This is a genomic window from Bradyrhizobium sp. Ses1, assembly GCF_059512365.1.
In genome coordinates this window covers 1-57,671 of sequence record NZ_JCAMOQ010000029.1, presented here as the reverse complement: position 1 = coordinate 57,671, position 57,671 = coordinate 1, and the positions used below count along the sequence as shown (strand labels likewise).

The window sequence follows — 57,671 nt, the reverse complement described above, 5'->3', positions numbered from 1 at the left end:
GAAGCAAAGGCCCGTCAGCGAGCACCCAGTTTGGCTTTATTCCTGTCTCGGACAGAGAACTTGCGGGCGGCCTGCGCGACGCTTTGCGCCACCGCGTCTTGCATGAGGCGATCGATCATCGCGATCGGATCGAAGTGCTCTGAACGGCGCGGGGGAGGGGCTGCGGTCCAGTTTTCCGGTATGACCTGATCGCTTTGGTGCGACTGGCCGCTGCGCAAATTCAGATGTGAGATCCGGCTTTTGACCGCCTTATGGGCGACGAAGTCGACCCGGAAGTCAGGCATTCTCGGAAAGCGCATCTACCCACGGCGGATCGGACACGTGGGCTTTTGAACAGATCGGGCCTGCTCAGGTCCTGACGAGCGGAGCAGAGAAGCGAATCCCGACCGCATGAATGACGAGCAACGGCAGCTCGATGCTGCAATCCTGCGCCTTTTGCCGTAAACGGCGCAGGACGGCGTCGAGGCTTCGGCTTTCCACGTCCATCTCGCCGTAGCCGAGGTGCTTGGCAAGCCCGGCCCGGGCGACCGTCGCGCCCTCGGCCTGTGCGAGATATTCCAGCAGCAGCAACTCGCGTCCCGAGAGCTGCAATGACACGCCTCCGGGGGCGACGAGAAGACGGCGCTGCGTTTCGATCTGCCAAACCGCCGGCTGCCGCGCATCGATGTGCTCGGCTTTTGTAACTGCGGCAGTGTGGACGCGGCGAGCAAGATTTCTGACGGCGAGCAGAAGCTCTTCACCATCGACCGGCTTGGTCAGATAAAGGTCAGCACCCTCTGCGTAGCCTCGGATCCGGTCGTCGCGGCCGGTCCGGGCCGTCAGCATGATGATGCCTGGGCGCCTTTCAGCCGAGAGATCGCGCGCAAGCTCGAAGCCGCTCGCATCGGGGAGGTTGACGTCGAGAATGGCGATGTCGAACACGTCCGTCCGCAACGCCTTGTAAAATGAGATGGCCGAGGACAGGTCGGTCACAGTGATCCCGCTGAGCCGCAGGTATTCTGCCAAGCCCTGCCGCAGATCATGATCATCCTCCACGAGAACGACGTGGATCGGCTGACCATCGGACTTGGGCTGGTGAGCGGTTTGTCGGGGCAGGGAGCTTGTCGTCATAGGCTGCAACGAATCAGGTCAATCGTCTCGAATCATCGCATATACACGGCAGCGCCGAGTGGACAACGCCTGAGGGGATGGTTGCCGATGATCGATCGCCCGAAGGGATGCGCCAGCCTTGGCGACCTCCTTGCTATCCTGGTTTGTCTCTTCGCCCTCTGCGTCTTCGCGCGCGAGGGCGACGCGCGGGAACTGCAGCCGACGGCCATCGTCGGGCCGAGCGGCGAGTTGCCGCTGGACGGATACATGGAATTGTTCGTCGATCCGTCGCGGACCCTGGACCTGGGGGACGTGCTGAGGGCGAGCGCGCAGTTTCACCCCATTTCGGGCCACGGCATCAATCTCGGCTATACGACGGATGCAGCGTGGCTCAGGATTCGCGTGGGAGCGGGGGAGTGGCAACGTGTCCTCCTGTCGCTGACTCCTAATTTCGTCGATCTGGTCGACGTCTATGTCGCAGCCGACCGTCCCGGCCTCGCTGCCGACGATTTCAAGCACTACGCCACCGGCGATCATCGTCCTTTCTCGGCGGACGATACGCTCTCCGGGCTCGACAACGTGGTTCCGCTGCAATTGCAGCCGGATGCCGCGATGCTCGTTTATATCCGGCTGGCCAGCGTCAATTCGTCGCTCAATCTCTCGGCGGTGCTCTACTCTCCCACGGTCCATACGTTCCGTGTGACCGTCCAAGGTCTCGTCGCCGGCGCCTGGTTCGGCGGCATGGCCGTCCTGCTGATCATCCAGCTCGTCTTCTTTCATTTCGACCGCAAGCCGTCCTATCCGCTGCTCGCCTTCAGCATCCTCGGCGCGACGCTGGTCTATGTCGGCAATCTCGGCCTGTCCCGCATGCTGCTGTTTCCGAACGGCGGCTACGGCAACGACTACTTCACTGGAGGTGCGGCCTGGCTCGGGCTGCTGGCCAGCTCGCTCGCCACCGCCAGCATTCTCGAATTGCCCCAACGCCTTCCCTGGATGAACCGGATATTTCTCGCCGGAGCCGGCGTGGGTTTTATCGGGATCGTCTTCGTCGGCTTCAACGCCAACCTCGTCTTCGCGCCGTTTGGCGGCGTCGTCATTTTGATCTTGGTGACGCTCGCCCTGGTGCTCGCGTTGTTCTGTGCCAACGAGAATGGCATCGACACGCGGCTGCGCGCCGCAGCCTACTGGGTTCTCTGGTTCGGCGTGGCGGGAACGGTGGTCCAGCGCGCCGGCTTCGTGGAGCTGCCGGACTGGGTTGCGCATACCTATGCGCTGCCGGTCCTCCTGCAAATGGTGTTGCTGTCGGGAGCGGTGGCGGTGCGCCTGCGCTCCGCGGAAGCCATGAACGCCGCCATGAGCACCGAGATGCTGCTCGCCGCGCAGGCCGCGGAACGCCGCGCCGTCGCCATGGTCGAGGAGAAGACCCGGGAGCTCGCCGCAGCCAAGAAGATCGCCGAGGACGCCCTGCGCGCCGAACTGCAGTCGCAAGAGCAACAGGTGCGGTTCATGGAGGTGATCTCGCATCAGTATCGCACGCCGCTCGCCACGATCCGCTCCAATATCGACGGCATCGGCCTCAGCTTGCCCGTGGAGGACCAAGCCAATCACGACCGCCTCAAGCGTGTGCGCCGCGGCATCGTACGGCTGATCGAAACGCTCGAGGTGAACCTGACGCGCAGCCGCTTGCAGGGGCCGTCCTTCTCACCGCAACTGGTTCGGACGTCCTTGCAGGATGTCGTCTTGGCCAGCGCAGCTCGCGCCAACGACCTGCTTCAAGCCGACATTCTGACGGATGCTGCCCCACGAGCGGCGGATGCATCGATTATGGCCGATCCAGAGATGCTCGGCATCGCCATCATCAATCTCCTCGAGAACGCGGTGAAATTCTCTATCCACATGAAGGGGGATCCTGTGATCCTCTCATGCTCGATCGCGGGAGATAGCGGCGTGATCGCTGTCACCGACAAGGGCATTGGCATCCCGCCCGACGAGATCGTCGGAATCATGCGCCGATCGGTGCGCGGCTCCAATGCTCGACATGTCGAGGGCACGGGCATCGGCCTATCGCTCGTCTCCCGCATCGCGGGCGCCCACGGTGGAACGATTGAGATCGACAGCAAGGTCGGTGTCGGCACCACGATCCGAATCATCGTGCCGCTGCCTTCGACCTGATTCGGCGCCGCGACGCCTCAGAAGCGGTTCGATGCAGCTCTCCTGATCACGCTGAACATGTGCCCTGTCGGTCACCCGTTGCAGAAGTTTCGTGGCGTTGCGACGAGGCAACATGTTTCGTTCCAAGACGTTTCCGCATGTTCCAATGCGTTACAAATCGCTCCAACTCGCTTCTGTTGCACTCACGCCCGCAGCTTTAACCTCCTGCAAGCTCGCAGACAGCTTCTCGCCTGAGAGACGATCGAGCGCCGCGTTGGGGTTTCGTTCAACAACTCGGCTGTCCACCGCGTACGCGCCAGATGCAACGGACTCTCCAAGCAGCGGCGCGAAGGTTTCGTACACCCTATTGGTTTCGCGACCGCGGAGATGATCTTGCAGACGATCGCCTATCGGCACAATTTTTGTCATCGGCCCCTCGTTTCCGGGCATCGCTTGAGTCTCAGCGCCGGCGTCAGCTCGCTGGCGCTCATTCTGGCGCTGCAGCCTGCAGGGGCCCAGACTTATTATCCCGGACAGCGCAACAGCCTGTTCGTCATCCCCGCGCCGGTGAACGGTCGTGCCGCCTATACGGAAGGCTTCATTTGGGAGACATTGTACCAGGCGACCTCCGGTCAGGCGGGCCCGTCTCTCAACATCATCAATAATTCCTGGATTCTCAACAAAGATCCAACCCAGGTTATCTGGCGGCAGGCGATCGCACCCTCGGTGGTGATCGGCTCCGAGGGCGGCAAAGGCGGTGACGGCCTGAAGCGGGATGCGGAGGCCGCGGCCGGCGGAGCCGGTGGCAACGTTACGGTCGTCCACAATGCGAGCATGGCGCTCAGTACGGCGGAGGCGACCATGCTGACGTCCCTGGTGTCGATCTACTCCCGGGGCGGCAAGGGAGGCGCCGGCGTTGTCGGCGATCTCGACGGTCGGTCCGAGCTTTATGCCTCGGCCGGTGGGGGCGGGGCGGGTGGCGACGTCACGGCGACCGTCCAGAAGGGTATCGACACCCAGGGGGACTATGTCGGAGCGCTTCATGTGATGTCCCGCGGGGGCAATGGCGGTGATCACGGCCGGATCGACGAGGACGAGCCGCAGACGCCCCGTGCTGGCACTGGCGGATACAGCGGTCTCGTTTCGGTGACGCTCGGCAAAGACGCCAAACTCACTACGACCGGCAAGGCCGCAGCGGCGATCGTGGTGGAGTCGATCGGGGGCGACGGCTCCAATTCGGCCAATGCGCAGGACACCCGCGGCGGGGTCGCGGGCAACGCCTATGCAGGCTCTGACAGGAGATCGATTCTTTATAGCAATGCTGGCGCGGTCTCGACGGCGGGGGAATTTGCGCCCGGCGTGCTGTTGCAGAGCGTCGGCGGCGCCGGCGGGAAGGGCGGCTCCGCGGCGGTGTCCGGACGCGGAACGCCGGGCGGCGCCGGTGGACATGGCGGCAACATCATAGGGCTCCAGACCGGCAGGATCGACACCAAAGGGGCCTACAGCTACGGCATGGTGGCCCAGTCGGTCGGCGGTGCCGGTGGTGCAGGAGGTAACGGTCTGGCATCTGGCGGGGCAGGCGGGGCGGCCGGGAGCGGCGGTAGCATCGACCTCACCGTCGCCGACCAGATCCGCACTGCGGGCAAAGGCGCTACCGCGGTCGTGGCGCAATCGGTCGGTGGCGGCAAAGCCGTTCAGGCCTTCCAGTCCGATCTTCTGGCACCGCCGGTCGGTGGAGGCGGTGCGGGCGGGTCGGGTCTATTCCTCTGGCTCAGCAGCGGTGGCGTCGGCGGAACGGGCGGCGATGGCGGCGCAGTGACGGTCAACAACAACGGCGATCTGTGGACAGATGGCGTCGGCGCAGCCGGCATCCTGGCGCAGAGCATCGGCGGAGGCGGTGGAGGTGGTGGCGAGGCCACGGCCTTCGGCCTTGGCTTCGGCGTCTCACGGGGCGGCAGCGGTGGCGGCGGCGGTAATGGCGGCACCGTCACGGTCAACAGCCGTCGGGGCAGCATCGGCTATTTCCTGGGCGGCATTCATACCCGTGGTGCCGATGCTGCCGGCATCATCGCGGAATCCATCGGCGGCGGGGGCGGCTCGGGCGGCGAAGCCGTCACCGTCGTGGGCGGCACCTTGGTCACGTCCGCGACGGCTCTCGGTGGTTCGGGCGGCGATGGCGGCTCCGGCGGCACGGTTCTCATCGACAACGGCTGGGCCGTTTCCACCTCGGGGGTACGCTCCCATGGCATTCAGTCGATGAGCATTGGTGGCGGCGGAGGCGATGGCGGCGCCTCGTATGCGGCAGCCTATTCCAAGGCAGTCGAGAAGCGGCTGCCCAATATCGCGGTCGCGGTCGCGGTCGGCGGCTCAGGCGGCAAGGGTGGCCAGGGCGGCGCCGTCACCGTGACCAATTCCGGGGCCGTGTCGACCAGTGGCAATGATGCGTTCGGCATCATGGGCATGAGCATTGGTGGCGGCGGCGGCGACGGCGGCATTTCCGACGTCAGCGCCACGGCGAGCGGGTCCTCGGTTGTCGGCGTGGCCGTGGGCGTCGGCGTCGGTGGAACCGGGGGCGGCGGCGGTACTGGAGGAGCCGTAACCATCGTCAGTGGCAACAGAGTCACCACGTCCGGAGATCAGTCCATCGGCATTGTCGGCTACAGCATTGGCGGTGGCGGCGGTGCCGGCGGCAGCGCCGACGTGACCGGCACCACGTCCGGTAAGGGTTTCTCGGTCGCGGTGAACGTTGCCGTCGGTGGGAAGGGCGGCAGCGGCAATACCGGCGGCACCGTCAAGATCACCAATAATGGAACGATCGAGACCCAGGGCTATGCGGCGTCCGCGATCCATGCGCTCAGCGCCGGCGGGGGCGGAGGCTATGGCGGCGCCGGGATGGCCAGGTCCGCAGGGTCGGATTCGTCGCAGCCCAAACCCAGCGACTCAGCGCGCATCACCGCGGCGGTCAATGTGGGCGTCGGTGGCGCCGGTGGCAGCGGGTCGAATGGAGGACTCGTCGAGGTCACGAACAACACGGCGATCACGACCCGCGGGGTTGATGCCAGGGGCATCCTGGCCCAGAGCATCGGCGGCGGCGGCGGCGTAGGCGGCGCGGGCACGGCGCACAGTGCCAACAACGTGCAGGTCAACGTAGCGGTCGGTGCGACTGGCGGCGGCGCGAGCGACGGCGGCGACGTGGTCGTGAACAACGGCGGGACCGCGGCCGCTATCATCACCACCTACGGCAACGGCGCCTACGGCATCCAGGCGCAGTCGGTCGGCGGCGGTGGCGGCAGCGGCGGCTCGGCCTCTGCCGATGCGGGAGATTCCACGTTGGCTCTGCTTGGCAAGACGCTTGCCGCAAACGGCTTCAAGGCGCTCGCCCAGAAGGTACTGCCCAAATTCTCCGCCAAGCACGGTATCAAGCCGTCCTTCCCGATCTCCGTCGCCGGCAACGATACCGTGGGAGGTACGGGAGGTTCGGGCGGCAACGGCAAGTCCGTCACAGTCACCAACTGGGGTGAGATTTCCACCAATGGCCAGGTGGCCACGGCGGTGTTCGCGCAGTCGATCGGCGGTGGCGGCGGCAATGGCGGCGCCTCCACGGTTGGTGGCGGTGCGCTCCTCGCGAACATGAAGATCGCCAGCGGCGGCAGCGGCGGCGTGGCCGGCGATGGCGGCGCCGTCACGGTGACCAATGGATTCACCGGCAAGATCAGCACAGGGGGGGCCTCCTCGTACGGCATCTTTGCCCAATCCATCGGCGGTGGTGGCGGGCAGGCGACCGTCGGCGCGGATCGTTCGGGTTTCTCACTCGACCGGCCCGCGCTGTTGGCCGGCGGTAACGGGTCGCGTGGAAATGGCGGCGCGGTCAAGGTCACCAATGCAGGGAGCATCGTCACCGGCGGCGCGCAATCCCACGGCATTGTCGCCCAGTCCATCGGCGGCGGTGGCGGCCTCGTGGCGCTCAACTCCATGGATGCCTTCGAGGTTCTGAGCCTCAAGACTGCGCTGACCCAGGCCGAGAAAGATACACTGAAGCGTTATGGCCTGGACGTCGACCAAGCCATCAGGGAAGCCGAATCCGCGAAAGCTGCAGCCAAGCCGGGGACCGACACCCTCACCCTTCAACTTGGCGGCACGGGCGGTGCGAACGGCAACGCCGCCGCGGTGACAATCGAACATGCGGGATCCATCACGACGACTGGCGGCAATGCCTTCGGCATCCTCGCGCAGTCCATCGGCGGCGGCGGCGGTTTCATGTCAGACGGATCGGGGCCCGGCATCAACACGCTGGAAGTGTCCGGTCGCCTGGGCGGGTCCGCCAACAGCTTCGGGGATGGCGCCGAGGTTTCTGTCAGACTCGGCGCGGGAAGCAGCATCCAGACGACGGGTGTGGGCTCTGTCGGCATCCTCGCTCAGAGCATTGGCGGTGGCGGCGGCTATACCGGTGCACTCAATTCGGAGGATGCGACCTATGCGAATCTCCTGGCGCAGAGGGATCCGTCATCCGGGCGCGGCGGCGGTACCCTGGTTTCGATGGCGAACACTGCTGCCAGGATGTCGATCCAAACACATGGCAAGAACGCGCATGGCGTCTTCGCGCAGAGCGTCGGCGGCGGTGGCGGCGCGGTCGGCACGGCCGAGGGGATCGTGTTGCCGACGCAGATCGGCGACACGACCAACCGCAACAAGGCAACCCGCGGCGGCGGCCTGATCGAGATCGACCTCAAGGGCTCGATCAGGACGACCGGGGAAAATTCGGTCGCCATCTATGCCCAGAGCGGCGCGCAGGGCGGCGCGGGGCGGGTTGTGGCAGGCACGGGTTCGGACATCAGAGTCAACTTCCAGGGCGTGCTCGCGGGTGGCTCCGGGACCGGTGCTGCGGTCCAGATCGATGGCGGCGGTGCCAATGCGATCGAGTTCCAGGCCGGGTCCGACGTCAGCGCCGGCTCGGGCGTGGCAGTGTTGGCCAGCCACGGCCAGGACCGGCTGGACAACTGGGGGTTGTTATCCGGCGACGTGAATCTTGCCGTCGGCAACACCGGAGAGGTCAACACATTTAACAACCGCCTTGGCGGCACCTATACCAGCTCCGCCCGTGGGATCGTAAATGTTGGAGCCGCAGGGACGTTCCGGAACGAGGGGACCTTCAATATCGGCGGCATCAACGCCATCGCCACTGCAAATGTCATTGGCACTTATGTACAGACCGAGGCCGGCTCGTTGCTGATGGATGTCAGCCGCACCCCTGCGGGGGCCAAAAACGATCTCGTACAGCTGACGGGCTCGCTCGGCGGCACCATCAAGGTGAACGTCGTGGACGGCCTCATGCCGGGCCGTTTCGCCGTGGCCGAGGTGAGCGGGACCACCAACAACCTCAAAGCGGCCGGGGCGCATGGCAACTTCAGCCCCTTTAACTGGTCTGTCCAACGCGAGGGAAGCCGGATCTTCATCGACCCCGCCGCGAATATCCGGGCCCCCCAAGGGGTGGATATGACCGCCAGCGAGGATGCCGCCATGGCCTATCTCCAGCGGGCCTGGGAGTCCGGCAAGATCTCGCAGTCCAATGCATCGCTGTTTGGAAAGCTGGCCAATGTCAGCTCAGTGGACGACTATACCCGCTCGATCGACAGCATTACACCTGAGGAGTCGCTTGGCGCGCTGTCCAACCAGACCCTGGGCGCCCTTACATCCATCAAGATGTCGCTCAGTTGTCCGATCTTCACCGGCGCGGGCACGATGATGCAGGAGACCGATTGCAGCTGGGCCCGTGTCACCGGCGCCTGGACCAGGCAGACCGAAAGTGCTGATGCGAGCGGCTATCACCAGAATGCCGAGACCTACCGCGTCGGTGCGCAGCGCGAGATCGCCGACGGCTGGTTTCTTGGCGCGACCGCCGGCCTGACGCAATCCGCTCTGTCTGACAGCGACAGGCTGTCGAGGACGAACGGCGTCGCTGGCGACGTTGCGGTCTCGCTGAAACATCAGATCGGCCCATGGCTGCTCGCGATGTCCGGCCACATGGGTTACGGTACGTTCGAGACGCAACGGCTTCTCGACGTCGGACCGAGCGTCTGGCTCGCGAACGGCACCTCGCACATTTGGACGGCCGCCGCCCGCGTCCGCGCCAGCTACGAGCTGGCTTATTCCAACTGGTACATCAAGCCCTATACCGACCTCGACCTGCTCTACACTGCCATGCCGGGCTATACTGAGCACGGCATGGGGGGCATGGACCTTCATTTCTCGTCCGCACGCCAATGGAATGTGGCAGTGAGCCCATCGCTCGAAATCGGCGGCCGGCTGGACGTCGATCCGCAGGCTTGGCTGCGGCCCTATGCGTCGGTGGGTATGACTTTCTTCGCCAGGGACAGCATGGATATCGGCGTCACCTTCGGCAATGCGGCTGACGCGGGCTTCATTACCCAGGCGAAGCTTCCCGCAACGCTGGTCAATGTTACCGCGGGGCTGCAGATCTTCTCGACGAAGGGCTACGAGCTGCGCACGGAATACTCGGCCGGTTTCAGCAGGAACTATATTAGCCAGGAGGCCAGCCTTCGCCTCGCTGTACCGTTCTAGATTACGGCACGGCGGGATTTGGACTCGATGCTGCCAACGTGAAGGGCCAAGCCTGATATCGGCAGGCCGCTGTGGCGTCGATCCGCGACTGCTTAATCAGCGGGTCCCAGGTTCGAGCCCTGGTGCGCCCACCATCGCGAGAAGGCGTCTTAATAATTTGTGGGAGCGGTCGCCGAGAACAAAGCGGATCTCGCGCGACGTTTTTGTGGTCGGACGCGCCACGGCCAAATTGCCGTGCGGCTTCTCGTTTTGTTTCTGTATCTTCACCCCATTCGATACAGCGCGCAGAACCGCTGGTACACAGGCCGATCACGTGCTCGTCGTAGGACAGGATATTAGAGCGAGAAAAACGGACAATCTGTTCTGTGCGTTGCCGCAGGGTTAGATTACACTGCGCGACGCACCGATCCTGCTTGCGATAAGGCTGATGCCCATCAGCGCGAGCGCGAGACCCCACACGTTCAATCCAAGCCTCCCGTATCCACCAACTCCCTGCGCCGCAAGCAGCGCAAGGCCGGTGCCGGTCATGAGGGCGCCGAGCACGTAGCGCCACGCGGGCGCCGGTGCGCCCGCGGTCGCGCGCGGCCGCTCAAAGCGTCCAAATGCTATAACAAGAGGAATAAGCGCCATCGCATTCGCTGCGAGCCACGGGAACCGCGACCACCACCACTCGGAGCTTCCCGGCTCAAGCCGTAGACCGAAGCCGCCGGCGAGATAGGCTGCGAGGATCACAAGGGTGGTGGCCGTCAGGTGCCAAATAAACAGCGTCATGATGTTGCCATTCATCGCCACGGTTGCCGTCCACGCTATGCGGCCAGCCAGCCAGCGGCGCGCGGGTACCTGCGCGGCAAGCAGCAACCCGCCCTGCATGATTGCGAGCGCTATCAGCGTGACCTTCGGCGGTGTCGTGGTGCTGACCGGATCGCCGGGGACGCCAATCATCGAGACAGGATAAGGCCCGATGTGTACCAGCAAAAGTAGCACGGCAAAGCCCAAAGCGGCGCCGACTAGCAGTGTCCTGAGCTCGGAAAATCGCTCGTCGAGCCACGCATAACCGAGCATGGAGATTGCACCCCAGACGAACAGATAGTTCGCGAAGCCAAGCCAGCGCAAACCGACGGCAAAGTACATGACATCGACAGCAACTGCAGCGGCTGTCAAAGCCCAGAACGATCCCATACCAAATCGGGCCCATGCAGCCTCCGTGGCCGGCACGAGCAGAACAATTCCGATGTACACCGCGAGGAACCAGATTGGTATGAACGCAGCCTGCGAGCCATAGCTGATCAGCTCCGGCCGCACGCCGCGGGCGTACTCAATTGCAACGATCGCCGCCCAAACCGTGAGCAGTGGGAGGATTGGCCACACGAGACGCCGCAACCGGCCTTCAAGCCAGGCTGCATATGATTTGTCGTCCCGTCGCGCGGCACGCCAACTGACGCCGTTCGCGTATCCGCCGACCATGAAGAAGATCGGCATGACCTGCACGACCCATGTGAGCCAAGCGGTCCACGGAACGACCGTCAGGATATGGGATGTCTTCAACGTGTCGGTTGCGTCGAAATAAGGCGCGGCGGCCAGCCAGTGCCCGACAATCACCACCAGCATCGACATAGCTCGCAGGAAGTCGACGTAGCGGTTTCGGGACGCGGGCGTCCGGTCAGCAAGCTCGGCAGCACGGGACCAAGCCGACATGATCATTCTCCAACCTGCCGTCCAGCCTGTGTGACCAAGTCAACATGAGCAAGTCAACGGATTGGCGCTCGTGAGCATCCTCCGCGACCTTAGCTCGATCGAAGCGGGTTGCAAACGCGGACGGTCCGGAGCTCTCTCGACGTTTGCTGCTTGGATGCATAGTCCATCGCGGCTGCGGGACCGTAAGCCTGAAATCGCCGAATAAGCACTACGGTCAAATTGGTGGCATGGACCACTGATTGTGGGCCAATGCCGCCAATTTGAAGTTCCCTGCAGCATTTGCCGCAAGCTCGTTCAGGAACTTCAAATCAGAAAACGGCATTAGAATCATGAATTTGTTGACGCACGTTACTTCCGAGGTTCGTCTCAAAATTGTTGTCGTGTTTTACGAACTTCGGAAGTGAGGCACTGGCCGCACTTGCCGGTAGCCAATGGAAAGCCGACACTTCCAGAGGCCTGACCGGCCGAGGCGCAGTATCTACCGGCCGTCGGGAGGAGTGCCATGGAGCGCATCTGGCTCAAGCACTACCCGCCGGGGGTTTCGGCGGAGATCGATCCGTCGCGATACGCATCGCTCGCTGCGATGCTCGAAGAAAGTTTTGCCAAATATCGCGAGCGCACCGCCTTCATCTGCATGGATAGGGGGCTGACCTACGGTGAAACCGACGAGATGTCACGCGCTTTCGGGGCTTGGCTGCAGGGCAGAGGCCTGGCGAAGGGTGCACGCGTCGCCATCATGATGCCGAACGTGCTGCAGTATCCGGTGGCGATCTGCGCCGTCCTTCGTGCCGGCTTCACCGTGGTGAACATCAACCCCTTGTACACGGCGCATGAGCTCGAGACTCAGCTCAAGGATGCCGGCGCCGAAGCCATCATCGTGCTTGAGAACTTCGCGCATACCCTGCAGCAGGCAATCGACAAGACCAGCATTAAACACGTTGTCGTTGCCTCCATGGGCGACCTCCTGGGCTTGATGAAAGGCACGATCGTCAATCTGGTGGTACGGTGGGTGAAGAAGATGGTGCCGGCCTACTCGCTGCCGGGCGCAACGCCGTTCAATGCGGCCCTCGCGGCCGGCAAGAACATGACGTTGACCAAGCCGCAGCTCGGATCCGACGATCTCGCATTCCTGCAATACACCGGCGGGACCACGGGCATCGCCAAAGGCGCGATGCTGTTGCATCGCAACGTAGTCGCCAACATGCTGCAGATCGACGAATGGCTGAAGCCGGTATTGGAGAACGAGCCGAAGGTCGATCGTCTGACCGTCATGGCGGCGCTGCCGCTCTATCATATCTTCGCGTTGACGGCATGTTTCCTGCTCAGCGTCCGTACCGGCGGCCAAAACATTCTCATCCCAAACCCGCGCGATATTCCCAGCCTCATTGAGGAGCTTGCCAAGTACAAGGTCAACCATTTTCCGGCGGTGAACACGCTTTACAACGCGCTGCTCAATCATCCGGATTTCGGCAAGATCGACTGGAGCATGCTCAAGTGCGCTGTCGGCGGCGGCATGGCGGTGCAGAAATCGGTGGCGGACCGTTGGTTCAGGACCACGGGCTCGCCGCTGTGGGAAGGTTATGGCCTGTCGGAGACGTCGCCGGTCTTGACCTGCAATCCGCCGACCGCACCCGAATGGGACGGCACCATCGGGCTGCCGATGCCGTCAACGGACATCTCGATTCGCGACGACGACAACAACGAGGTGCCGCTTGGGGAGCCGGGCGAGATCTGCGCGCGCGGCCCGCAGGTGATGCCGGGCTACTGGAACCGTCCGGATGAGACGGCCAACGTCTTTACTCCCGACGGCTTCTTCCTCACTGGCGATATCGGCATCATGGACGAGACCGGCCGGACTCGGATCGTCGATCGCAAGAAGGACATGATCACGGTGTCCGGGTTCAAGGTCTATCCGAGCGAGGTCGAGGCGGTGGTGTCGAGCCACCCGGGAGTGCTCGAATGCGGAGTGATCGGCATCTCCGATCCGCGCTCCGGCGATGCGGTGAAGCTGTTCGTCGTCAAGAAGGATCCAAACCTCACCGAAGCGGCCCTGATCGCCTACTGCCGAACGCGGCTCACACCCTACAAGGTGCCGCGGCTGGTGGAGTTCAGGACCGAGCTGCCGAAGACCAATGTCGGCAAGATCTTGCGCCGGCAGTTGCGCGACGAGTCGGCAGGCTTCACTACCGTCGGCTTCCCTGGCTAACCTCCCGTTTGGCAGCGCGAGCTTCGATCCTGCGCCCGCGGGGGATTGCAGGTGCGTAGCGCGACGCGCAGCATCGGGCATTCCGCCGACAACAAATGGTTCACCCGGCTTGTGTTTGCTGCCGCCATCGTCGAGGCGGTGGAGAAACTCGACCTCACTTACCCGATGATCGATCCTGAGAAGAGAATGGAGTTGCAAACGATACGCGCGGCCCTGAGCCGCGAGAAATGGGGACAGTCCCATATCGAGCAATCTCGTCGGGCACCTTCGCTCCGCGATCCGCCCTCAGTCTCGGTTCAGATCAGCTTCCCCATCGCTACGGCGGTATCCGCCATGCGGCACGAGAATCCCCACTCGTTATCGTACCATGACATCACGCGTACCAGCGTGCCATCCATGACCTTCGTCTGATCCATGTGGAAGACGGAGCTGTGCGGATCGTGGTTGAAGTCGATGGAAACATTTGGATCGTTGGTATAGCCGAGAATCCCGTTAAGCTGCTGGTCGGCGGCGCGCTTGATCGCGGCGTTCACCTCGTCCTTCGATGTCGCCTTCTTGGCGACGAATTTGAAATCGACCACCGAGACATTCGGCACCGGGACACGAATGGCGACACCGTCGAGCTTGCCGTTCAGTTCCGGTAGCACGAGGCCGACCGCCTTTGCCGCGCCTGTTGACGTCGGGATCATCGACATCGCCGCCGCTCGCGCGCGGTACAAGTCTCTGTGCAATGTATCCAGCGTCGGCTGGTCGCCAGTATAGGCATGGATCGTTGTCATGAAGCCCCTTTCGATCCCGATCGCATCGTTGAGCACCTTGGCAACCGGCGCCAGACAGTTGGTCGTGCATGAGGCGGCGGAGACGATCTTGTGCTCCTTCGACAGCCCGTCGTGATTGACGCCGTAAACCACCGTGAGATCGGCGCCGTCGGCCGGCGCCGAGACAAGAACGGCCTTTGCACCTGCTTTGAGATGAGCGGAAGCTTTGCTTTTTGAGTTGAAGACGCCCGTGCATTCGAGCGCAATGTCAACGCCCAGGTCCTTCCATGGCAGGTCCGAGGGATCCTTGATCGCGGTGACTTTGACTTTGCCGTTGCCGACGCTGATGGCGTCGCCTTCGACCTTGACTTGCCCTGGGAAGCGGCCGTGCACGGAATCATATCGTAGAAGGTGCGCGTTGGTCTCCACGGGCCCGAGATCATTGACAGCGACCACCTCGATATCCTTGCGGCCCTCCTCGATGATGGCGCGGAGAATGTTACGGCCGATGCGGCCGAATCCGTTGATGGCGACGCGAACGGTCATTTTCGGCTCCCTTCTTGGCACTACGCTCCGACACTGTTTCCTGTCGGGATAGGGACGATACTAGTTTCGATGATTTCAGACGGTGGGCATTGTCGTGCGGACGGCCCTATGCGACTGCCTGCCTCCTTTTGATCCGGACACTTGGCCCCGGGGCATGATGGAACTCGCTTTAGGCGTGTCTGCTGGCCGTATGAGTTCTGACGCTTCAAGGTCGATTATCAGCGTGGCGCCCGTCTGCGGCTCTACTGTGGGCTATCCGAGATGGCCTGTATAATGGCATTTAATCGGGCTCGCGATTGATGGTTCCTTGCAGCGAACCAAATCAAATGCACGGAAAGCGGAATGGCAGCCTTCGTCTCGATCGCCCCACTCGCTCTGATCGTTCTTCTCATGGCCGTATTGCGGTGGTCGGCGGCCAGCGCGGGACTGGTCGGACTCGTGGCGGCCGCGGCTGGCGCAATCGGATTCTTTGGCTTCGGAACGCGCATCTACGCTGAGCAGGGCATCGCCAGAGTGCTCATCGGAACCGGTGCGGAGGCAGCTTTCTCGGCCGCTGACATCGTGTGGATCATCCTGCCGGCTCTGTCCCTCTATGAGCTGCAGCAGCGCTCAGGCGCGATCGATGCCATCCGCAGGGGATTGATGAGTTTGTCCTCGGACGAGACCCTGCTTGCCCTCGTCATCGCCTGGTTCTTTGCGTCGTTCATGGAAGGAGCGGCGGGGTTCGGCACACCTATCGCCCTGGCTGCGCCTCTTCTGGTCAGTCTCGGCTACACACCCGTCGTGGCGGTCGCTTTGCCGCTCATTGGTCATGTCACAGGCACTTCGTTTGGCGCGCTCGGCACTCCGATCTTGGCGCAGGCCGACGTGTCAGGCATCAGCGGCAGCAGCATCGCCCCGCCGACGGCCTTGCTGCATGCGAGCCTGGCGCCATTGCTGGTGCTTTCGATCGTGTTCATCGCGAGCAAAGCGCGATTCCAGGTGAAATACGCGGCATGGGCCATCGTCGCCGCCATTTGTTTCCTGCTGCCGTACCTGGTCTTGGCCATGTGGGTAGGACCAGAGCTGCCGACGATCGGCGGAGCGCTGGCCGGCGGATTGGCATTTGCTTTTGTCCTCAGACGGATGCATCCGCAGCAAGCTGAAACTCTGGATGCGAGATCGCTTGCCATTGCTGCTCTACCATATGCCGTGCTGGTCGGCTTGATCCTCGTGACGCGTCTCGTTCCGCAGATCCGCGATCCGCTCCGGCAGATTGTGCTCGAATGGGGGTTGCCCGGACCGTTCAGCGGACGCGTCGAGCTCCTCTATCATCCCGGGACCATGCTGCTCGCAGGATTTCTGTTCGGCGGCCTCTTGCAGGGATGCAAGATTGCCGATCTGGCCGGTGCCGTCACTGCTGCTATCCGTCGACTGGTTCCCGTCGCCGCTGCCTTGTTCTCGATGCTCGCGATAGCGCGGCTGATGGTCCATGCGGGCATGATAGAGGCACTGGCGGAAACGGCTACACGGACCGGTCAGGCGTGGCCGCTGCTTGCGCCTTCAGTTGGGGCAATCGGCTCCTTCATCACGGGATCGACAACCGTCTCCAACATCCTCCTGACGGATCTTCAGCAGGCAACCGCTGCCGGGCTCGGCTTGCCGATGTTGGCACTGATCGCCGCCCAGGGATTCGGAGCTGCCGTCGGCAATTGTGCGGCGCTGCACAACATCATCACGGGCGCTGCCACGGTCGGCCTGCAAGGACGTGAAGGCGATATTTTGAGGAAAACGGGACCAGTTTGTCTTGGATACCTTGCGCTGGGAGGCGTTCTTGCGCTGACGTTCGCGCGATGGTTCCCGTTTTAGAAGTGGCCGCTTTGTTCCATCGGATGGCAGCGGCTGGACTGATTCCTGCCGTCATGTAAGGTTGCATCTGGATTGGACCGCATAAGCTCATCGGAGCTATGAACCCGTGCTCAGACCCGGGAGGCCATCATGAACATTGTCGTGTTCGAAACCGAGGAATGGGAGCGACAAGCCTTCCTGCGCCTTGAGCCAAGCCATCGCGTGCGCTGCGTTGCTGAGCCGCTGGACCAACGGAACGCGGCTGACTTCTCCGAGGCCGAAGTTGCCAGCCCATTCATCAACTCGCGGTTTGACGCAGCAGCCCTCGCACAGTTCCCGAGGCTAAAGCTGATAGCGACGCGATCGACGGGATACGATCACATCGATCTCAGCTACTGCGCCGCACACGGCATCATCGTGTCGAACGTGCCTGACTATGGCGATTCCACCGTGGCCGAGCACGTCTTCGCTCTGCTGTTGGCAGTTGCGCGCAATCTCGTGGAGTCGGTGGAGCGGACGCGGCGCGGGCGGTTCACGCAGACCGGGCTACGCGGCTTTGAGCTCCGCGACGGGACAATCGGCGTCATCGGCACCGGCCGGATCGGGATTCGCGTGATCGAAATCGCACGCGGCTTCGGCATGAATGTTCTTGCTTACGACCTCCGACCGGACGAAGCGGCCGCCATCCGGCTCAAGTTTTCCTACGCGAGCCTCGACAAACTGTTGTCGGATTCGGACGTCGTGACGCTGCACGTGCCCGCAACGTCCGGCACGGCCAGCATGCTCTCGGATCGCGAGCTCGCCCGCATGAAGCCGGATGCAATCCTGATCAATACGGCACGCGGACATATCGTTGACGTTGAAGCGCTGGTGCGGGCGCTGGCTAACGGCAGGCTCCGCGGCGCCGGCCTCGACGTTCTGCCGCAGGAGCCCCTGATCCGCGAGGAGGCGGCGATCTTCCACCAGGACGCAGTTCGGGACGCCGATGATTTCAAGGCACTGGTTGCGAACCATGTGTTGCTGCGCTTTCCCAATGTGGTGGTGACGCCGCACAATGCGTACAACACCGAGTCGGCGCTGCAGCGCATCACCGCGACGACGCTTGCCAATATCGAGGCGTTTGCGCGCGGGACGCCGCAGAACGTCGTGTCCGCGCATTGAAAGTTCGCGGCGCCGCGAGTGCTCGCGTGATCAGGACGCACGGTGAAGCGGCACGCTGGTTCGCTCGCCCGGGTACAGAACGAAATGCCGTTCGTCGACCGCGATGGAGATTGCGTCCGCTCCACTTGGATCGCTCGCCAGCGTCAGCGCATCCTGGGTTATATCCACGCTGAGCGAGTGCTGGCGGTAGCGGAGCCGAAATGCAAGCCGGCGCAGTTCATCCGGTAATGCCGGGTGAAAATGCAGTTCTTCGCCGCGCAGCTCCAGCCCGGTGAAGCAGCGTTGCAACAGGTCGATCGTGCCGGACATGGCGCCGAGATGAATGCCTTCGCGCGTGGTCCCGCCTTGAACGTCGCTGATGTCACTTTGCAGAGCCTCCGTGAAAAGTGACCAGGAGCGTTGCCGGCAGGAGCGCGCCAAGACCCAGGCATGCACGAGGGCGCTCAGGGTGGAGCCGTGCGAGCTGCGCCGCAGATAGTAGTCGATGGTTCTGGGGATCGTGGCAGGATTGAAAGTGTAACCAAGGCGGTTGAAGAGCTCCGCCAGTTCTTCTGCGGAAAACAGATAGAACAACATCAGCGCATCGGCCTGCTTGGAGAGCTTGTAGCGATTGGGCGAGTCGCTCTCCGCCTCGAGGATCAGGTCGAGCCGCATGATATTCGGGTATTTGCGGCGATAGGCGTCCCAGTCGAATTCCTGTAGCAGCTCATAGCCTTCAAACTGGCTGAGAATGCCGTCGTCGTGGAATGGCAGGTACAACTTGCAACTGACATGCTCCCAATGTGCGAGTTCCTCCTGCTCGATCCGCAGGTTCTGGCACAATTCGTGACAGCGTTCCTTTGGCAGCAGCTCAAAGAGGTCGAGCGCGCGGGCAATGCACCAGACGGCCATGACATTGGTGTACGCGTTATTGTCCAGGCCTGCCTCATCCCGATCCGGATAGCCGTCATGGAATTCGTCCGGCCCCATCACGCCGCGGATATCATAGCGGTCGCGTGCTTCGTTCCACTGCGCAAGACTGGCCCAGAAGCGGGCAATCTCGAACATCAGCTCGGCGCCGAAGGAGTAAAGGAACTCGGCATCGCCAGTGGCTTGATGGTACTGCCAGACATTATAGGCGACGGCCGCGCCGATATGGCGCTGCAGATGTGTGTCGTCTTTGATCCAGTTGCCGGAACGCGGGTTGAAGTACATCACGTCGGTTTCTTCGCGCCCATCGCTACCGCTCTGCCATGGGTACATCGCGCCGCGGAAGCCGGCTTGCCGCGCGGCCCAGCGCGCCTCATCGAGGCGCCGGTAGCGGTAGAGCAGCAAGGCACGCGCGAGGATCGGAAAATGCAGGTTCAGCAGCGGGAAGATGAACAGCTCGTCCCAGAAGATGTGGCCACGGTAGCCCTCGCCATGCCAGCCGCGGGCGGGGATGCCAGCATCCAGCTCCATGCTGTGGCTGGAAGCTGTCTGAAGCAGATGGAAGAGATGCAGACGCACGGCCAAATGCGTCTCATCCGCTTCGTCGCTGGCGATATCGAGCAGATCCAGGTCGCAGCGCTCCCACAAATGTCCCCAGACACGCCGATGGGTTTGCAGAAGCGCATCAAAGCTGTCGGCGCGTGCGATGGCCGTGCGCGCTGCGGTTTCCGGATCGGCGATGGCGCGGTCCCTGGAGGTATAGAGCGCGACGATCTTCTCGATCTCGATGCCGGCGCCCGGCACGGCATCAAGGGCGATGTCATAGCCGACACGCGCCGCTTCCTCGATCGGGTGCTTGTGCACGGCGGCATCAAGCCCGCGCGCACGTACGTCCAACCGTGCGGCCTGTGCGATCCGTAGCTGCGACTGCGTCATCTCCACCTGAAGCAGCATGGAGCAAGGTGCGAAGGCGGCGGCTTCGCACACACGCAGATTCCGGCTTTCAAACGCTTTGTATCTCGGCACGCCGGTATTGGCGACGTCGCCGTCCAGCATGGCGCGCACGGTGAGCCGGCCGGACCAATTCTGCGAGGTGACGGTGACATGCTGGCCGGCGAGGTGCTTGCTGTCCATGTGCACGAAGCGGCGCTCAGTGAGGTTGATTTCCCGCCCCAGCGGGTCGCGCACCCGCAAACTTCGCAAGTACAGACCGTGGCGCAGATCGAGCGTTTGCTGATACTCGAGCACTTCGACGCGACGCAGGTCGAACCAGTCTCCGTCGTCGATCCGGAAGGTCAGTGGCAGCCAGTTGGGGAGGTTGACCAGGTCCTCGTTCTCGATCGGGCGACCATCGATCACGGTGGTGAGCCGGTTGTAGCCGCCGGCGAGATACGTGCCGGGATAATACAGATCATCAGCGCGCGCTTCGGCGGCGGCTCCGCGGGTCACGAAGTATCCGTTGCCAACGGCGAACAGGGTTTCGCGACGCCCTTCCAGGGCAGGATCGAACCCCTCATGGACAAACAGCCAAGGGTCCGGCCGAGCGCGGGCCGCGGGATGGCGGGTCTCGGTTCCTTGTTGCGCGATGAACGGGTCAAGCCGATGCACGTCGGGCTTGGCGACAAGCGAGCGCGGCGTCACTCGATCGTCCAATTCCAAATCGATCTGGTTGAGGTCGGCGACGACGATATCGGCACCGGCGTTCTTCAGGTCCGCACCATGGCCGACCCGGTCGATGCCGATGACGAGGCCGAAACCGCCGGCTCGTCCCGCTGCCACGCCGGCGATCGCGTCCTCGATGACGACCGTGCGATCGGGCAAGCTCCCGAGGCGCTGCGCCGCCGCAAGAAAAGTGTCGGGCGCTGGCTTGCCCGGGAGCCCCAAGGTCGCGGCATCGCGTCCGTCGATGCGAGCGTCGAACAGATGATCGAGCCGCGCAGTTTGCAGAATCTCCTGGCAATTGCGGCTCGCCGAAACCACCGCCGTCTTCAGGCCGAGCGCGCGCAGACGCCGAATCAGGGCCACCGTGGAAGGATAGACGTCGACCCCTTTGCCGCGCATCCTGTCCAGGAACAGTCCGTCCTTTCGCACGGCGAGGCCCTGGATGGTTTCGACCTCGGGACCATCGCGCTCATCGCCTTCCGCGAGGCCCACGCCGCGCGCGGCCAGGAAGGCACGAATGGCCTCTTCGCGCGGACGGCCGTCGATGTACTTGCGGTAGTCCTCAAGCGTGAATGGCGCGACGGCAACGCCGGTGCGACGGGTGTACCCTTCGAAAAAAACATCGAAGGTTTGCGTCCAAGCCTGGAAATGGATGCGCGCGGTATCTGTCACCACGCCATCGAGATCGAAGGCGACGGCATCAAATTGCGACGGAACAAGACCGGCTTTGCGAGACATGCCTCGGCTCACGGAGTTATTGCGACGTACGCCAGCATTGATTTCCAATTAAACGGAGTGGCTCGGCTCCACATACAAGGCAGCGCCGAGGAGGCCCGCATGAGGACGTAAGATCTGGTCGATCGGTATCCCGTCCAGATACGAGCTGAACCGTCCCTTTGCAGTGAAAGCCTGCTTGAGCGCTTCGACATCCCAGAGTGGCCGCAGTCCGCGGCACAGTCCGCCAGTAATGACGACCCCGCCGCTGGTCAAAAGGGTCAGGGCGAGATTGCCGGCGGTCGCACCGAGGATGGACGAGAAGATCCTTATCGCCTCACAGCAAGTAGGGCACTGGTTCGCTGCGGCGCGGGCCGAAACGTCTCTGGGATCCTGCAGATCGATGATCTGCCCATTCATCTTGGCCAGAGTTGTCGCAATCGCCAATAACCCCTTTCCGGACAGCAACTGTTCGGCTGACACATGCGGATAGTGCCTGTGGAGATGCGACAGGATCTCGACTTGGACACTGTCCGCCGGAGCGAATGTGGCATGCCCGGCCTCACTCGGGAGTCCGACAAGTGTTCCCGTATTATTCAGCAGAAAGGCAACACCGAGGCCGGTGCCGGGGCCAATGACGAGGGAAGGCTGGCTTGGATCACGTGTTCCCGCTTTTACGGAACAGATCTCATCGGGTTGCAGTGCGGCAACGGACAACGCCTGGGCGAGAAGATCATTGATCACGATCAACTTGCGCAAGCCGAGCCGCCGCCGCACATCCGCTATCGAGAAATGCCAAGAGCTGTTGCTGAAGGTCACCTCATCGCCCAGGACGGGGCCCGCCACAGCGAGCACCGCCTCTTCCAGCATCGGGACGCCAGACAGATAGTCCTCCACCGCCTCGACAAGGCCGGGATAGTGGGCGACCGGTAGCTTGCGCGCATCCGATGGATGCGAACCAGGCTCTGCAATCGCAAACCTTGCGTTGGTGCCGCCAATGTCTCCGACCAGCCGCATGGCGTTCATCCCCTGAGGATGATAATGTTCAACTTCTATTTCCAGGCGAGAAGGCTTGCAACATGATACAGCAGCCGGAGACAGCCTCAAAGCCTATCGTTACACTGACGCTCAGCCCGACCATTGATCTCGCGTTCCAGTCGAACGAGATCAGACCGATCCGTAAGAATCGTGCGGTACAACAGCGCACGGATGCGGGAGGCGGCGGCATAAATGTCGCGCGTGTGCTGAAGGAACTGGGCGCCGAGGCCTACGCCATTTACCTGGCTGGCGGCGCTACCGGACTCGTCCTGAATGAACTTGTCTCGAAATTGGACGTGCCAGCAAAATGCGTCAATATAGCCGGCAGCACACGCATCAGCTTCACGGTCTTCGAAGAGATTTCGGGGCTCGAATATCGTTTCGTAAGCGAGGGCTGTTCTCTTGTCGAAGCAGAGTGGCAATCGGCCCTATCGCACCTCAAGGAATGTGACGCAGACATCATCGTCGCGAGTGGTAGCTTGCCGCCGGGTGTTCCCATCGATTTTTACGCCCGCGCGGCCGACATCGTGCGGAGCAATGGAGCACGCTTGATCCTTGATACCTCAGGGCCTGCGCTCCAAGCGGCCGTGTCGGCAGGAGGCATTTGTCTCGCCAAGCCCAGTGTTGGGGAGTTCGAGACGTTGACACACAGAAAGTTCGAGTCACCCGAGGAACTTGTCGATGCCGCTACGTCTTTGGTCGCTACCGGGTCCGTCGAAAACCTTGCTGTGACCATGGGACGCGATGGCGCATTGCTCGCAACTCGGTCAGGCACGTTGCGACTACGAGGCCCTAAGGTGAAGCCTGTGAGCGCTGTAGGGGCGGGCGATAGTTTCGTAGCGGGCATGACCTTTGCGCTGGCGCGCGGAAAAAGTGCTGAAGATGCATTCACGCTCGGCATGGCCGCGGGTGCCGCTGCTGTCCTGACACAAGGCACCCAATTGTGCCGTCGGGAGGATGTCGAGCGTCTCCATGCCGAAGTGATGGCCGAGCGCCTGTCCATGCAGCCAACCTAGCGCGCTGGCGTCGTAACCTCGACCTCGCACTCGCTCCGCACCGAGCTTCCCGGATGCCGGGGATGAACACGGACCAATCAGAGACAGCCATGGGCGCAGCGGCAGAGTCGACTTTGACGAGTGGCGTCACATCGCTGGCATACGATGTCTGCCAGCGATGTGCGAAGTTGCTTGCCACCGACTGCGGGAAAGGGCTCGATCCGGCTGAAGCAGCGAGGCGGCTGCAGGCGTATGCGCCATACAACCCAGCAGTGTACGATCCGGCATAAAAATGCTAGCAGTGAGCAACCAGTGCGGCGCAAAAGGTCAGCGAATAAGCCGCGGGGCGGGTACCATGCTCTTCGAAGGAGATTAACTGCGGCACAAAAAGTCACTAGATGAAGCCGCATGCGAGTCCTGCCTGATCGAGCCGGAACGAAAGGGATCACATGGTCATGCGTCGTCGACGGGCGAAAATAGTTGCTACCGTTGGCCCGGCCAGCGCTTCGCCAGAGATGCTTAAAGCGCTGTTTGTCGCAGGTGTGGACACATTCCGTCTCAACTTCAGCCACGGAACCCAGAAGGATCATGCAAACGTCCATGCTGCGATCCGCGCACTCGAGCAGGAAATGCAGCGCCCGATCGGCGTTCTGATGGACCTGCAGGGGCCCAAAATTCGCGTTGGCACCTTGCGCGACAAGAAGATCACAGTTCGGTCCGGTGAGATCGTTCGCTTTGTCGGCTCCGCATCGGAAGGTGACGCCGGGGCTATACCCTTGCCGCACCCGGAAATCTTTGCAGCCCTTGCCCCCGGCGACGATCTCCTGATCGACGATGGCAGGGTACGCGTTCGCGCGACGAGACTGGGCAATGACACCATCGAGGCCGAGGTGATCGTTGGTGGTGCGATCTCGAACCACAAGGGCGTCAATTTGCCGGGAACGATTCTCGATCTGTCGCCGCTCACCGCAAAGGACCGCGCCGATCTGGAATTCGGCTTGGGCCTTGGCGTGGACTGGGTAGCTCTCTCATTTGTGCAGAAGCCATCGGACATGATCGAAGCACGGGCGCTGATTGGCGAGCGCGCCGGGCTCATGGCGAAGATCGAGAAGCCCGCGGCACTCGAGCGGATCGATGACATTATCCAGATGTCGGATGCGATCATGGTTGCGCGCGGCGATCTGGGCGTCGAGATTCCGCACGAGGAAGTGCCCGCTCGCCAGAAGGAACTGGTCCGCGCCTGCAGGCTGGCCGTCAAACCGGTGATCGTCGCCACTCAGATGCTCGATTCAATGGTGACAGCCCCGACACCCACGCGTGCCGAGGCTTCAGACGTCGCCACCGCAATCTATGACGGCGCGGATGCCGTGATGTTGTCGGCGGAGTCGGCCACCGGCCAGTACCCGCGAGAGGCCGTCCAAATGATGGACCGCATCATCCGCAGCACAGAGCAGCACAAGATGTATCGCTCGATTATCGAAGCAACCCAGCCCGATGAGGAGCAGACTCCGCCGCACGCGGTGGCCGCGGCGGCGGCCGACTTGGCCTCGGCGATCCGTGCGGCGGTCATCGTCGCCTATACCGCGAGCGGGACAACGGCCGCACGTGTCGCGCGGAAGCGGCCCAGGGTGCCGATCCTGGCGACCACGACGAGTGTGGAAGTGTCCCGTCGCCTCTGTCTCTTCTGGGGTGCACACAGCGTGCTTTCCGACGATGTGAAAGCCTACGAGGAGATGGTCAGCCGCGCGACGGAGCTTGCGAAACGGGAAGGGTTCGCCGGCGCCGGTGATACTTTGGTGGTCGTTGCCGGCATACCGTTAGGCCAGGGCGGGACAACCAACAACTTGCGCGTCGTTTCGGTCTCCTGATCCCCCCGGTGGGGCGGAGATTGCCGAACTGGCGGCCGAGCGCGACGAGAGCCGTACCAGTGATCGCCGGCAACCAAAAACCGACACCCGAACCGGTCGAGCCGGGAACGCGCTGCCTCCCGATTGACTTGATCTGTTGGAACCTTTGCTAATAGGAAGCCGGGAGTATTATCGTCCCGCGTGGTCTCCGCGTCGAAAAGGAGGCTCAATGATCAGGTTCGGCCTGCTGGGATGCGGGCGTATCGCCGAGCGCCATTCCGATCTGCTCGGCGGCAATCGCATTGAGGGCGCAACGCTCGCGGCTGTCTGCGACTTGGTGCGTGCTCGCGCGGATGCGCTCGCAGCGAAGTTCGGCGTTGACGCCCACTACGACATCGATGATTTTCTCGCCCGCAAGGACGTCGATGCGGTCGCGTTGTTGACCCCGAGCGGCATGCGTCGCGAGCATGTCATCGCCTGCGCGAACGCCGGCAAGCACGTCGTGGTGGAAAAGCCGATGGCGCTGCGGCTGCGGGACGCGGATGACATGATCCGCGCCTGCGACGAGGCAGGCGTCAAGCTTTTCGTCGTCAAGCAGAACCGCTTCAATGTTCCCGTGCTCAAGGCACGGGAGGCGCTGGAGGCCGGCCGCTTCGGCAGCCTCGTGCTCGGCACCGTGCGCGTGCGCTGGTGTCGCGATCAGGCCTATTACGACCAGGATAGCTGGCGCGGCACCTGGGCCTATGACGGGGGCGTGCTCACCAATCAGGCGAGCCACTATATCGACCTGCTGGAATGGTTCTTCGGCGATGTTATCAGCGTTCATGCCCGCGCGATCACCGCCCTGGTTCGGATCGAGGCCGAGGACACGGCGGTCGCGACGTTGAAGTTCAGGAACGGCGCGCTCGGCGTCATCGAGGCGACCACCTCCACCCGGCCGACCGACATCGAAGGCTCGCTCTCCATTCTCGGAGAAAAGGGGATAGTCGAAATTGCGGGCCTTGCGGTCAACCAGATCCGACATTGGCGTTTCGTCGACGAACTGCCGTCGGACAAGGACGTGATCGAAAAATTTTCGATCGACCCGCCCGACGTCTACGGCTTCGGCCATCAGGCCTATTACCAAAACGTCGTCGATTGCCTGGTGAACCAGCGCGCGGCGCTGGTCGACGGCCTCGAGGGCCGCAAGAGCCTGGAACTGATCTCGGCGCTCTATGAATCGATTGAGATCGCGCAGGAGGTGGCGATTCCCTTCACGCCGCGTCTGGGCCGGTTGGGCGTCGTATCGTAAACCAGCCGGAGCATCTCGGATCGGCGTACGGGATGCGCAATTTAGCGCCGGCGTGAAGGTGGTGGTTGAGCTCTGCAATCTCTATGGCCGAGAGCTTGGCGACGGCTGACCGCGCGACGGATCCCATCTTCTACCGGATAAGCCCTTGGGTGCGACCGGTAAGTCATTGATCGTTCTCAACCCGGGGCTGCCTCTTAATCAGCGGGTCCCAGGTTCGAGCCTTGGTGCGCCCACATATAAATCAAGTCTCCCGTCTGTTCGCTTTTTCAACACGTCGCGACTGCGGGAAGCGAACCCGGATCTTCGGCTGCGCTCCCCACTCCAGCGACCCCTGACGTCCGGGGTTCGAGTCTCTCCAAGCATCGGCTCGTGGGCTCGGACGTGACTGCGCATTGGTTATGGGGCCTGCTTGGATCCGAGCTGTTCGACCATTTTGACGACCCGGTGCGCAAATCGGCTGGTGAGATTCGCGTCGCCCAGCAGCAAATTGAACCAGACCGCGCCAAAGACAAAGTCAACAATCATCTCTGAATCGAGCGTGCTTGGCAGCTCGCCGGATTCGATGGCCCGGTTGATGACTGCCTTCGCAGCATCTCGACGAGGCTCGACAATCTTCTGAAGAACGAGCTTTCGCATGTCGGGGTCGCTTTGCGCTTCGACGACCACGCTCTTCAGAATATTTGCATAGGCCGCGTCCTGAATGCGCTTTGTCGTCTGCAACAGAACGGCAAGCAAGTCATTCACAAGGCCGCGCGCAGGCAGCGGGGCCGGGCGCTCCAGTCCATCCATGTACAAGTCGACGAGCAGTGCGCCCTTCGACGACCATCGTCGATAAATGGACTGCTTTGCTACCGCGGCCCGGGCTGCGACGCCCTCGATCGAGAATGAAGCGTAACCCTCATCCCGAATGAGATCTCTGGCCGCGTCGAGAATGGCGCGGTGGACGTTTTCGTCCCTGGGGCGCCCCGCGCGGGCAACAGCCTTCTTTCCCATCATTCATCCTATTGACATACGCAACGGTTCGTATTGTATTTGGTTCGTTGGCCAGGAGGCCAGTCTCTCTTTTTGAGATTTCGGGGCATGGCAGTTTCCCAAATGATCGATTTGTCGCGGACTGGTGGACTGGAGGGCAGCCGCCTGCTCAAGCCGAATCTGGCTGCACATTATCCCAAAGTCACGCGAGGCGAGGGACCTTATCTATTCGATAGCGAAGGACGACGCTATTTCGATGGATCGAGCGGTGCGATGACCGCGAACCTGGGTCACGGTCTCCGCGAAATCGGCGACGTCATGGCGGAACAGGCCGCTACCATCGCATTTACCTTCAGAAGCCAGTTCAGCAATGAGCCGGCCGAGCGCCTGGCTCAGAAGCTTTGCGAGTTGGCTCCTGGGGATATCTGCAGTGCGTTCTTCGTGAACAGCGGCTCAGAAGCCTCGGAATACGCCGTCCGCATGGCCCTCCACTATTGGAAGGAGTGTGGTCGCCCACAGAAGACCAAGGTCCTCGGCCGCATCACCAGCTATCACGGCATGACGATGGGAGCCCTGTCGATCTCGGGCCATTCGGGGCGCCGGCCCGACTACGGTCCGCTGCTGCACCAGTTCGCCAAAGTTCCCCCAGCGTATTGTTATCGATGCCCGTTCGGGCTTCAGCCGGAAGACTGCGCGACGGAATGCGCCGATGCTTGGGAGACGGAGATCCTTGCTCAAGGCCCCGATACGGTCGCGGCTGTCATCGCTGAGCCGATCGTTGGTGCTGCGGGCGGAGTGTTGCCGCCCCCGCCTGGCTACTTCCGTCGGTTGCGAGAAATCTGCGATCGCTATGAGGTTCTGCTCATCGCTGACGAAGTGATCACCGGTGCAGGACGTACCGGCGCATGGTTTGCATCGGAGCAAGAGCAGGTTGTTCCTGACATCATCCTGCTCGCGAAGGGGTTGAGCGCGGGATACACGCCCATGGCCGCCATCCTCCTGCGTCAGAGGATCGTGCATGCCATTGCCGAGGGCAGCAGCATCGTTCCCTTCGGCCACACATTCAGCGCCAATCCTCTCAGCGCGGCGGTGTGCCTATCCGTGCTCGACTACATCGAGCGGAACGACCTATTGCGTAACGCGCGCGAGCGCGGCGAGGAGTTATGCGCGGGACTCTTGGCGCTCTCGCAGCGACATCCGTGCATGGTCGACATCCGAGGACGCGGCCTGTTGTGGGGATTCGAACTCGTGCGCGATCGGGCAACCCGCCGGGCCTTCGAGGCGCAACAGAATGCAGCAGGAATGCTGGTGTCGATCTGTCGTGATCATGGGCTTGTCGTATATCCCGCGGGTATCGCACCGCTCAACAATTCGATCATTGCGGCGCCGCCGCTCATTGCCACGTCGGACCACATAGCCGAGCTGATCGCAAAGCTGGGGGATAGCCTTTTCGAATTCGAGAAAGTCGTAGCCCAGACGCAGCCTGAACAATCCATTTAGCCCAGGAGGAGATCTTGATGCCCATTGCACAAACGCGTCGCGATGTTCTGTTGTCCGCCGTGGCGCTCGCGGCAGCTCCGATCCTTCCGGCCTGGGGCCAAAGGGCCGGTGTGGTAACCATGGGCGTTATAACTCCAACCACTGGCACTTTCGCGTATGCCGGGGATCTAGTTGCGCGTGGTGCCTCGCTGGCGCTGGAAATGCATGGCGGCAGTGTTCTTGGCAACGCCGTGCGCTTACTGACGCGAGATGACGAAGGCAAGCCGGCGTCCGGTGTTCGCCGTGTTCAGGAGGCCGCAATCAGCGACGGAATGCGATATTTCATCGGAGCCTATTCCAGCGCTGTCGGGCTTGCCGAATCCGAGGTCGCGCAGCGCGAAAAGCTGCTGCAATTCGCCGCGGGCGGCTCCGAAGACTTCACGGGTAGTCGGTGCGGACGGTATACGTTTCAATGGTCGGCTCATCCTTACACCGCGATGCGCGCGACGCTCGAGTACGTAAGAAAGACGTTTCCTCAAAAGAAAACGATCTACACTTTAACTGCAGACTACGTCTTCGGGCACGCACTTCTCAAATATACCAAGATCGTGGCGGCGGAACTCGGCTTTGAGCTGGTTGGCAACGACAACCATCCGTCCGGCGAGCGTCAATATACCCAATACCTCACAAAGGCGGTCGCTGCGAAGCCTGATATTCTGCTGTTGAATACAGCCGGAGCTGATGCCGTCACGGCGGTCCGCCAGTTCGCGAGTTTTGGCGCGGAGAACATCGCCGTCGTTGGTCCTTGGTCGCTCGAAGTCGATCAGCTTGCGGAGCTCGCGCCGGAAATGCGGACGGGCTTGGTCCTTGGTCAAAACTACTATCCCGATATCAACACGCCGACGAACAAGGAATTCGTGGGAAGCTACACGAAGAAGTTCTCGGCGCTTCCGGGGTATTCCTCCGCCTATGCGTACGACGCAGTCCGGGCTCTCCTTATGGCCATGGAGAAGGCGAACAGTACCGAAGTTCCGGACGTCATCAAGACTCTAGAGCAAATGTCCTGGGATGGAGTGCTTGGTCGAATGTCGATCGATCCGAAGACCCATCAGCTTATTCGACCGTATTTCGTCGTGCGCTGCAAACAGGCATCCGACATGCGCCATGCAACCGACTTCGCTGACATCGTGGCGAACGGCGACAAGCCTCAGCCTCCCGAACTCAACGAATGTAAGCAGATGCCTGCGCTCTAATTCACCGATATGAGCACGCGACGCGAGAGGGACGGCAGATGCTTTGGCTGATTTCAGCGCAACTCGTCAACGGCATCGCGATCGGGATGATTTACGCCCTGATGTCGTTCGGCCTTTCCATCATCAAAGGCCTGCTGAACATTCCGAACTTCGCTCACGGTGCCTTGTACGCGCTCGGTGCTTACCTCTGCTATTCGGTCGTGTCGCTTGGAATGTCCTTTGCCGTCGGATTGGCGGTCGCATTTCTGGGCGCGGCGCTTGCCGGTTTGGCGCTGGACCGCTTTGCGATACACCCCGTCAGCGGAAGCGGATATCTTCCCCAATTGATCACGTTGTTCGGCGCCGCGCTTGTGATCGAGCAGGCCCTCCTGATTGGCTGGGGCACGGTTGGCCTCAGCTATTCGCCACCGCCCATATTGCGAGGGGCGATCAATCTCGGCTTTACGATCGTGCCGAAATATATAGCCTTTGCGAGCGTTTTCTCCGCGCTGGTGATCAGTGCCGTTTGGTTGTTGATCGAGCGCACCAAGTTCGGTGCTTATGTCAGGGCAGGAATCGAACGACCCGAGACCACTCAGGCTTTGGGGATCAACGTCGACCTGTTGCTCTCCGCGGGAATGATGCTTGGCGCCGGACTGGCCGGACTGGCGGGTGGCTTGGCATTGCCGCTGGTCGGAGCGACATCGACCATGGGGGGCGATATGTTGGGCATTGCCTTCGTCGTGCTCGTCATCGGTGGTCTCGGATCTCTTTATGGCTCGATTGCCGCGGGGGTGCTGGTCGGAGTGGTCCAGAGTCTCATGACGATTGCGGCGCCTGCCGCGAGCACGGCGATTATTTATGCAGTGATGATCGGCGTCTTGCTTCTTCGACCCCAGGGGCTTTTTGGCGAGCGCTGACGGCAAAGCCCGTCGGGCGAGGTATTGGCGATGAGATCATCGGACCGCAACGGAACTGTATTGGCCAAGAGTATCGAAGAACCTGTCGAAATCAGCAGTGTTGGCACCACCGCGAGACCGGGACCGCTGACCGCGAACCTGATCCGAAGCATCGGGATTATCGGTGCCGTATCGATCCTGCCCTTGGTGATGCCGATCAACATCGCGACGGAAATCCTGATCTTTGGGATTTTCGCAATGGCAGCGAATCTGCTGATCGGAACGGCCGGCCTCTATTCTTTCGGGCAGGCCGCGTTCTTTGGTACAGGCGGCTACGCGGCCGGGTACCTTCTGGCGCATGGTTGGACGTCGTTGCCGCTCGCCCTGGTCGTTGCCTGCGGGAGCGGAGGACTAATCGCGGCAGCGGTCGGCATTCTAAGTATCCGCAGGCTGGGCATCTACTTCATGATGCTCACCTTCGCGTTCAACCAGCTGGTCTACTACATCGTATATTCCTGGCGCTCGGTAACCGGTGGAGAGGACGGCCTGGCGGGCATTCGTCGTCCCGTCCTTGAACTGCCATTTGTCGGGTCGTTCAGTTTCGACGACAATCGAAGTTTCTACGCGCTTGCATCTGTCCTCTTCCTTGCAACGATGATTGTTCTGGTGCGGATGGTGAACAGCCCGTTTGGTCTTGTACTTGCGGCGAGCCGGCAGAACAGTCGTCGCACGGTCTCCCTCGGGTATCCCGTGCCTATGCTCCAGCTCGTCGCGTTCGTGATCGCGGGGGCAATCTCAGGCGTGGCGGGTGCACTGTTTGCCATGTTGTACCGGATCATGCCCATTGATTCCGTACATTGGACCGGATCAGCGTACGTGGTGTTCATGGTCGTCATTGGCGGGCAGAGGAGCATGCTTGGCCCGGTGATCGGCGCCGCCGTGTTCATATGGTTGCAGGGCTTGTTCAGCTTGGTCTGGACTCGATGGCCGCTGCTCCTCGGGGTATTCGTCATAGTCATCATGGCCTCTCTACCGAATGGGCTGGTCGGCTTCGTCTCCAAACTCTCGAGCTGGACGGTCAAGGGACGTGGACAGCGACAATGCTAGCGCAAAATCAAATCGTATTGGCGGCAGACCGATTGTCGAAGCGCTTCGGCGGAAACACTGTAGTCGATCAGGTGAGCATCGCATTCGCCAAAGGGCGTCTGCACAGCATTCTTGGACCAAACGGTGCCGGCAAGACCACGCTATTCAATCTCTTGACCAGGGACCTTACCCCGGACTCCGGTGCGATTCGGCTTGGAGCGACCGACATCACCGACCTGACGCCTGATCGCGTCGCGAGAATGGGGGTCGCCCGCTCCTATCAGATATCAAGCGTCTATCTGGACATGAGTGCGCGAGAGAATGTCTGGGTTGCCGCGTACCGGGCCCGCGGCGGCAATCCCTTTGTGTTCTGGCGGCAAGTGACGCGGTTCGCCGAAACGCGCGAATGGGCCTTTTCCTATCTGCAGAGGCTTGGGTTGGTCGAGATCGCGGATGTGCCGGTGCGAGAACTTTCATATGGCGATCAACGCCTCCTCGAACTCGCTGTCACCTTGGCCTGCGAGCCCAGGATCATTCTTCTCGACGAGCCAACTGCCGGACTTTCAAGCAAAGAGGCCGAGCGTGTGAAGCGGGTGATCATGGCCCTGAAAGGTGAGTTCAGCATCATCATGATCGAACACAACGTGGGTATCGTCATGGATCTTTCGGACGAGATCACCGTGATGAACCGCGGCGCGGTGGTTGCTCACGGCAGCCCTTTCGAAATTCGCGAGAATAGGGATGTGCAGGAGGCCTACTTTGGTAGTTGAGAAGGCTTTGCTGAAGGTCGATGCCATCGACGCCTACTATGGTCGAAGCCAAGCGTTGTTCGGCGTGAGTTTCGATGTCGGCCGCCGCGAGGTGGTCGCGGTTGTGGGTCGAAACGGTGCCGGAAAGACGACTACGCTGCGAGCGATCATGGGTCTCAACCCGGTCAAAAGCGGTGCCATCTCGTTCGATTCGACTCGAATCGACGGAATGAAGTCGCACCAGATCGCGCGATCCGGGATTAGCTATGTGCCTGAAATCCGGGACCCGTTTTCGCTCTTGACGGTCGAGGAGAACATCATGCTCGGGCATCGCCGGGGGTCTCCTTACGACCTGCGCCGCATCGTCGAATGGTTTCCGGACCTCGCTGGCCTGCTGAGGCGTCGCGGCTCGGAACTATCGGGCGGGCAGCAGCAAATGATGGTGATCGGAAGAGGACTTGCACCGGGTCCGCGACTGCTGTTGCTGGACGAGCCATCGCAGGGGCTGGCGCCCGTTGTGGTCAAGAAGGTGGGCGAAACGCTTGCGGCGTTGCGTGGTGAAGACCTGTCGGTCGTCCTTGTTGAGCAGAATATCGGCTTCGCGCTTTCACTCGCTGACCGAGTGGTGGTGATGGAAAACGGCATCGTCGTCGACCGCCTAAGCTCGATCGAAAGCCAGCGTCATCCAGAACGCATCGAGCGATATCTCGGCATTCACTAGCATCAGTGCCCCCACAGTCCGATCGTGCAGTGCCGGCTTTGCCTCGCCTGCACATGGTCGCGTCCATATAATCGAGGATCACAAGCGATGACCAATCTTCAATCCGATATCGGATACGCGAGCGCGATTGAGCTCAAGGAAAGCTATGCGCGCGGAGATACTACGCCAGTAGAAGTCGTAAGAACGGTCCTGGAACGGATCAACGCCATCAATCCACGGATCAACGCCTTCTCGGTAGTTATGTACGAGGAAGCGCTTGCTGCCGCAAAACAATCGGAACAGCGCCTCCGGGAGCGCGAGGCGGGCCCGCTCGAGGGAATTCCGGTCACGATCAAGGATGCCTTCGATGTTGCCGGTCAAGAAACGTCGACCGGTTCATACGCCATCAAGGGGCAGGTCGCGGCGACTGACAACGTCGTTGTGGAACGTCTGCGCAAGGCCGGCGCGGTGATCATCGGCAAGACAACAATGTCCGAGTTTGCCTGGTCCGGCATGAGCCGCAACCCTGTGACGGGGATTACCCACAATCCTTGGCGGCATGGACTTAATGCGGGAGCCTCCTCGGCTGGAGCGGGTGCTGCCGCGGCGACCGGTTTCGGACCGCTGCATCTTGGATCTGATGGGGCTGGCTCCATCCGTATGCCATCACATTTCTGCGGCATCTTTGGGTTGAAGCCGACCTACGGGCGCGTGCCTTGCGTCCCCGTCACGAACAACGACTACGGCACTCATCCTGGACCGATGACGCGAACTGTCGCGGATGCTGCGCTCATGCTCGAGACCATGGCCGGCCCCCACTTTCTCGATCATACGTCGTGTGAGGCGCGGCCCGATGCCTATCTTGCGAAGCTGAAGGGGTCGATGAAGGGTAAGCGTGTGGCCTTCAGCCTCGATCTCGGTCACGCAAGAGTTGACGATGAGATTGCCGATATCGTCCGGAATGCAGCGAGGACTTTTGCTGGCACGCTCCAGGCGGACGTCGAAGAAGTGATCCCCGACTGGGGTGTGCTCGGGCCTGAGCTCGGCCGCTTTTTCTGGAGTGTCTATTGCGGACGTCATGCCAGGCTACTGGCTGATTGGGAAGGCCGTATGAGCCCCGATCTTGTGGCTTGTATTCGCGCGGGAGCCAACTTCTCGGCCGCCGATTACATCAATATGCGAGAGCGGAAGCTGACTTACGTGGCCAGGATCTCATCGTTTCTCGAAAATTGGGATTACCTCATAACGCCGGTTGCATCTGTTGCGGCGTTTCCTGTCGAGCGCGTGAGGCCCGAGGATTGGCCGGAACATGCATGGGACTGGCTTGCATGGTCTGAGTTTCTTTATCCGTTCAATATGTCCAGCCACCCAGCCGCCAGCGTCCCCTGTGGCATGACCGCGGCTGGGCTTCCGGTCGGGTTGCAGATCGTAAGCCGGCGTTTCAACGATCTCGGGGTCTTGCAAGCTGCGGCGTCCTTCCAAGAGGTGCTACCAATGCAGCGACAGCGTCCACCCATTGAACCGGCCGCGTGACACCGCCTCCTTCATGCGAGGACCGAGCAGACTAGGCTAACCAAGCGCCCGGATAGGCTATCCTCTCGAAGCAAATCGCTGCACGTCCACTAAATCGAAACGTCGGGCTGGGCCTTGTTCAGCAGGAATGCCTCGACCTGCTGTGCCGTGCGTTCATAGTGAACACGGAGGTAGGTCACCGCGGCTTCGGCATCGCGGGCAAGCGCGCTTTTGAAGATCAATTCGTGCTCCTCCTCGATTGCTCGAGGGTTGTCCGGTATCGCCCACGACAGACGACGATAGCGATCGGCACGATCATAGAGGCCCTCGCTTATGGACAGGAGTATGGGTGATCCGCAGGCCAGTATAAGCGATCGGTGGAAAACGGTGTGCCGGTGATTCCAGTCTTCATCGACCACCGTCGGTGCTTGGTGAGTCGTTCGGGCGATACGCTTCATCAAGTGGTGCGCCGATACGAGCGCGCCCTCCCAATCCGCGCCTCCCTTCGCAATCGAGAGCCGTAGCGCTTCGCCCTCGATAAGTTGCCGGCTCCGCGCAATGTCCCAGAGCTCTTCAATGGATAGTGGCGCGACCCGATAGCCGCGGTTCTCTTCCACGGTTGTGAAGCCCTCGGCCGTGAGCCGCGTCAGCGCCTCGCGGACCGGGGTGACACTCATCCCGCAGAGGTCTTGGAGCTCTGCAAAGCGTAAGCGTGTGCCGGGCGGCAGTGCCCCACCACGAATAGCATCGCGAATCCGTAGATAGGCACTTTCAGCCAGGGTTTTTGCCGTGCCAGCAACCGCCGTCATCGATGCTCCCGTACAAGATGTGCTGGATTTTACCACAGACTGCATATTTTCGAAAATACTTGACGCGCGATAATTCAGTCCTAAAAGTGCCAGCAACGATATTGGGGGAGAAATGCGGATGGCTGAGCCCATCGAGGCGATCGACGCGCATCATCACATTTGGCGTCTTGCTGACTTGGCTTGGCTGTCCGGGCCGCCAGTGCCGCGTATTTTCGGTCCCTACGAAGCCATTCGCCGAGACTACACGGTCGACGAATTCCGGCGCGATCTGGAAGGCGCCAACGTCGTCAAATCCATTTACGTCCAGACCAACTGGCCCCCCGGCGGCGAATTGACGGAGGCGCAATGGGTCCAGTCAGTGGCTGATGCGGCAGGTTGGCCGCACGCCTGCGTTGCCTACGCTGATCTTGCCGATCCGAACGTCGACGCATTGCTCGACAAGCTTTGCAAGTTGCCCACGGTGCGCGGCGTGCGCCAGCAACTGCACTGGCACGAAAATCCTCAATACCGCTTCGCGTCCCGGCCCAACGTGATGAACGATCCCGCTTGGCGCAAGGGCATGACCGAGCTTGCCAATCGCAATTTGATCTTCGAACTTCAAGTCTTCGCCGGCCAGATGCAGGATGGTGCGGAGCTTGCGCGCGCATTTCCGAAGGTCAACTTCGTGCTCGAACATGCGGGCATGCTGGAAGATCTCTCGCCCGCGGGATGGGAACTCTGGCGTCGCGGCATGAAGTTGCTTGCCGCTCAGCCGAATGTTTTCACCAAACTATCCGGTCTGGGCACCTTTGTGCATGCTTATTCGGCTGAGGTCGTGTCTCCGATCGTCAGGGAGACCGTTTCTATCTTCGGAGCAGGGCGCTGCATGTATGGGAGCAATTTCCCGATTGAAAAGCTCTGGACGAGCTACAAGGCGCTGAACGAGACCTTCCGTCAGTCCATTTCCTATCTCTCGCTGGAGGAGCAGCGCGCGATCCTCCACGACACCGCTGCACAGCTCTATCGAATCTAATCAATCAGTTAATGGGGGAAATCATGCTCGGTCGTTCTTTGCCGAAACTGTCGGTGTTGGTCTGCGCCATGGCCGCGATGGCCGGTCCCGCGCTCGCTGCCGACCAGCCTTTGAAGGTGGGCTGGAATTCCGAACTCTCCGGCGTCTGGACGTTCTTCGGTAACGCCTGCTTGGACGGAGCGCGGCTTGCCGAGACGGAAGTCAATGCAAAAGGCAAGAAGATAGACCTGATCGTCCAGGACAATCAGAGCAATCCGGCGCAGGCTGCCGCCGTAGCAAGATCGCTCGACACCCAGGAGAAGGTCGATCTCCTGTCCGGTCCGACCAATGCAGACGTGTCACTCGCGGTCTACGGATATGCCGAAGATGCCAAACTGCCCGTCTTGATGCCTGTCGCAGCATTCCCGCAACTCACAAAGCCCGGAACCAAGCAGGTCTTTCGCATGGAGCCGGACGCCGTAGGATGGGGCTATGCCGCGGTCAAATTCATCAAGACCATGAAGTCGGATGCCAAGATCGGCGTCATGATGAGCGACTTTGCGGTCAATCGGGCCATCCTCGCCGGCCTGAAGTATCAGGCGGAGAGGGACGGCATTGCCATCGTGGCCGAAATGCTGTTTCCGCAATCAGCCTCGGATGCGACGGTGCAAACCGCGCAAATGAAGGCGAAGAAGCCTGATTTCGTCATCCTGGCTGGCGGCGGCGCGTTCGACGCCACGCTGACGCGACAGATGCTCGACGTTGGTTTCAAGCCGGAGCAACTGTATCATCCTTACGGGTCGACCAAGCAGATCATGACATGGGGAGAGCGCTCGATCGGCTCGTACTTTGGGACGTTTTTTGACCATAACCTTCCCAATTTGACCGAGCAGGGCAAAGCCTTCGTCGAAAACTTCCGCAAGGTGAAGAACTATCCGCCGGGATACACCGAGAACTACTGCTACTCGACGGTCTATCTGCTCAACGAACTCGTGGACAAGGGGGCAAAGGGCAGGGATGGAATTCGCGCGGCCTTGCGCGAGGTCAATACGAAGGAGGTGACGACCGGCGTGCCCATCCGCTTCGATCAAAACGGGGCACGTATCGAGTACATGTACCTCATGCAGTTGAAGAGCCTGAGCAAGGACGACTTCAAAACGGAGAAGGTCAACTACATGGAATGGTCGCCGGAAGTCCTGCCCGTCTACGATCTGGTGCGTTGACCAGGAACGGCGGTTCGGGGCGACAATTCGAGTTGGGGTTACGTTTCAATGCTCGAAGAGAATCTGCTCGTAGTGTTTTCCGTGATCACGTCGGGGCTGCTGGTCGGCACCATATTCTCCGTGGTTGCCGCCGGCCTGTCGCTGATTCACGGTACCATTCTTCTCCCTCAAGCGGCCAACGGGCAGGTCTTTCTAGGCGCCGGCCTGCTGTTTTGGCTTTTTGGTACGGAGTGGGAATGGCCGCTCTGGCTGGCCGTGCCGACGACCTTTCTGATCATCGGTTTCCTCGCATTTGCGTGCGAAGCAACGATCCTGAAGCGATTCTATCCGCTTGAGGACCGCAACATCAGCTATCTGATCATTACCCTCGGTATCGCACAAATCCTGAGCGGGATTTATACGGGCACGTTCGGCAGGATCAGCGACACATTTCAGGTCACCGCGCCCGTCAATGGATTCGCGATTATCGAACCGGTGCCGATTGCGTATACCCGGCTGATCGCGTTTGTCCTGGCTGGATCGGTTTTGGGCGGATTGGTCGCTTTTCTCAGGCTGCACCGGATCGGCCGAGCGCTGCGCGCCGTGTTCCAGAACCGCGAGGCAGCACGCCTTCGCGGTATAGATACCTTGAAGATCTATCGGTTCGCTTTTCTGCTGGGTACCGCAATCACGACGGCAGGTGGAATTCTGTTCGCGCTGGCGTTTGCGCTCGACCTGACCGTCGGCTGGACCATCTCACTCATCACTTTCTCAATCATGATCGTCGGTGGGCCGGGGAGCGTCGTCGGCGCGCTGGTGGTTGGCCTGGTATTCGGGTTCACGCAGGCAATTGTCAGCGTCTTTGCCGACCCGACGGTCGCTACCTTTGCTTACCTCCTGGCAATGCTTGCGATGCTGTTCATTCGCCCGAGCGGGTTGTTCGCCAAATGAGAATACTTGTGATTGCAATGGTGATCGCGACGCCATTGGTTGCGATTTTCGGCCTGCGGAATGACTTTCTGGTGTTCATCGCGGGCATCGCGCTGATCCATATGTTGTGGGCGAGCGGCCTCAATCTGCTGTACGGCTTCACAGGTCTGATCCCGCTGACCTACGCCGGCATCGCCGGAATCAGCGCGTATACGACGGTTCATCTGGTCATGCGGTTGGGACTGTCGTTCTGGCTTGCGTTGCCGATCGGCAGTGCTGCGGCAGCTCTGGTCGGATTGCTTCTCAGTCTTCCGGCCATTCGCCTTCGTGGCTTTTACTTTGCGTTGTCCGGCATGGTGATCCAATCGGCGTTTACGATCGCTTTCGTTTATTTTCCGGCATATACAAATGGCGATACCGGGATCGCATCGGTGCCGCGTCCCACCGGTTTCGATGGAGGTGCGATTCCGTCTCCTTACATGGAGTGCGTGCTTGCGCTGTTCGTGATCGCAGCAGTCGCCGGCATCGGCTTGACCATGCGCTCCCGATTTGGTCGGACGTTGATCACCATCCGGGAGGATGAGGACCTTGCGCGTGCGCTTGGGATCAATGTCACGCTGAACCGTACAGCGGCTTTCATCATCTCGTCGTTCATCGCGGGCCTGGGCGGCGGCTTGTATGCGCACTACATCGGCTTCGCCTCACCACGCGCCTTCGATGTGCTAATCAGCTTGAATCTGTGGCTCATGGTTGCGATGGGAGGACGCGGAACGCTGGTCGGGCCGCTGCTCGGAGCGCTCCTGCTCGCACCGCTTCCCTACCTGCTTGTGCAGTACACATGGGTCAAGGACGTCATCTATGGGGTTGCCATCGTTCTCGTAACCTTGTTCTTGCCGCAAGGCATCTATGGCTTTGTATTGAAGCGGAAGGCGCGGACATGAATGATCTTCTGCTCGAGGCGACCGACATTTCGAAAGCGTTCGGCGGGCTGAAGGCGCTTTCAAACGTGAATGTGTCCCAGCGCAGGGGCGAGTTGCTGGGCATGATCGGTCCGAATGGCAGCGGCAAATCGACATTCGTCAATGTGATCAGCGGAACGCTGAAGCCGGATAGCGGCGAGATCCTGCTCGATGGCGCCAACATAGCCCGGCGTCCGCAGCACGTCGTCGCACGCGCCGGCATCGCCCGGACCTTTCAGGCCGTAAAGATCTTCGACAAGTTAACCGTTCTCGAAAACGTGCTTGCCGGTGCGCTCGGGCACAGTTCGATGGGCACCAAGGAAGTCGATGAGGCAAGAGAGGCATTGGCCCGCGTCGGGCTGACAGCCGACCTCGAACAGCGGGCGGGTGCGCTTGGTCTATATGATCGACGTCGGCTGGAGTTTGCTTCCCGCCTGATCTCGCGACCCAAGCTTCTGATGCTTGATGAGCCGGTCGGAGGGCTCAATCCGGAAGAGATCCGCGCGATGATCGGCCTGATTCAGTCCCTTCGAGAGGAGTGCGGGATATTCATTATCGAGCACACCATGAAGGTCATTACCTCGCTCGCCGATCGGGTGGTCGTTCTGGTCAACGGCAAAAAGCTGGTCGACGATAGTCCGCAGACCGTGCTGCGCCACCGGGAGGTAATCGATATCTATTTGGGGACAGGCGATGCTTGAACTCCAGAAACTTGTGATCAGATACGGAGATTTCCTTGCGGTCGACGGCGTCGACATGACGGTCAAGCAGGGCGAGATCGTTGGAATCATCGGACCCAATGGCGCCGGTAAGACATCGTTGCTGAATGCCGCTGCCGGACTCGTGCGGCCGTTCTCAGGCTCGGTCCGCTTCGGTGCTGACCTGCTGGAAGATGCAACGCCCGACGTACGGCTGGCCCATGGTCTGGTGCTCGTTCCGGAGGTGCGCGGCGTCTTCCCGATGATGTCCGTGCATGAGAACCTTCTCGTCGGCGCGTATCTCTGTCGAAGCACACAGGAAGTGGCGCGGCGCATCGAGCGCGTGCACCGGCTCTTTCCCATCCTCAAGGACCGGAGGGCCCAAATGGTCGGAACCATGTCCGGAGGACAGCAGCAAATGGTCGCCATTGCTTCCGGCCTGATGGCGTCACCAAAGCTGTTGATGCTGGACGAGCCTTCGATCGGTCTTGCTCCGGTTATCATCAAGGAAATCGGCCGAACCCTTGGTCGTCTGCGCGACGAGGGATTGACCATCCTGTTGTCCGAACAGAATGCCAAGCTCGCGACCGCTATTGCGGACCGAATTTACGTCGTGCAAGCTGGCCGCATCCAAATGGCGAGGACCACAGAGAGCCTCCTCGACGATCCCAAATTTGTCGAATCGTTCCTTAGCCTTTCGTAATCAGCGCTCTCGAGCCAGGGAGACAGGACATGCCGCGCTTCAAGGATTTTATGCCCAGCGGGGTCATTCCCGCGACGCTTGCGGCTTTCAATGATGATCTGTCCATCAACGAGAAGGAAACACGACGGCATCTGGCGCAATGTGCGTTCACGTCGGGTGTCACAGCGGTCACGGTCAATGGCCACGCGTCCGAGGTCCATGCCTGTTCGTTCGAGGAGCAGGAGCGGATCTTGACATTCTCGCTTGAGGAGGTTGGTGACAAGGTACCGCTCATCAGCGGTGTCTATGCCGACGGATCGCAGGAGGCGGCAAGGATCGCCAAAATGGCGGACCGCGCTGGAGCCTCGGCGCTCCTGGTGTTCCCAAGCCAGGTATTCTCTCTCGGAGGCCAGCTCCGCCCCGACATGGCGCTCGCTCATTTCAAGCGCATTGCGGACGCGACGGATCTGCCGCTGATCCTGTTCCAGTATCCGGCATCCAGCCTGGTCAACTATCCCTTCGACACCTTGCTCAGCCTTTTTGATGCCATTCCGAGCATCAAGGCGATGAAGGATTGGTGCAATGATCCAATGCTGCACGAGCGCCACATCCGAACCTTCCAGAATCTTCCAAAGCCGGTAAACGTCCTCACGACACATAGCTCCTGGCTGATGTCATCGCTTGCGATGGGGGCAAAAGGCTTGCTCTCGGGAGCCGGAAGTGTGATCGCGGATTTGCAGGCGGCCCTGTTTGATGCGATCAGCTCTGATGATCTGGCCACTGCAAAGGCGATCAATGATCGCATGGTTCCATTGCAGCAGGTGTTATACGCGCCACCGTTCCTGGATATGCACAACCGCATGAAAGAGGTGCTCGTGATGTTGGGGCGTCTCGACAAGGCTGTCGTGCGTCCTCCACTTGTCAAATTGTCGGACCAGGAGCTGGCGCGGTTGCGGCAGGCGGTTGCCGAGGCAGGGCTCCGGAAGGAAGGCGCTTTCCGTCAAGCGGCCGAATAGACGAAGTGCGCAAGCTTGCCGACAGCGGATTTGATAACTCCGCTGTACGGCTTGTTTCAGCGGTGCGCCAATCGCTCCTCATGTGGCCGCCGTCAGTGAAATGGCGGTGTCGGTGGCTGCGCCTCCAGGATTTTGAACCTGCTCGGTCGGTCTCGAAGCGTAGTTAGATCGCGCACAAAAGGCGACATGTGGCGGACCATCAAAGCGCCGCTAAGCCAGTTTAGTCAGAACAGAGAGGTTCGCGATGTCATCAGCGCCGGCAACGCTCCACGTTCGTGCCAACACCCCTCCGCCGTTTCCGGAGAGGAACATGAGAATACGCCGACTTACGTTTGATCGGCTGGCGGTGTGTCCCTTGACCTGAGCTTTTCACCTATTGAGAGTGATCTTCCCAGTGCTTGCGCGACGTCTCGCAGAGCTGTCAATCGGTCGGGGAGTTGTTCATTCATGATCCGCTGCAGCGGGCCCGTCATTCCGAGCGCATAAAACACGCGTCGATCGGACAGGAATATAGGCACCGCAATCGCGGCCAGGCCTTCGTCGATCTCTCCGATGCATGTCGCATAGCCCCTAGCTCTGACCGCCGCGAGCTCCTGTTCGACCCAAGCGCGGTCGTTCCGGGTGTTAGCCGTGAGAATCGGAAGGTCAGCCGACATCGCTTCGGCCAATACGGCTTCACTTTGATATGCGATGATCGCCTTGGCTGTCGCGGCCGCATGCACTGGCATCTCGATCCCCGGCTGCACATAGCTGCGCCAGCGCACGTCAGGTGACATGGAAATCGCAACGACGACGCGTGCGCCGATCAAGCGGGTCAGATAGCAGGCTTCTGACGTCGCGTCGGTCAGCTGCTGCAAATGTCCGCGGGCGAGCGCGCTGATCCATCCATCATCAGCGGTTGCGTGCAAAAGGCGCAGCAGACGGTCGCCAAGCTGATAAGCACGGCCACCGACATTGTCCTTCGCAAGCCCAGCGCGCACCAAGCCCTTGAGCAGCCGGTGTGCAGACGTCTTCGGGAGATCGAGCAACGAGGACACGTCTGCCAGGGTGAGTGCACCAGGAAACGTGGCCACGAGCTCCAGCACTTGCATGTAGCGGTCGAGCGGGCCCGCCGCTTCATCTGACGTTGCCATTCAGGATGTCCTCGAGGCGGAAACTTTGTGCATGCGTGCCTAACCCAGCGGCTTGACTCGGCCGACGTGAGCAGATTAGCCTTACGCAATATCGGAATATTGTTCCGGAAATCGGAACGAAAGTCAATAGTAAATTGCAGGGGAGGCCCGGCGGGGCATCAGCGACCCCAAGGGCTCAGAAGGGACAAACATGAGGATGACGAGGCAGGAGTTCTTGAAAGCGTTGCTCGCGGCGGCGGCGATGCCGTGGGCGGCGGCAGCCCGCGCGCAACAGGGAAGCCCCATCGTCGTCGGCGCGACAGTGCCGATGACCGGACCGCTGTCGCTTACCGGCAAGCAGTATCACAACTCGCTGATGATGGCTGAGGAGGACATCAACAAGGCGGGCGGCATCAACGGACGCAACCTCAAGATCGTCTTTGAGGATACGCAGGCGTCCAACAGCACGGCCGTGAATGCCTTCGTCAAGCTGGCACAGGAAACCAAGCCTGCGCTGTTCTTCCTGTCGAGCTATTCGACACAGAATCTGGCAGTGGCGCCTGAGTTGAAGAAGGTCCAGGTGCCGGCGTTCTACGCGGGCGGGGCAGATGCGGTGGCCGAAAGCGGCAATGAGTGGATGTTCCGCGTGCGACCGGCTGACAGCGTGTCCGCCGAAGGCATGGTGCAGTGCGCGCTCAATGTGCTGAAGGCGAAGAAGCCCGGCATTCTCTACATCCAGAACGACTTCGGACAAGGCGGCGCCCAAACGGCGGCCAAGCGTTTCGAAGCCGCCGGTGTGACCGTCGCTGGCATGGAGGCTTATGGACAGAACGATAAGGATTTTTCGGCGCAGTTGCTCGGTCTGCGCGCCAAGGGCGTCGATGTCATCCTGATCTTCAATTACCCGCAGGACGGCGCGCTGGTTTTGCGGCAGGCGAAGTTGCTCGGCCTCAAGATGCCGCTCGTCACGTCGTCGGCGGCATTGGTGCCGGCGGCGCTGCAACTTCTGTCGCCGGCTGATCTCGACGGTGTGTGGGGGGTGGTCGACACCTTCATTGACCCGGCGGTAGGCGGGCGCATGCAGGATTTTGTCGAACGCTACAAGACGAAATTCGGCACCGATCCGGATCCCTACGGGCTCGCCTACTACGATGGCGCGATGCTCGCGGCCGAGGGCCTGCGCAAGGCGGGGACCGATCCCAAAGCGCTGCGGGACTGGCTGGCCGCCGTGAAAGACTGGCGGGGCATCGGCCACGTTTACTCCTACGACGCCAAGGGCAATGGCGTATTCGATCTGGCGGTCGTGAAATCCAAGACGGGGACCAAATCGCTGGAGCTGGTTCAGGCCATCAAGCTGAACTGACGCTCGAAGTGCCGATGCGCGGGCGCGCCCGTGCTGCGGATCACTGCAAATCATGCCGCGGGCGGGCTGAACCTCCGCCCGCAACCGTCGGCGATCATCGAAGCCGCCCTGCAACACACGACCAGGACGACATGACGGATTTCATCCAGCTGTTCATCAACGGACTTGCGATCGGTGGCGTCTATGCGCTCGCCGCAATCGGGTTCGTCATTGTCTATTCCGCCACCGGCGTCGTGAACTTCGCTGCCGGACAGTTCGTGATGTTCGGCACTTTCGCCGGCGTGGCCATGCTGCTCAATGCCGAGCTACCCTGGCCAGTGGGCTACGGCGCGGCCCTACTGGCGATGGCGCTATTCGGGGCGCTGTTTTTTGCGGTGCTTTATCTGCCGCTGCGCAAGAGCCCGGTGGTGACCATCATCATCGGCACAGTCGCGATCGGCATCACGATGCAGAACGCGGCGCTGCTGGCGTTCGGGTCCTGGCCGTTTCGGTTGCCGTCACCGGTGGAGGGGGTGAATCTCACGATCGCAGGCGCCACGATATCTGCCCATGCCATCGCGGTCGTGGTTGTCACTGCCGTCATGGTTGCTCTGCTCTGGCTCCTATTCTTTCGTACCTCGCTTGGGATCGGCATGCGCGCAGTGGCGCAGGACATCCAGGCGGCGCGGTTGATGGGCCTCAAGGTCAACCGTCTGCTGGCGCTGTCGTGGGTCCTTGCTGCGCTGCTCGCGGGCATCGCGGGCTTGATGCTTGGTCCGATGTGGTTTGCCGACACCAGCATGGGCGATCCAATTGCGCTCAAGGCGTTCGCGGCCACCATCATCGGCGGCTTCGGTAGTCTGCCGGGCGCGATTGTCGGCGGCCTGTTCGTGGGGCTCAGCGAGGTGCTCGGCGCATCCTACGTCTCCTCGGCCTACAAGGATTTGATTTCCTTCGGGATCATGATCTTGTTCCTGCTGGTGCGGCCGCAGGGTGTGTTCGGTGAACGCGTCCAGGATCGGGGCTGATCGATGTCGATGCGCTTTCCGCTCCTGCTTGGCATTGTGATCCTGATCGCGGGTCTCGGCCTGTCGATGCTGCTGACCGACTATCATCTTCGGCTGCTCAATCTCGCGGTGATCTCTGCGATCGCCGTCATCGGTCTTAACTTTGCCTTCGGTTATGCCGGGCTGATCTCGCTTGGCCATGCGGCCTTCGTCGGCACCGGCGCCTACGGCATGGCACTGCTGACCACGCTGCTGGGATGGTCGCCATGGCTGGCGCTGCCCGTCGCAGTCGCCGGCACAGCGATCTTCGCCGTGCTGATCGGCCTTCCGCTCCTGCGGCTGAAGGGCCATTATCTCGCGCTGGCGACGCTGGGTCTCAACGTCTCATTCTCCATTGTCGCCGCCAACTGGATTGAGCTGACCGGCGGCACCAACGGCATCTCGCGCATCCCCGAGCTGCAGGTCGCAGGCCATGCTTTGGCTGACGAGCGCAGTTACCTGTGGTTCGCGCTCGCGGTGCTGGCGGTCTCCGCTGCCGTCGCCGGGCTCATTCATGCCTCGCGCCACGGGCGGGCGATGATCGCGGTGCGCGACGACGAGACGGCCGCGTCAATGACGGGTATCGACGTCACGCGGGTGAAGATCGCGGCGTTCGTGCTGTCGTCGATCTATGCCGCCGTCGCCGGGGGCCTGTTCGCCTGCCATATGCGCTTCATCTCGCCGGAGGACTTCAGTTATGCGCACTCCATCACTTACCTTGCGATGCTGATCGTCGGCGGCGAAGGCTCGATCGTGGGGGCCATCCTGGGGGCGCTGCTCCTGACCTTCCTGCCCGAATGGCTGCGCTTTCTCGGCTCAGCCTATCTGGCGTTCTTTGGTGTTTTTGTTCTTGCCATTCTCGTCTTCCTGCCTTCGGGCCTTGTCGGCTTCCGGTGGCCGGGCAGCCTCCGGCGGGACGGGCGCTCGAAAGAGCCGGCGATGGTCGCTGCGTCTAAGGAGGTGCGCCCATGAGCTTGCTGCAGGCCACCGGAATCGCCAAGCGTTATGGAGGGCTCACCGCGCTCTCGGATGTCGAGCTTTCGATCGGAGAGGATGAATTCATCGCAGTCATCGGCCCCAACGGTGCCGGCAAATCGACTCTGCTCAATGTCCTGACCGGGCTCGTCCTGCCTGACAAGGGCAGAGTGTTGCTCGAAGGACGCGACATGACGCGGGCGGCGGCTCACAAGCGAGTCCGCGCTGGCTTGGGGCGAACTTTCCAGCACGGGCGGCCGTTCGCGAGGTTGAGCGTGCTGGAGAACGTCATGGCCGGCGCGGCGATCCAAAGCCGTCGCAGCGAGGCGGAGCTGCGCAAGCGGGCGATGAGGGTGCTCGACCAGATGGGTCTTGCGGCGGACGCGCAGGCGGCGATCGGATCGCTGTCCTATGGTCGCCGGCGCATGGTCGAAATGTGTCGAGCACTCGCCTGCGAACCGCGCGTGCTGTTGCTTGACGAACCTGCCGCCGGCCTCAACTCTGCCGAGGTTGATCAACTGGCCGACCGGCTCTCGGACCTGCGGGCGAAACATCGGCTCGCCATCGTGTTGATCGAGCACAACATGGGCATGGTGATGCGACTGGCGCAGCGCATCGTCGTGCTCAATTTCGGCTGCAAGATCGCCGAGGGCACGCCATCTGAGATCCAGCGTGATCCCGCAGTGCTGTCGGCTTATCTCGGTGAAGGTCATCGTCATGCTGGCATGTAAGGATCTGACGGTCGCGTATGGCGACATCGTCGCGCTGCAGGGCGTGACGCTGGAGGTGGGGCGGGGCGAGACGGTCGCCCTGATCGGCGCCAATGGCGCCGGCAAGACCACGCTGCTGCACGCGATCTCGGGCCTGAACCCGGTTCAGTCCGGCGACATCATGTTCGAAGGCACATCGGTTGCGCGGCTCGCCAGCGATCGTCGCGTCGCGCTTGGAATCGCCCAGGCGCCGGAAGGCCGACGGATTTTTCCTGGCCTGACGGTGGAGGAGAACCTGGCACTCGCCACGGTAAACTGGCGACGCTGGCGTCAGCCGATCGCCGCCGATCTCGCGCGGGTGTTCGATTTGTTTCCGCGCCTGAAGGAGCGTCGTCGGCAGCTCGGCTGGTCGCTGTCCGGAGGTGAGCAGCAGATGCTGGCGATCGGACGGGCACTGATGGCGCGCCCGCGCTTGCTGCTCCTCGACGAGCCGTCACTTGGCCTCGCACCGCGCCTGGCCGAAGAAGTCTACGAGCGGGTGAGGCAGATCGCTGACAGCGGGCTCACAATCCTGGTGGTGGAGCAAAATACGGTCCTGGCGTTGTCGGTGGCGGACCGGGCCTACGTCCTGGAGACGGGCCGCATCGTCCTTCATGGCGCCGCTGACGATCTCAAACAGAACACGCGCGTCCGCGAAGCCTATCTCGGACGCTGACCTCTCGGAAAAGGAGACAAGACAATGTATCCTGACATGACTTCGCGGTCGAAAGCGCTCTACGAGCGCGCGCTGACGAGCCTGCCGGGCGGCAACACCCGCACAACGGTGTTCATGAAGCCTTATCCGGTCTACGCCGCGAAAGGGGCGGGGTGCCGGGTCTGGGACGTGGACGGCAATGAACTGATCGACTGTATCAACAACTTCACCTCTCTGATTCACGGTCATGCCCATCCGGTGCTGATCGAGGCCGCCACGCGGCAGCTCGCGCTCGGCTCCGCATTCGGCATGCCGACCGAGTCCGAGATTGATCTTGCCGAGCTACTCGCCGCACGCCTGCCGTCGGTGGACCAGGTGCGGTTCGCCAACTCCGGCACGGAAGCCGTGATGATGGCGCTGAAGGCAGCGCGTGCGTTTACCGGGCGACCGAAGATCGCCAAGTGTGAGGGCGCGTATCATGGTTCCTACGACTATGCCGAAGTCAGCCTCGATCCGGCGCCGGCAGACTGGAACGGCAACGCGCCAGTCTCCGTTGCCTATGCGAAAGGCACTCCGGACAACGTGCTGGCCGATGTCGTGACGATTCCCTTCAACGATATTGACGGGGCCGTCAGCCTGATCCGCGAGCACGGCCGCGATCTCGCCTGCGTGCTGGTCGATCCGATGCCGAACCGCGCCGGGCTCGTACCTGCCGACAGGGCCTATCTGGAGGCGCTGCGCCAAGCGACGCGTGAAGTCGACGCGCTGCTGGTATTCGATGAGGTGATTTCCTTCCGCCTCGGCTACCACGGCGCCCAGGGACTGTGGGGCATCGATCCTGACCTGACCACGCTCGGCAAGATCATCGGCGGCGGGTTTCCGGTCGGCGCGATCGCCGGCAAGAGGGATGTCATGGCGGTATTCGATCCGAGCAAGGGTAAACCCGCGCTGCCTCATGGCGGTACGTTCTCGGCCAATCCGGTTACCATGCGCGCCGGCCTCGCGGCCATGGAGCTACTGGACGAGAACGCATTCGTGCGTCTGGATGCGATCGGCGAGGCCGTGCGAAAGGGCATCAACGATGCATTCCGTCGCCATGGCTTACCGGGCACCGCGGTCGGTCTTGGGTCGCTGCTGAAAATCCACTTCTCCGAACGGCCAATCCGCGACTACCGGTCGGCCTACATGACCGAAGGCGAGGCCAAACGGCAGACCCTGTTCAATCTGGAGTTTCTCAATCGCGGCATTCTCGCCGCCGGCTATGGCCTGATGGCGCTGTCGCTGCCGATGACGGACGCTGATATCGAGATCATCATCGGTGCGGCATCGGACGCACTAGCGCAGGTTGCTGCAAAAGCCTGACGCGTCCTTGTGTCGTTGAGGTTGGTAAAGGCGCCGCGTGGGAGCCAATCGGGCCATCACGCCGCAAAGCAATATTGTCTGAGATAGGTGCGAGAATGCCCCACAAGGTCGATCCCATCACTCGGTCCGTCGTTCAGCATCGGCTGAGCTCGATCGTGGCCGAAATGGGCGAAGCAATGCTTCGCACATCCTATTCACAGATACTCAACTCGAGCCGTGACTTTTCGCTCGCGATCTGTGACGCCCAGTCCCGGCTGATCGCCCAGGCCGACCACATCCCCGTCCATGTCGGCGCGCTGCCCTGGGCGACGCGTGCGGTGGAGGAGCGCTTCGAGAAGGTCGCGCCTGGCGACGTCATCCTGATGAATGATCCCTATCACGGCGGCAGCCATCTGCCTGATCTGACCGCGTTCGTGCCGGTGTTCGACGGCGATCGGCGGCTGTTCTGGAGCATCGTGCGCGCGCACCAGAGCGATATCGGCGGCGCGACGCATGGTGCCTACAATCCGGATGCCACTGAAATCTGGCAGGAAGGGTTGCGCGTTCCGCCCATCAAGCTCTATGAGGCCGGCCGGCTGCGCGACGATATCCTCGACATGCTGGCGCTGAACGTGCGCAATCCCTACGACTTCCGGGGTGACCTTGCGGCCATGATCGGCGCTGCGCACATGGGCGAGCGGCGGATGGGAAGGCTGTTTGCCGAATTCGGCGCGCCCGTCGTCGAAGCTGCGATCGAATCGATTCTCGATGCCGCCGAGCAGCAGACGCGTGCGGTGGTCTCGACCTGGAAGGACGGCGTGTTCTATGGGGAAGCCTTCCTCGACGATGATGGTCATGGTCGCAGTGATATCCGCATTGCTGCCAAGGTCACCAAGTCGGGCAGCAAGATCGAGGTCGATCTGTCGGACTCCGACCCGCAGAGCACGAGCTTCGTCAATTCGTCGCACGCCAACATGCATGCGGCGGTGGTGATGGCGTTTGCGTATCTGATCGATGCTGAAATTCCCAAGAACGCTGGCGCATTGCGGCCGCTCACGGTGGTTGCCAAGCAAGGCACGATCGTTTGGGCCGATCCGGGCCGGCCGGTGACGCTGTGCACCAGCCATCCGTCCAACGAGATCGTGGAGGCGGTGATCAAGGCGCTCTCGGCATCTTGTCCGGACCGAGCCATGGGGGGCTGGAGCCGGCGATTCCGTATCGCGGTGCAGGGCGAGGATCCTCGCAGCGGGCGCAGCTTCATCTGGCATATGTTTCAGGCGCGCCCGGGCGGTGGCGCTTCGTCGCGCGGTGACGGCTGGTCCTCGATCGGCGAATGGCACACGGTCGGCGGACTCAAGTTCGGCAGCATCGAGGTCGCGGAGGCGCGTTTCCCGTTGCACTTTCGTCATCATGAGTATCGGCCCGACTCCGGCGGTGACGGTCAGTTCCGCGGCGGCCTCGGGGTTGCGCTTGACCTCGTCTTCGAAGTCGAGAAGCCGGCGCTCGGCAACACGGCGGGCGACGGAACCCGGCACGGCGCGTGCGGCATGCTGGGTGGGAAGGACGGTGCGCCGCATCACTACCGTCTGCTGTCCGCCGGACGGCCGCCGCGTGTGTTGCGAACCAAAGAGGTCGGCATCGAGATTCATCCGGGAGATTGCCTCGAAGTGCGCTCTGCCGGCGGCGGAGGATGGGGGCTGCCGGAGCGACGCACGGAGCAGGCGCGCCGACGCGATGAGGTGTGCGGCTTCGTGACTTCAAGCTCAACGACAGAAGTGGTTCAGTAACGATGTTGACGATCGGCATTGACGTTGGCGGTACCTTCACCGATCTGGTCGCCATCGACGCGACCGGGCGCACCGTATTCGCGAAATCGCCTTCCACGCCGCAGGATCAGTCGATCGGCGTGATGAGTGGGCTCGACGAACTCGCGCGCCGCCTCGACCTGTCGCGCGCCGAGATGCTGGCGATGACACAGCGACTGGTGCACGGCACTACGGTTGCGACGAACGCGCTGCTTGAACGCAAGGGCGCGAAGGTTGCACTCGTGACCACGGAAGGCCACCGCGACGTGATCGAGATGCGCGAGGGATTGAAAGGCAACCGCTACGACCTGCGGACGCCGCCGCCGGAGCCGCTGGTACCGCGCGAACTGCGCTTCGGCGTGCGCGAGCGACTGCGGCCCAACGGTGAGGTGCTGGCTCCACTCGACGAAGCTTCGCTCGGCGAGGCTATCGCGGCGATCCGTGCCTCCGGCGCCACGTCGGTCGCGGTCTGCTTCCTGCATTCCTACCGCAACCCCGCCCATGAGATCGCGGCAGCTGAGCGGCTTGCGCGCGAGCTGCCTGGTGTCAGCGTGTCGCGCTCGAGCGACGTGCTACCGCAGATCAAGGAGTACGAGCGCGTCTCCACCACGATCGTGAATGCCTATGTGGGCCCCGCCGTGCGACATTATCTGACCGGGCTCGAGCGCCGCCTCGCCGAAGCGGGCTTCAAGGGCAGCCTGTTCATCATCCTCTCCCATGGCGGCATGGCTCCGGTGGAGGAAGCCGGGCGCCTCGCGGCGGCGACTGTGCTGTCCGGTCCGGCGGGCGGCATCTCCGGTTGCCGGCGGTGTGCGGAACTGCTCGGGCTGCCGGATCTTGTGCCCTTCGATATGGGCGGTACCAGCACCGATATTTCCCTGATTACGGACGGGCGCGCCACGCTCTCGGCGGATGGAGGACTGGCGGATCAGCGCATTGCGCTGCGCAGCCTAGATATCGCCAGCATCGCGGCGGGCGGAGGGTCGATCGCCAGTGTTGATGCTGGCGGTATCTTTCGCGTCGGTCCCGAAAGCGCCGGCTCAATGCCAGGGCCAGCCAGCTATGGCAACGGCGGCACCGAGCCGACCGTGACGGACGCAAACATCATCTTAGGCTATCTCGATGCGGCAGCTTTCATGGGCGGACGGCGCCCCCTGGACCGGGTTGCGGCGGAGACGGCGGTCGATCGCCTGGCAGCTTCGCTCGGAGTGACGCGCATCGAGGCGGCTGCCGGCATCTATCGACTGGTCAATCTGAAAATGGCCGATGGCATCCGATTGATGACCTTGCGTCGTGGTGTCGATCCGCGGAGATTCGCACTCCTCAGCTTCGGCGGAGCCGCGGGACTGCACGCCGCCGAAGTGGCGCGCGAGCTCGACATAAAGCGGATCATCGTGCCGACGGAAGCCTCAGTGCTGTCAGCTTGGGGGATGCTGACCAGTGACCTGCGCTACGAGGTGAGCCGTACCCATTTCGAGGCAGGCACCCGTACGACCGCCTCGGACATTCGCAAGATTTTTGCGCATATCGAGGGGCAGGCCGCGGAGCGGTTGCGCGGCTGGTTTGACGGGCCGATCGCAACGGAACGCTCCGCCGAAATGCGCTATGGCGAGCAGGTGTTCGAGGTCGACGTACCGCTCAGTGACGTCAACCTGACTGCGCCGTCGCTGGTTGCCGACATTGAAGAGCGGTTTCATCGTCGTCACGAGGAGCTCTATACCTACGCCTCCCGCGATCAGGAAGTTGTGTTCGTCAATGCGCGAGCCGCAGCCGTTGGTGCAGTTCCCAGAACTGCGCAAGCCAACGCGCCGACGCCGGCGACCGAGCCAAGTGCGCGACCCGCCGCCAAACGGCAGGCCTTCTTTGGCAGTTGGCGCGAGGTGCCAGTCTACGCCCTGGAAAGACTGCGCCCGGGGCATGTGCTGGAAGGCCCCGCGATCATCGAGGCCGAGACGACAACGGTCGTCATCAACAGCGGCGATCGCGCGGCGGTGAATGCGCTGGGATGGCTCGATATCGAGCTTGGGGTCGCGGGAGAGGTTTAGGGCCGAAGCTTGTTGCCACATGGGGTGCTCGGGGGAGCTTCTATCGAGCATGGCCGCAAGTTTCAGCTTGAAATGGGGGGTAAGAATCCGTTTGTTGTGCTCGACGACGCAGATCTCACCGTCGCCGTGGAGGCTGCTGTGAATTCTGCCTTCTTCTCGACCGGCCAACGCTGCACGGCCTCTTCCCGCCTCATCGTGACGAAGGGCGTCCACGACAAATTCGTGGCCGCGCTCCGTGAACGTCTCAAAAACATCGTCGTGGACGACACGCCGTTCGGCCTTTCCTCTGGCATAGCCACGACGAACCTCAAGCATGCCACACATTTCAAGCGCAATGCGGAAGCTGGAATGGTGATGGTGAACCTACCTACTGCGGGCGTCGATTTCCATGTACCCTTCGGTGGCCGCAAGGGCTCCTCTTACGGATCGAGAGAGCAGGGCAAATATGTCGCCGAATTCTTCACCACGGTGAAGACGGCATATACGTTGCCCTGATAGACATGAAAGTGGAGGCGGAGCACCCCAGCGGAGCATAAGGATGAGGCGATGAACGAGATAATTGGTAACCCCGATCCCGGCCTCGATCTGTCGGACGGCTTCAAGCCGCACACCTCGCACTGGGGCGTGTTCTCGGCGCGTCACAGCGAGGCTGGACTCGAAGTCAGGCCTTATGCGGGGGATCCTGATCCGAACGGCATCATCGGCAATTTCCCCGGCGCGTTGCGCCACCAGGCTCGCATCGCCCAACCGGCGATCCGCCGCGGCTGGCTTGAGCGTGGTCCCGGCCCCGATGATCGCCGCGGCCGCGACGAATTCGTGTCCGTCAGCTGGGAGAAGGCGCTCGATCTCCTGGCCGGTGAGCTATCGCGCATCCGCGACACACGCGGCCCCGGTGCGGTCTTCGGCGGTTCCTATGGCTGGTCGAGCGCCGGCCGCTTTCATCACGCACAGAGCCAAGTTCACCGCTTCCTCAACATCGCGATGGGCGGCTATGTGCGTTCGGTAAACACCTATTCCTCGGGTGCGTCCTCGGTGCTGGTGCCGCAGATCCTGGCGGGTTACGAAGACATCACCAAGCGCAACGTCACCTGGGAGCAGATCGCGACCGAAAGCGAGATCGTGCTGGCGTTCGGCGGCATGGCGCTGAAGAACTCCATGGTGGCCGGCGGTTCGATCAGCAAGCATGTCGAGCGCGGCGCCATGGCCGCGGCGCGCCGGCGCGGCTGCGAGTTCATCCTGGTCAGCCCGCTGCGTGACGATCTGCCCGCCGAGGCCGGTGCCGAATGGATGACGCTCGTGCCCGGCACCGACACGGCCCTGATGCTCGGCATCGTCCATACGCTGGTCAGCGAAGGCCTGCATGACCAGGCCTTCCTCGATCGCTACACCCAGGGTTGGCCGGTCTTTCTGGGCTATCTGACCGGCGAGACGGATGGGCAACCCAAGAACGCTGAGTGGGCCGCCGCGATCTGTGGTGTCGACACGAACACGATCAGGAAACTCGCCCGTCGGCTTGCCGGACGGCGCGCGCTGATCACCGTTTCCCATTCCCTGCAGCGCTCGGAGCACGGCGAGCAGCCGGTCTGGATGGGCATGGTGCTGGCGGCGGCTCTGGGCCAGATCGGCCTGCCTGGAGGTGGCTACGCTTATTCGCTCGGCGCGATCGGCTATTATGGCCGCCGCGTGAACGACGTGCCGGGGCCGACGCTAGGGCAAGGCCGCAATGGTGTCGCGGATTTCATTCCAGTGGCGCGTATCGCCGATATGCTGCTCAATCCCGGCACCACCTATCGCTACAATGGCGAGACACGCGTCTATCCGGACATCCGGCTCGTCTACTGGGCAGGTGGCAATCCCTTCCATCACCACCAGGATCTCAACCGCCTGCGCAAAGCCTTCGCCCGGCTCGACACGCTGGTTGTGCATGAGCTCGCCTGGACCGCCACGGCCCGGCACGCCGACATCGTTCTGCCCTGCACGATGACGCTCGAGCGCGAGGACATCGGCTATTCCACCAACGATCCACTGATGGTCGCCATGCACCGGATCGCCGAACCGTTTGGCCTTGCGCGCGATGACTATGAGATCTTCTCCGATATTGCCGAGCGTCTCGGGAGTCGTGAGGCCTTCACCGAAGGCCGCACGGCACAGCAGTGGCTGGCACATCTCTACGAACCGACCCGCGCCTCGCTCGCCGCGCGCGGCCTCGCGGCTCCGAGCTTCGAGGAATTCTGGGAGCGCGGCAGCATGATCGTGCCGCAACACCTCGACGACGGCGGCAAGCTGCGCGGCTTCCGCGAGGATCCGATCGCTCATCCCCTTCCGACGCCGAGCGGACGCATCGAGATTTTCTCGACGAAGATCGCGGGCCATGGCGACGCAGACTGTCCGGGCCATCCGGTCTGGCTCGAGAAGACAGATGTGCCCAAGCCGGGCTCGCCGTGTTTCCTCGTCGCCAATCAGCCGGTGACGCGTCTGCATAGCCAGCTCGACTTCGGCGGACATTCGACCGGGGCCAAGCATCGCGGCCGAGAGGTCGCGCGCATGAACCCGCGCGATGCGGACGTTCGCGGAATCGCGGATGGCGACATCATCCGCCTGTTCAACGAACGCGGCGCCTGCCTTGCCGCGGTGCACATCACCGATGGCATCGCTCCCGGTGTTGTCCAGCTACCGACCGGCGCGTGGTACGACCCGATGGATCCGGAGGAAGAGACACCACTCTGCGTTCATGGCAATCCGAATGTGCTCACCCGCGACGTCGGCACCTCATCGTTCGCGCAAGGCTGCACCGGCCAGCTTACGACTGTCGAGGTGGAACGGTTCAGCGGCAATCTGCCGCCGATCCGCGCTTTCGATCCGATGTAGCGGACGTGACATGCCCGATCGCGTCTGAGCTCTGATCGCATCGGACTGAGCGAGAATCGACGAGCTCACGCTGCGAGCTGAGGTTGAAACACCACATCGGCGTAGTAGTTGGTGGAGCTGAAAGTGTTAGTCGGGAAGAGTCCGGCCGAGTTCGTTCCTCCGTAAGCATAGACGCCATTGCCGCCTGACGTAGCGCTGGATGGCGCCGTCAGGGCTCCGCTCGTGAGCGCGCTGGTGAAGAAGTTGCTGGTGGCTGCATACTCGCCGTTTGTGTGATAGGACGCGACATAGGTGGTGTTGGCGGCGATCGAGACCGGCGTCGCCAAGGGCACGGTCTGCCAGCCGCTTGCGGTGGTGTTGGTGAAGGTGGCGCTGGCAAGCTTGGTGCCGGTCGAGCTCCACAGGTCGAGGAGATCGGTGCCGGTATCGCCGGGACTGCGGTAGAATTTGAGCGCGGTGATCTGGCCGGCAGTGGACGAGGTGAACTTCACTCCGACCTCGAGCGCGGAGCCATCGTTCAAACTGGTCTGCGTCGGGGTGCTGGACGCGGTGAACAGGCTCGCCGTCGCGGACGTCGTGGTCACGGCGATATTGAAGGTCTCACTGGCCGAGAGGCCGGCCGGATCGGTGGCCGAAACCTGGACGCCAAGGGTGCCGACATTGGCCGATGCGGGCGTGCCGCTGAAAGTTCGTGTCGTCGCGTTGAACGTCAGCCATGAGGGAAGCGCCGCGCCGTTCAGGCCGGTTGCCGAATAGGTGAGGGCGCCGCCGTCGGGATCGTTGAAGGTGCCGGCGGGCAGGCTCAGCGAGAAGGCCGAGCCGACGACCGCGTTCTGGTTGGCGGTCTGGGTCACCAGCACCGGCGGCGTGTCGGTCGCCACGGCGATATTGAAAGTCTCGCTGGCGGAGAGGCCGGCGGGATCGGTGGCCGAAACCTGGACGCCGAGGGTGCCGACATTTGCCGATGCCGGCGTACCGCTGAATGTTCGTGTCGTCGCGTTGAACGTCAGCCATGAGGGGAGCGCCGCGCCGTTCAAGCCGGTTGCCGAATAGGTGAGCGCGCCGCCGTCGGGATCGTTGAAGGTGCCGGCGGGCAGGGTCAGCGAGAAGGCCGAGCCGACGACCGCACTCTGGTTGGCGGTCTGGGTCACCAGCACCGGCGGCGTGTCGGTCGTCGAGCCAGGCGAGAACACCACGTCGGCGTAGTAGTTGGACGCGCTGAAGCTGCTGGTCGGGAAGATGCCGGCGGTGCTGGTGCCGCCATAGGAATACACCCCGTTGCCGCCGGACGAGGCGGAGGAGGGCGCCGTCAGCGCGCCGCTCGAGACGGCGTTGGTGAAGAAATTGCT

At 62.0% G+C, this 57,671-nt stretch carries 42 protein-coding genes and 2 pseudogenes; 32 read left to right on the top strand and 12 right to left on the bottom strand.

Going from position 1 to position 57,671, the window contains the following annotated elements:
- Nucleotides 1-14: 14 nt before the first annotated feature.
- Together AC5ZG5_RS28075 and AC5ZG5_RS28070 are read right to left on the bottom strand one after the other, a co-directional pair.
- The gene (locus AC5ZG5_RS28075; RefSeq protein WP_130225207.1) at nucleotides 15-284 is read right to left on the bottom strand and encodes a hypothetical protein; all 270 of its coding nucleotides are present in this window, start codon (nucleotides 282-284) and stop codon (nucleotides 15-17) included.
- Nucleotides 285-348: 64 nt separating this feature from the next.
- On the bottom strand, nucleotides 349-1,110 hold the full coding sequence (locus tag AC5ZG5_RS28070) for a response regulator transcription factor (RefSeq protein ID WP_456644870.1): 762 nt from the start codon (nucleotides 1,108-1,110) through the stop codon (nucleotides 349-351).
- Nucleotides 1,111-1,197: 87 nt separating this feature from the next.
- On the opposite strand from AC5ZG5_RS28070, the gene AC5ZG5_RS28065 reads away from it, so the two are divergent.
- The gene (locus tag AC5ZG5_RS28065; protein ID WP_456644839.1) at nucleotides 1,198-3,261 is read left to right on the top strand and encodes a sensor histidine kinase; all 2,064 of its coding nucleotides are present in this window, start codon (nucleotides 1,198-1,200) and stop codon (nucleotides 3,259-3,261) included.
- 150 nt (nucleotides 3,262-3,411) lie between these two features.
- Here the strand turns inward: AC5ZG5_RS28065 and AC5ZG5_RS28060 are convergent, their stop codons facing one another.
- On the bottom strand, nucleotides 3,412-3,669 hold the full coding sequence (locus AC5ZG5_RS28060) for a hypothetical protein (protein WP_456644840.1): 258 nt from the start codon (nucleotides 3,667-3,669) through the stop codon (nucleotides 3,412-3,414).
- 24 nt (nucleotides 3,670-3,693) lie between these two features.
- On the opposite strand from AC5ZG5_RS28060, the gene AC5ZG5_RS28055 reads away from it, so the two are divergent.
- On the top strand, nucleotides 3,694-9,819 hold the full coding sequence (locus tag AC5ZG5_RS28055; protein WP_456644841.1) for a hypothetical protein: 6,126 nt from the start codon (nucleotides 3,694-3,696) through the stop codon (nucleotides 9,817-9,819).
- A gap of 381 nt (nucleotides 9,820-10,200) precedes the next feature.
- Here AC5ZG5_RS28055 and AC5ZG5_RS28050 read toward each other — a convergent pair whose 3' ends face one another.
- The gene (locus tag AC5ZG5_RS28050) at nucleotides 10,201-11,514 is read right to left on the bottom strand and encodes an acyltransferase family protein (protein ID WP_456644842.1); all 1,314 of its coding nucleotides are present in this window, start codon (nucleotides 11,512-11,514) and stop codon (nucleotides 10,201-10,203) included.
- A gap of 502 nt (nucleotides 11,515-12,016) precedes the next feature.
- Here AC5ZG5_RS28050 and AC5ZG5_RS28045 point away from each other — a divergent pair.
- Nucleotides 12,017-13,720 carry a long-chain-fatty-acid--CoA ligase gene (locus AC5ZG5_RS28045; RefSeq protein ID WP_456644843.1) on the top strand — a complete coding sequence of 568 codons (1,704 nt, stop codon included), beginning with the start codon at nucleotides 12,017-12,019 and terminating at the stop codon, nucleotides 13,718-13,720.
- 296 nt (nucleotides 13,721-14,016) lie between these two features.
- Here AC5ZG5_RS28045 and gap read toward each other — a convergent pair whose 3' ends face one another.
- A complete protein-coding gene (gene gap, locus AC5ZG5_RS28040; protein WP_130225214.1) occupies nucleotides 14,017-15,024 on the bottom strand; it encodes a type I glyceraldehyde-3-phosphate dehydrogenase in 1,008 nt (335 codons plus the stop codon).
- A 342-nt stretch (nucleotides 15,025-15,366) separates the two neighbouring features.
- Between gap and AC5ZG5_RS28035 the strand changes: the two genes are divergently transcribed.
- Nucleotides 15,367-16,872 (top strand): L-lactate permease, encoded by a 1,506-nt coding sequence (locus AC5ZG5_RS28035; RefSeq protein ID WP_456644844.1) that lies wholly within the window; start codon nucleotides 15,367-15,369, stop codon nucleotides 16,870-16,872.
- 129 nt (nucleotides 16,873-17,001) lie between these two features.
- Nucleotides 17,002-18,012 (top strand): hydroxyacid dehydrogenase, encoded by a 1,011-nt coding sequence (locus AC5ZG5_RS28030; RefSeq protein ID WP_456644845.1) that lies wholly within the window; start codon nucleotides 17,002-17,004, stop codon nucleotides 18,010-18,012.
- Nucleotides 18,013-18,042: 30 nt separating this feature from the next.
- Here the strand turns inward: AC5ZG5_RS28030 and AC5ZG5_RS28025 are convergent, their stop codons facing one another.
- From AC5ZG5_RS28025 to glk, 3 genes and pseudogenes are all read right to left on the bottom strand, one after another.
- Entirely contained in the window at nucleotides 18,043-20,562 is a 2,520-nt protein-coding gene (locus AC5ZG5_RS28025) for a glycoside hydrolase family 65 protein (RefSeq protein WP_496138708.1), read from the bottom strand.
- A gap of 162 nt (nucleotides 20,563-20,724) precedes the next feature.
- Nucleotides 20,725-21,321, bottom strand: a pseudogene (locus AC5ZG5_RS28020) (HAD family hydrolase); the annotation flags it as partial.
- A 48-nt stretch (nucleotides 21,322-21,369) separates the two neighbouring features.
- A complete protein-coding gene (glk, locus tag AC5ZG5_RS28015; protein WP_456644847.1) occupies nucleotides 21,370-22,314 on the bottom strand; it encodes a glucokinase in 945 nt (314 codons plus the stop codon).
- 62 nt (nucleotides 22,315-22,376) lie between these two features.
- Between glk and AC5ZG5_RS28010 the strand changes: the two genes are divergently transcribed.
- From AC5ZG5_RS28010 to AC5ZG5_RS28000, 3 genes are all read left to right on the top strand, one after another.
- The gene (locus tag AC5ZG5_RS28010) at nucleotides 22,377-23,351 is read left to right on the top strand and encodes a 1-phosphofructokinase family hexose kinase (RefSeq protein ID WP_035688711.1); all 975 of its coding nucleotides are present in this window, start codon (nucleotides 22,377-22,379) and stop codon (nucleotides 23,349-23,351) included.
- Nucleotides 23,352-23,785: 434 nt separating this feature from the next.
- Nucleotides 23,786-25,198 carry a pyruvate kinase gene (gene pyk, locus AC5ZG5_RS28005; protein WP_456644848.1) on the top strand — a complete coding sequence of 471 codons (1,413 nt, stop codon included), beginning with the start codon at nucleotides 23,786-23,788 and terminating at the stop codon, nucleotides 25,196-25,198.
- Between the two features lie 208 nt (nucleotides 25,199-25,406).
- Complete coding sequence (locus AC5ZG5_RS28000; protein ID WP_456644849.1) at nucleotides 25,407-26,468, top strand: Gfo/Idh/MocA family protein; 1,062 nt, start codon at nucleotides 25,407-25,409, stop codon at nucleotides 26,466-26,468.
- A gap of 396 nt (nucleotides 26,469-26,864) precedes the next feature.
- On the opposite strand, the gene AC5ZG5_RS27995 is transcribed toward AC5ZG5_RS28000, so the two are convergent.
- A complete protein-coding gene (locus AC5ZG5_RS27995) occupies nucleotides 26,865-27,461 on the bottom strand; it encodes a TetR/AcrR family transcriptional regulator (RefSeq protein WP_028161501.1) in 597 nt (198 codons plus the stop codon).
- A gap of 102 nt (nucleotides 27,462-27,563) precedes the next feature.
- Here AC5ZG5_RS27995 and AC5ZG5_RS27990 point away from each other — a divergent pair, with 102 nt between their 5' ends.
- The 7 genes from AC5ZG5_RS27990 (at nucleotide 27,564) to AC5ZG5_RS27960 (ending at nucleotide 35,118) form a co-directional block, all read left to right on the top strand.
- Nucleotides 27,564-28,940: an aminotransferase family protein gene (locus AC5ZG5_RS27990; protein WP_456644850.1), complete on the top strand. Its 1,377-nt coding sequence runs from the start codon at nucleotides 27,564-27,566 to the stop codon at nucleotides 28,938-28,940.
- A 17-nt stretch (nucleotides 28,941-28,957) separates the two neighbouring features.
- Complete coding sequence (locus tag AC5ZG5_RS27985; protein ID WP_456644851.1) at nucleotides 28,958-30,172, top strand: ABC transporter substrate-binding protein; 1,215 nt, start codon at nucleotides 28,958-28,960, stop codon at nucleotides 30,170-30,172.
- A 38-nt stretch (nucleotides 30,173-30,210) separates the two neighbouring features.
- The gene (locus AC5ZG5_RS27980) at nucleotides 30,211-31,071 is read left to right on the top strand and encodes a branched-chain amino acid ABC transporter permease (protein WP_456644852.1); all 861 of its coding nucleotides are present in this window, start codon (nucleotides 30,211-30,213) and stop codon (nucleotides 31,069-31,071) included.
- Between the two features lie 60 nt (nucleotides 31,072-31,131).
- The gene (locus AC5ZG5_RS27975) at nucleotides 31,132-32,157 is read left to right on the top strand and encodes a branched-chain amino acid ABC transporter permease (RefSeq protein WP_456644853.1); all 1,026 of its coding nucleotides are present in this window, start codon (nucleotides 31,132-31,134) and stop codon (nucleotides 32,155-32,157) included.
- 32 nt (nucleotides 32,158-32,189) lie between these two features.
- Nucleotides 32,190-32,906, top strand: a complete 717-nt coding sequence (locus tag AC5ZG5_RS27970) for an ABC transporter ATP-binding protein (protein WP_456644854.1) — start codon at nucleotides 32,190-32,192, stop codon at nucleotides 32,904-32,906.
- Between the two features lie 7 nt (nucleotides 32,907-32,913).
- Nucleotides 32,914-33,606: an ABC transporter ATP-binding protein gene (locus AC5ZG5_RS27965; protein ID WP_456644855.1), complete on the top strand. Its 693-nt coding sequence runs from the start codon at nucleotides 32,914-32,916 to the stop codon at nucleotides 33,604-33,606.
- Nucleotides 33,607-33,693: 87 nt separating this feature from the next.
- Nucleotides 33,694-35,118, top strand: coding sequence for an amidase (locus AC5ZG5_RS27960; RefSeq protein WP_456644856.1), 1,425 nt, complete (start codon nucleotides 33,694-33,696; stop codon nucleotides 35,116-35,118).
- Nucleotides 35,119-35,207: 89 nt separating this feature from the next.
- On the opposite strand, the gene AC5ZG5_RS27955 is transcribed toward AC5ZG5_RS27960, so the two are convergent.
- On the bottom strand, nucleotides 35,208-35,906 hold the full coding sequence (locus AC5ZG5_RS27955) for a GntR family transcriptional regulator (protein ID WP_456644857.1): 699 nt from the start codon (nucleotides 35,904-35,906) through the stop codon (nucleotides 35,208-35,210).
- Between the two features lie 118 nt (nucleotides 35,907-36,024).
- Between AC5ZG5_RS27955 and AC5ZG5_RS27950 the strand changes: the two genes are divergently transcribed.
- The 7 genes from AC5ZG5_RS27950 to AC5ZG5_RS27920 are packed head-to-tail and all read left to right on the top strand — an operon-like array spanning nucleotide 36,025 to nucleotide 42,384.
- Complete coding sequence (locus tag AC5ZG5_RS27950; RefSeq protein ID WP_456644858.1) at nucleotides 36,025-36,918, top strand: amidohydrolase family protein; 894 nt, start codon at nucleotides 36,025-36,027, stop codon at nucleotides 36,916-36,918.
- Nucleotides 36,919-36,941: 23 nt separating this feature from the next.
- On the top strand, nucleotides 36,942-38,120 hold the full coding sequence (locus tag AC5ZG5_RS27945) for an ABC transporter substrate-binding protein (protein WP_165435159.1): 1,179 nt from the start codon (nucleotides 36,942-36,944) through the stop codon (nucleotides 38,118-38,120).
- A gap of 48 nt (nucleotides 38,121-38,168) precedes the next feature.
- Nucleotides 38,169-39,050, top strand: coding sequence for a branched-chain amino acid ABC transporter permease (locus tag AC5ZG5_RS27940; protein WP_028161511.1), 882 nt, complete (start codon nucleotides 38,169-38,171; stop codon nucleotides 39,048-39,050).
- Entirely contained in the window at nucleotides 39,047-39,970 is a 924-nt protein-coding gene (locus tag AC5ZG5_RS27935; protein ID WP_456644859.1) for a branched-chain amino acid ABC transporter permease, read from the top strand. Before AC5ZG5_RS27940 ends, AC5ZG5_RS27935 begins: the two co-directional genes overlap by 4 nt.
- Nucleotides 39,967-40,689, top strand: coding sequence for an ABC transporter ATP-binding protein (locus AC5ZG5_RS27930; protein ID WP_028161512.1), 723 nt, complete (start codon nucleotides 39,967-39,969; stop codon nucleotides 40,687-40,689). The genes AC5ZG5_RS27935 and AC5ZG5_RS27930 overlap by 4 nt, the downstream gene beginning before the upstream one ends.
- A complete protein-coding gene (locus AC5ZG5_RS27925) occupies nucleotides 40,682-41,389 on the top strand; it encodes an ABC transporter ATP-binding protein (RefSeq protein WP_028161513.1) in 708 nt (235 codons plus the stop codon). Before AC5ZG5_RS27930 ends, AC5ZG5_RS27925 begins: the two co-directional genes overlap by 8 nt.
- 29 nt (nucleotides 41,390-41,418) lie before the next feature.
- Complete coding sequence (locus AC5ZG5_RS27920; protein WP_456644860.1) at nucleotides 41,419-42,384, top strand: dihydrodipicolinate synthase family protein; 966 nt, start codon at nucleotides 41,419-41,421, stop codon at nucleotides 42,382-42,384.
- 326 nt (nucleotides 42,385-42,710) lie between these two features.
- Here AC5ZG5_RS27920 and AC5ZG5_RS27915 read toward each other — a convergent pair whose 3' ends face one another.
- Nucleotides 42,711-43,517, bottom strand: a complete 807-nt coding sequence (locus AC5ZG5_RS27915; RefSeq protein WP_051396406.1) for an IclR family transcriptional regulator — start codon at nucleotides 43,515-43,517, stop codon at nucleotides 42,711-42,713.
- 190 nt (nucleotides 43,518-43,707) lie between these two features.
- Between AC5ZG5_RS27915 and AC5ZG5_RS27910 the strand changes: the two genes are divergently transcribed.
- The 10 genes and pseudogenes from AC5ZG5_RS27910 (at nucleotide 43,708) to AC5ZG5_RS27865 (ending at nucleotide 56,322) form a co-directional block, all read left to right on the top strand.
- The gene (locus AC5ZG5_RS27910) at nucleotides 43,708-44,859 is read left to right on the top strand and encodes an ABC transporter substrate-binding protein (RefSeq protein WP_456644861.1); all 1,152 of its coding nucleotides are present in this window, start codon (nucleotides 43,708-43,710) and stop codon (nucleotides 44,857-44,859) included.
- A gap of 131 nt (nucleotides 44,860-44,990) precedes the next feature.
- Entirely contained in the window at nucleotides 44,991-45,866 is an 876-nt protein-coding gene (locus tag AC5ZG5_RS27905) for a branched-chain amino acid ABC transporter permease (RefSeq protein WP_165435162.1), read from the top strand.
- A 3-nt stretch (nucleotides 45,867-45,869) separates the two neighbouring features.
- A complete protein-coding gene (locus tag AC5ZG5_RS27900) occupies nucleotides 45,870-46,856 on the top strand; it encodes a branched-chain amino acid ABC transporter permease (protein ID WP_456644862.1) in 987 nt (328 codons plus the stop codon).
- Nucleotides 46,853-47,590, top strand: a complete 738-nt coding sequence (locus AC5ZG5_RS27895) for an ABC transporter ATP-binding protein (protein ID WP_456644863.1) — start codon at nucleotides 46,853-46,855, stop codon at nucleotides 47,588-47,590. Before AC5ZG5_RS27900 ends, AC5ZG5_RS27895 begins: the two co-directional genes overlap by 4 nt.
- On the top strand, nucleotides 47,577-48,284 hold the full coding sequence (locus tag AC5ZG5_RS27890; protein ID WP_456644864.1) for an ABC transporter ATP-binding protein: 708 nt from the start codon (nucleotides 47,577-47,579) through the stop codon (nucleotides 48,282-48,284). The genes AC5ZG5_RS27895 and AC5ZG5_RS27890 overlap by 14 nt, the downstream gene beginning before the upstream one ends.
- A 24-nt stretch (nucleotides 48,285-48,308) precedes the next feature.
- Nucleotides 48,309-49,625, top strand: a complete 1,317-nt coding sequence (locus AC5ZG5_RS27885; RefSeq protein ID WP_456644865.1) for an aspartate aminotransferase family protein — start codon at nucleotides 48,309-48,311, stop codon at nucleotides 49,623-49,625.
- Nucleotides 49,626-49,720: 95 nt separating this feature from the next.
- Complete coding sequence (locus tag AC5ZG5_RS27880; RefSeq protein ID WP_456644866.1) at nucleotides 49,721-51,391, top strand: hydantoinase B/oxoprolinase family protein; 1,671 nt, start codon at nucleotides 49,721-49,723, stop codon at nucleotides 51,389-51,391.
- A gap of 2 nt (nucleotides 51,392-51,393) precedes the next feature.
- Nucleotides 51,394-53,454 (top strand): hydantoinase/oxoprolinase family protein, encoded by a 2,061-nt coding sequence (locus tag AC5ZG5_RS27875; RefSeq protein ID WP_456644867.1) that lies wholly within the window; start codon nucleotides 51,394-51,396, stop codon nucleotides 53,452-53,454.
- 27 nt (nucleotides 53,455-53,481) lie between these two features.
- Nucleotides 53,482-53,949: pseudogene (locus AC5ZG5_RS27870) on the top strand (aldehyde dehydrogenase family protein); the annotation flags it as partial.
- Between the two features lie 51 nt (nucleotides 53,950-54,000).
- Nucleotides 54,001-56,322, top strand: coding sequence for a molybdopterin guanine dinucleotide-containing S/N-oxide reductase (locus AC5ZG5_RS27865; RefSeq protein ID WP_456644868.1), 2,322 nt, complete (start codon nucleotides 54,001-54,003; stop codon nucleotides 56,320-56,322).
- Nucleotides 56,323-56,387: 65 nt separating this feature from the next.
- On the opposite strand, the gene AC5ZG5_RS27860 is transcribed toward AC5ZG5_RS27865, so the two are convergent.
- Nucleotides 56,388-57,671, bottom strand: a 1,284-nt coding sequence (locus tag AC5ZG5_RS27860) for a DUF4082 domain-containing protein (protein ID WP_496165473.1), incomplete at its 5' end; no start/stop codon positions are given.

Bases quoted from the DNA above. Each gene is read 5' to 3' on its own strand.
- AC5ZG5_RS28075 (WP_130225207.1), bottom strand. From the start codon at position 284: ATGCCTGACTTCCGGGTCGACTTCGTCGCCCATAAGGCGGTCAAAAGC.
- AC5ZG5_RS28070 (WP_456644870.1), bottom strand. From the start codon at position 1,110: ATGACGACAAGCTCCCTGCCCCGACAAACCGCTCACCAGCCCAAGTCC.
- AC5ZG5_RS28065 (WP_456644839.1), top strand. From the start codon at position 1,198: ATGATCGATCGCCCGAAGGGATGCGCCAGCCTTGGCGACCTCCTTGCT.
- AC5ZG5_RS28060 (WP_456644840.1), bottom strand. From the start codon at position 3,669: ATGACAAAAATTGTGCCGATAGGCGATCGTCTGCAAGATCATCTCCGC.
- AC5ZG5_RS28050 (WP_456644842.1), bottom strand. From the start codon at position 11,514: ATGTCGGCTTGGTCCCGTGCTGCCGAGCTTGCTGACCGGACGCCCGCG.
- AC5ZG5_RS28045 (WP_456644843.1), top strand. From the start codon at position 12,017: ATGGAGCGCATCTGGCTCAAGCACTACCCGCCGGGGGTTTCGGCGGAG.
- gap (WP_130225214.1), bottom strand. From the start codon at position 15,024: ATGACCGTTCGCGTCGCCATCAACGGATTCGGCCGCATCGGCCGTAAC.
- AC5ZG5_RS28035 (WP_456644844.1), top strand. From the start codon at position 15,367: ATGGCAGCCTTCGTCTCGATCGCCCCACTCGCTCTGATCGTTCTTCTC.
- AC5ZG5_RS28030 (WP_456644845.1), top strand. From the start codon at position 17,002: ATGAACATTGTCGTGTTCGAAACCGAGGAATGGGAGCGACAAGCCTTC.
- glk (WP_456644847.1), bottom strand. From the start codon at position 22,314: ATGCGGCTGGTCGGAGACATTGGCGGCACCAACGCAAGGTTTGCGATT.
- AC5ZG5_RS28010 (WP_035688711.1), top strand. From the start codon at position 22,377: ATGATACAGCAGCCGGAGACAGCCTCAAAGCCTATCGTTACACTGACG.
- pyk (WP_456644848.1), top strand. From the start codon at position 23,786: ATGCGTCGTCGACGGGCGAAAATAGTTGCTACCGTTGGCCCGGCCAGC.
- AC5ZG5_RS28000 (WP_456644849.1), top strand. From the start codon at position 25,407: ATGATCAGGTTCGGCCTGCTGGGATGCGGGCGTATCGCCGAGCGCCAT.
- AC5ZG5_RS27995 (WP_028161501.1), bottom strand. From the start codon at position 27,461: ATGGGAAAGAAGGCTGTTGCCCGCGCGGGGCGCCCCAGGGACGAAAAC.
- AC5ZG5_RS27990 (WP_456644850.1), top strand. From the start codon at position 27,564: ATGATCGATTTGTCGCGGACTGGTGGACTGGAGGGCAGCCGCCTGCTC.
- AC5ZG5_RS27985 (WP_456644851.1), top strand. From the start codon at position 28,958: ATGCCCATTGCACAAACGCGTCGCGATGTTCTGTTGTCCGCCGTGGCG.
- AC5ZG5_RS27980 (WP_456644852.1), top strand. From the start codon at position 30,211: ATGCTTTGGCTGATTTCAGCGCAACTCGTCAACGGCATCGCGATCGGG.
- AC5ZG5_RS27960 (WP_456644856.1), top strand. From the start codon at position 33,694: ATGACCAATCTTCAATCCGATATCGGATACGCGAGCGCGATTGAGCTC.
- AC5ZG5_RS27955 (WP_456644857.1), bottom strand. From the start codon at position 35,906: ATGACGGCGGTTGCTGGCACGGCAAAAACCCTGGCTGAAAGTGCCTAT.
- AC5ZG5_RS27950 (WP_456644858.1), top strand. From the start codon at position 36,025: ATGGCTGAGCCCATCGAGGCGATCGACGCGCATCATCACATTTGGCGT.
- AC5ZG5_RS27945 (WP_165435159.1), top strand. From the start codon at position 36,942: ATGCTCGGTCGTTCTTTGCCGAAACTGTCGGTGTTGGTCTGCGCCATG.
- AC5ZG5_RS27940 (WP_028161511.1), top strand. From the start codon at position 38,169: ATGCTCGAAGAGAATCTGCTCGTAGTGTTTTCCGTGATCACGTCGGGG.
- AC5ZG5_RS27935 (WP_456644859.1), top strand. From the start codon at position 39,047: ATGAGAATACTTGTGATTGCAATGGTGATCGCGACGCCATTGGTTGCG.
- AC5ZG5_RS27930 (WP_028161512.1), top strand. From the start codon at position 39,967: ATGAATGATCTTCTGCTCGAGGCGACCGACATTTCGAAAGCGTTCGGC.
- AC5ZG5_RS27925 (WP_028161513.1), top strand. From the start codon at position 40,682: ATGCTTGAACTCCAGAAACTTGTGATCAGATACGGAGATTTCCTTGCG.
- AC5ZG5_RS27920 (WP_456644860.1), top strand. From the start codon at position 41,419: ATGCCGCGCTTCAAGGATTTTATGCCCAGCGGGGTCATTCCCGCGACG.
- AC5ZG5_RS27915 (WP_051396406.1), bottom strand. From the start codon at position 43,517: ATGGCAACGTCAGATGAAGCGGCGGGCCCGCTCGACCGCTACATGCAA.
- AC5ZG5_RS27910 (WP_456644861.1), top strand. From the start codon at position 43,708: ATGAGGATGACGAGGCAGGAGTTCTTGAAAGCGTTGCTCGCGGCGGCG.
- AC5ZG5_RS27905 (WP_165435162.1), top strand. From the start codon at position 44,991: ATGACGGATTTCATCCAGCTGTTCATCAACGGACTTGCGATCGGTGGC.
- AC5ZG5_RS27900 (WP_456644862.1), top strand. From the start codon at position 45,870: ATGTCGATGCGCTTTCCGCTCCTGCTTGGCATTGTGATCCTGATCGCG.
- AC5ZG5_RS27895 (WP_456644863.1), top strand. From the start codon at position 46,853: ATGAGCTTGCTGCAGGCCACCGGAATCGCCAAGCGTTATGGAGGGCTC.
- AC5ZG5_RS27890 (WP_456644864.1), top strand. From the start codon at position 47,577: ATGCTGGCATGTAAGGATCTGACGGTCGCGTATGGCGACATCGTCGCG.
- AC5ZG5_RS27885 (WP_456644865.1), top strand. From the start codon at position 48,309: ATGTATCCTGACATGACTTCGCGGTCGAAAGCGCTCTACGAGCGCGCG.
- AC5ZG5_RS27880 (WP_456644866.1), top strand. From the start codon at position 49,721: ATGCCCCACAAGGTCGATCCCATCACTCGGTCCGTCGTTCAGCATCGG.
- AC5ZG5_RS27875 (WP_456644867.1), top strand. From the start codon at position 51,394: ATGTTGACGATCGGCATTGACGTTGGCGGTACCTTCACCGATCTGGTC.
- AC5ZG5_RS27865 (WP_456644868.1), top strand. From the start codon at position 54,001: ATGAACGAGATAATTGGTAACCCCGATCCCGGCCTCGATCTGTCGGAC.